Source organism: Salegentibacter sp. Hel_I_6, assembly GCF_000745315.1.
In the GTDB taxonomy this organism is placed as follows: Bacteria; Bacteroidota; Bacteroidia; order Flavobacteriales; family Flavobacteriaceae; genus Salegentibacter.
The window spans coordinates 3,229,058-3,286,728 of record NZ_JQNQ01000001.1; the positions used below are offsets into that span (position 1 = coordinate 3,229,058).

The following is a 57,671-nucleotide window of genomic DNA, read 5'->3' on the forward strand; positions in this document are numbered from 1 at the left end:
TCCAAAGCATCTTTAGGAACAGTTTGAAAATAATTGGTGCGATCGCGACTGGTAGAACCATTGGCCCCGGAGCCTCCTATTCTCGCACTCAACTTATCAAGCCCGCCTTTCCCAAGGTTTTCAGATTCCAAGAAAAGTAAATGCTCAAAAAGATGTGCGAAACCAGTTCGGCCTTCTTTCTCCCGGGCGGAACCCACGTGAGCAGTTAAAGCTACAGCGACTACGGGATCTGATTTATCGATATGAAAAATGACATTTAAGCCGTTTTCCAGAGTAAAAGTTTCAAAATCTACATTGAAATCGGTTGATTCCTGGGATTGAATAGTTGAAGAAAGTGCAAAGCTGCAAAGCAGTAAAAGTATAATTCTGAATTTCATTAAGATGAAGTTTTAGCTACCCAAAATTAGTGTTTATTTCGATTAATTCAGAATTAAATCATTGGAGTCCTAAATATAAGAAGCCACTAATACACGAATATTAGGTTTTGTCATTGCGAGATCTCTTTTGACGTGGCGCAGCAATCTTTTGTTGGAAATTACTACCTGTTTAGCGTTTGTGGTTCACGTTAAACTGTAAGAGTAAACTTCACAAATTAATGTAGAAAAAAAAATTTAAACTTTCCTTCTAAAATACCTACGAGCTTAAAAGAAACCTCGCAGTAAACATCCTGCAAGGTTTGAAAAGCCTTGTAGGTTTGATTCAGAGCAAATCCAAGCCGGAATTTAAAATCATGAAATTTTTACTTCTTCCTTCTTTGGTCCTATGAATTTGAGTAAATTGATACCTACGAGGTTAAAAGAAACCTCGCAGGATAATTCAATAAAATTATTCGTGAATTCGTGGCAATAAATTTATAGATTTCTATAATCTAAATTTGTTATTATTCACAAAGAAAACTGAATTTGCGAAAAACAATTTCCCGTTTTGCCAAAACGCCCGGAATAACGGATTATCTACCATATAAATAATACTTCCGTTTCCTATTCTTTCTTCTCCGAAAACCAGAGAATTTTCAAGATTTTTAATAGCTGAACTTCCTGCAAAACCTGCTACGATTTCCGGTTGCTGAATGTAAGAAACGTTGTAACCTTCATCTAGCAATTTATAGCTTTCACTGCTTAGTTTTAGGCTGAAATAAGTATCGTCATAACCAAAAGCCATTGGGTGGGTTTTGTCAATCTTGGTTTTTACAATGCTTCCCGTAATCATATCTTTAGCGCTTTCTCGCTCTCTTTGTGCATACGGAATTAAATTACCAACAGCGGTAGTATCTTTGGTTTCCGACTTATTTTCTTTAAGATTGAAACCATCTTTTCCTGCAAAAGTGCCTACAGAGCGACCAATGGCAATAAGTTTTCCGCCATTGCTAACCCAGTCTTTTACATTTTTAAAAGTATCTTCATCTAAAACACTGGAATAATAACCTTCCGGCATTATCAGTACATCAAATTGAGAAAGGTTTATATTTTTAAAATAATCGGTGTTTAAGGAAGTGACCGGATAATTAAGATCCTGCTCAAAAAAGTGCCATATTTCTCCGTAATTCAGGGAAGAAGTCCCTTCTCCTTTTAAAACAGCAACTTTCGGCGGGTTAATTAGTTTTACTTCCGGCGAACCAAAGTCGGGTCCGCTACCGGCAAAGCTGGTGTTTGCCGCTACCAGTTCTCGTTGATGTTTATTAGTAATTTCAACTACAATTTCATCAAAATCTTCGTTAGTTCTGTTGTCGCTTTTTGTGATAATCAAGCTACCACGATCAAAATCTTTTCCTTCACTTTTAAAGGGAATTTCACTAAAACGCACCTTAATATTTTCCTTTAGTAATTCGGCTAAAAATTGGGCATCTTGTAACGCATTCCATTTTGAAATGTAACCAGCTCCCGAAGGATTTGCGGTATTTGTAATTTCAGCATTTGTAGAATTTGTTTCTGAAGAAACTTCGCGTGTGCTCGCTATTGCTTCTAAACCGTATGCATAGGGCAAACTCCAGGCCGTAATATCATAAGTTAGTGAATCGGTTAGGGTAGTGGTTGGTTCAAAAAGGACATTTACCATTTTCCCTTTTGGCTGGTTCGTATTGATTACCAGGGTGTTTTCATCAGCATTGAATCTACCTTCTTTTCCTTCATTATAATTAAATCCGTTTATCCTTCCAGATGACGCATTTTGGTACTTAATCTCGTGTTTATCCAATAATTCTTTTAATGATTCAATTTTATCCGGATTTCCTTTTACTGCGAAAGATTTATATTCCAGATCTTCATTATCAAAATACTTTTTAAACTCATTATTTAAGGCATCAATATTTTTTGTAGCAACTTCAATGGTTGACAGCCCGGTAGTGTGGTGGTGCGCTACACGGTCTTTTAAGGTAAGTTCGTAACCTTCATCGGTATTAATTCCCAATCCGGCACGGCCGTGACCAGCCTGTTCGTAGGTCATTCCAATTGCGCCCATATAAGTAGGATAAGTGTCACCATAACTTGGGTACAGCAAATCAAAACGTTCTTTGGTAAAAAACAGCCAGCCTTCCTCATCAAAATATCTGGCGTGGTTTTTTCCTATTTCGGTTTGAAATTCTCTTTGGAAAGGGGTGATAATTTCGTGAAAAGGTTCGGCTGCGGGGGCAAAATAATAAGGCTCATTAATGCCCTGTTCGTGAAAATCTACGTGAATATGTGGCATCCACTGGTTGTAAATTTTAAGTCGTTGTTGGGTTTCCACCTGTGTGGCCCAGGCCCAGTCTCGGTTAAGATCGAATAAATAATGATTTGGTCTTCCACCCGGCCAGGGCTCGTGATGTTCGGCGGCTGCTTGCAATGGGCTGTAAGGTTCGGCTTTTACCTGATTATACCAGTTTGCATAGCGATCGCGACCGTCAGGATTTACACACGGATCTATAATTACCACGGTATTTTCCAGCCAATCCTGTTTTTCGGTGATCAGTGCATATAAAGTTTTCATCGCCGCTTCGGTACTGGAAGCTTCATTGCCATGTACATTGTAGCTTAACCAAACGATAGCTTTATCAGCATCGGCTCCAGTTTCTGTAATTCCGGTGTTTCCAAGATGCTTTTTTCTTATGTCATCCAGATTTCGCAAATTTTCTTCCGAAGAAATCACCGCATAGGTAAGCGGGCGACGTTCATTGGTTTTTCCGTAGGTATGGTATTTCACCAGCGGAGAATTTTGAGCAACCTTTTCAAAATAATTCACCACATCTGCGTGACGGGAGAATTGCTCCCCAATTTCATAACCCAGGAATTCTTCCGGACTTTGTAATTGTGCGTTGGTTTGTAAACCTAAAAAAAGAAAGACGACAGCGAGTAAAGTTGATTTCATTTATTGATTTTAAATGTTGAATTTGAGCTTAATAAGTTCCTTGTTATTCAAAAAGTCATTTTATCGTCACCCTGAATTTATTTCAGGGTCTAAGATCTTGGATTTAAAATAGAAGCTGAAACAAGTTCAGCTTGACGTTTGATTATAAACTACCAATAATCGAGTAAATATAGTATCTAGCGCCAAATTAACTAAAAATTAGCGAATAAAATTCTTAACTTCGGTATCTTTACCATCCAAAAAATTGCTAATGCCAACCGAGTGTATTCCGTACAAAGAAACCAACTATTTTACCGAGCTTATTTTAGATTATCTCGCTGAAAAAGAGGAATTAAAAACTTTCTATAATCGTTTCCCACACCTGGAGAATTTTAAAGCGCAAATAGAAGAAAAGTCTTCTTTTCCGATAAAAAATAGAGAAATCCTGGTAAAAGCTTTAAAGGAGCAATATTCCGGGTTGGAAATTTCTGAAGATACACAAAGAAATATTGACGCGCTGGCAGAGGAAAAAACCTTTACCGTGGTAACCGGGCATCAATTGAATTTATTTACAGGGCCGCTTTATTTTTTGTATAAAATTGTTTCTACAATTAATCTTACCCGAAAATTAAAAGAAAAATATCCTGAAAATAATTTCGTCCCGGTTTATTGGATGGCCACCGAAGATCACGATTTTGAAGAGATCAATTTCTTTAATTTAAACGGAAAGAAATTTCAATGGGCAAATGCGCCAAAAAATGCCGAAAATGATGCCGTAGGAAATTTATCTACCGATGGCCTGGAGGATGTTTTTAAGCTTTTTTCAGCTGAAATTGGTGGCGGGAAAGATGCCGATTATTTAAAGGAATTGTTTAAAAAAGCTTATCTGAAGCACGCTAATCTTTCCGAGGCTACATTATATCTTGCCAATGAACTTTTTAAGGAAGAAGGTTTGGTGATACTGGATGCGCAGCAAAAAGAATTGAAAAAGCTTTTTATCCCTTATGCTGAAAATGAACTTTTAGAACAAATTTCTCATAAAACTACCACGGAGACTGCCGAGAAGTTGAATGAACTTGGGTATAATGTACAGGTGAACCCTAGAGAAATCAATCTGTTTTATTTGAGTGATGGTTTGCGGGAAAGAATTATAGAGCGAGATGGTGAATACTTTGTGCACGAAACTGATATTAAATTCAGTAAAAATGAAATTTTAAAGGAATTAAAGGAATTTCCGGAAAGGTTTAGTCCAAATGTGATGCTTCGTCCTTTGTATCAGGAAGTGATTTTGCCTAACCTTTGTTATATAGGTGGCGGGGGGGAAATTGCATACTGGCTAGAATTGAAAGAATATTTTAAAGCTGAAAATGTTGTTTTTCCGGTTTTATTACTTCGGAATTCGGCTTTGATCCAATCAGCAAAACTGGATGAGAAGCGAAAGAAATTAAATATTTCAAACAAAGAATTATTTTTGAAACAACACGAGCTTATCAATAGAAAAGTGCGGCAAATTTCAAATATAGATATTGATTTTTCTAAACAGAAAGAACATTTGGTAAAGCAATTTCAGCAGATGTATGATCTGGCAGAGAAAACCGACAAATCTTTTCTTGGCGCGGTAAAAGCCCAGGAAGTAAAACAATTAAAAGGCCTTGATAATCTCGAAAAGCGTCTTTTAAAAGCACAGAAAAGAAAATTGGAAGATGAGGTAAGTAGAATTGCAGCGCTTCAAAATGAGCTTTTTCCGAATAAAGGTCTACAGGAACGCCAGACCAATTTTTCGGAAATTTATGCAGAATACGGCCCCGAATTAATTTCAGTATTATTAAAAGAATTAGACCCGCTGCAGGCGGAATTTAAAATTTTGACTTTTGGAAAAGAATAAAATGCACACCATAGATATGGATTTGGTAGAAATGACTCTAGACGTTATGAAATATACCATAGACCGTATCTCCAATATTACTCCCGAAATGGGAGCTCCCAAAAAAGAAGAAGAATTATTTAGAATTGTTGGAGAAACCGTAACTCCGGAAGGGATTGGTGGAGAAAATGCTTTTCAGCTTTTTCGTGATGTTTTGGTGAAAGCCACGGTGCCAATAGATCACCCAAGGCATTTGGCCTTTGTACCCGCGGCACCAACCCGGGCAGCCATTATGTTCGATTTAGTGACTTCGGCTTCCAGTATTCACGGGGCTTACTGGATGGAAGGTGCCGGTGGAATTTTTTGTGAAAACCAGGCGATGAAATGGCTGGTTTCGCTTACCGGTTTACCCGAAGGTGCTTTTGGCGTTTTTACCAGTGGCGGTACAGCTGCAAATCTTTCGGCTATGGTAGCGGCTCGTGAAGAATGGCGTGCTCGCGATAGTCAGAATGTGGGTAAAAAAGCTTTGTTGCTTACTTCCCACGGGGCGCATAGTTCTATTCAGGCAATGGCGAAAGTGATTGATGCCGATGTAGTTATGATAGATTGTGAAGAAGAAAATCTTACCGGCAGGGAATTACAAAATGGTATTAACGAACTGGAGGAAAAAGATAGAAACCGACTTTTTGCTGTAGTGGCTACCGGCGGAACCACGAATGCCGGTATAATAGATCAATTAGATACCATCGCCGATGTTTGCGAAAAGGAGCAGGTTTGGTTTCACGTAGATTGTGCTTATGGCGGTGGGGCTTTGGCTGCGCCTTCGGTGAGGCATTTATTTAACGGAATTGAACGCGCCGATAGTATTACCATAGATCCGCATAAATGGTTGTTTTCTCCTTACGATTGTGGTGCTGTAATATATAAGGATCTGGAGCTGGCCAAAAATGCTCACTCACAAAAGGGCGCTTATTTAGAAATTTTTAAAGATGAAGGTGCTGATGGTTTTAATCCCGCCGATTATCAAATTCAGTTAACAAGAAGAATTAGAGGGATGCCGCTTTGGTTTTCACTCGCGATGCATGGTACCAATATATACCGGCAGGCCATTGAAACCGGAATTGAACTTGCAAAAAAAGCCGCTAAAAAGATTGAACAGCGAGATAACCTGGAGTTAGTAAGGCCAGCGAGTTTATCGGTGGTTCTATTTCGAAGGAAAGGATGGAGTCCTGAAGAATATAAAGACTGGACGTATAAAAATCATCGTGATGGTTTAGCGCTGGTCACCCCAACCACCTGGAAGAAAGAAACCGTAATTCGTTTTTGTTTTATTAATCCAGATACTACTGAAGAGGATATTGATATGATTTTAGATACGTTGGATTAAAGTTATATAAGAGGGACCTGTCTAAAAAATATTTTTTAGTTGTCATCCTGAATTTATTTCAGGATCTAAGCTATGGGTAGCTAAAACATGTTATAAGCTGAAACAAGTTCAGCTTGACGTATAGAGATCTTTCTAAATAACCACTTTCGTTATTCAATCTCATAATCTAACCGCATTGTAATAGATGCGGTTTTCTTTTTATCGGCGGTGTTGTAGGTTCCACTCCAGCTGTAATCTTCGCCGCTGTTTTGTCCGGTGATCTGGAAAACGCCCATATTGGCATTTTTTAATTCGCCTAAGCTTCCCCCGCTATTTTCGGCAATTCGTTCTGCTCTTAACCGAGCATCCTCGGTAGCTTTGGAGATCATTTCAATTTTAAGATCGGCTATTTTAGTATAATAATATCTTGGTGGCGTAGAATTAAACTGCACGCCTTTATTGAGTAATTCAGTAATCTCGCGCGCAACTCCTTCCACCAATTCTACATCATTAGATTCAATTTTTACATTTTGGGTAAGTTGATAACCCTGAAAAATGCTACCTACATAATTTCCATTTTGGTATTGATTTTCACGCTGCTCTGAAGTTTGTACAGAATTAAACACGATATTTTCTTCGCTAATTCCTTTATCAATAAGGTAAGTTCTAACAGTTTCCTTATCCCGGTTTAATTCATTGTAGGCCTGTTCCAGATTTGCGCTCATTCGGCTAAAACTGCCTTCCCATACAATTAGATCTGAGGTGAAATTTTCACTTCCTGAGCCGGTTACCGAGATCACGCCGTCTGGATTTGCACGACTTACATAAGATTCTCCCAGGAACCACGCAGCAAGTACAATGGCGATGGCAAATATTATGGCACTTATATATTTCATTTTTGATAAAATTTTATTCAGAATAAAGATAGAAAATAAACCCGCTGGTTATTTTATTTTTGGCTCAAATTCTTACTTTTGCTTATGCAAAAAAACGTACTCATTTTAGACTTCGGCTCGCAGTACACGCAACTGATTGCAAGGCGTGTAAGAGAACTCAATATTTACTGCGAAATTGTTCCATTCAACAAAATTCCAGACGATATTTCAAGCTTTAAAGCGGTAATCCTTTCAGGGAGTCCGTTTTCTGTTCGGGGGGAAGATGCTCCGCATCCTGATCTCTCTAAGATTCGTGGAAAACTGCCAATTTTGGCCGTTTGTTATGGAGCGCAGTATTTTGCTCATTTTCATGGCGGAAAAGTTGAAGCTTCGGAAACCAGGGAATATGGAAGAGCAAATCTTTCGGTAATAAAAGATGGTGAAACCTTGTTTGATGGGATTATGGAAAACTCACAGGTTTGGATGAGCCATAGTGATACCATAAAAGAATTGCCGGCTAACAGCGTGAGAATTGCCAGTACTACAGATGTTTTGAATGCAGCTTACCGAATTGAGGGCGAACAAACTTTTGGAATACAATTTCATCCTGAAGTTTATCACTCTACCGACGGGAAGCAATTGCTGGAAAACTTTTTAGTGAAAATTGCCGATGTAGCCCAAACCTGGACTCCGGGTAAATTTGTTGATCTAACGGTTTCAGAATTAAAAGAAAAAATAGGAGACGATAAAGTAGTCTTAGGTTTAAGTGGTGGCGTAGATTCTAGTGTTGCTGCGGTTTTATTGCATAAAGCCATCGGGAAGAACCTGTATTGCATCTTTGTAAATAACGGTTTGCTTCGTAAAGGAGAATTTGAAAGTGTTTTAGACCAGTATAAAGATATGGGGCTAAACGTGAAGGGAGTTGATGCTTCGGCACGATTTCTGGATGCCCTTGCAGGAGTAAGCGATCCAGAAGAAAAACGAAAAGCTATTGGAAATGCGTTTATTGAAGTTTTTGATGACGAAGCGCACCAAATAAAAGACGTAACCTGGCTGGCACAGGGAACCATTTATCCCGATGTTATTGAATCGGTTTCGGTAAATGGCGGACCTTCAGCAACAATAAAGTCGCATCATAATGTTGGCGGATTACCAGATTTTATGAAGCTAAAGATCGTGGAGCCTCTTAAAATGATCTTTAAAGATGAAGTGCGAAGAGTAGGTGCCGAAATGGGAATTGATAAGGATTTATTAGGAAGGCATCCATTTCCAGGCCCGGGACTGGCCATTAGAATATTAGGAGATATTACGGCTGAAAAAGTGCGTATTTTGCAGGAAGTAGATCATATTTTTATCCAGGGTTTAAGAGACTGGATGTTGTATGATAAAGTTTGGCAGGCCGGCGCAATACTTTTACCGGTAAGCTCGGTAGGAGTAATGGGAGACGAGCGCACCTACGAAAAAGTAGTTGCTCTAAGAGCGGTAGAATCTACCGACGGAATGACTGCAGATTGGGTGAATTTACCTTACGAATTTTTGCAAAAAACCTCGAATACTATAATAAATCGGGTTAAGGGCGTTAATAGAGTAGTGTATGATATAAGCTCAAAGCCACCGGCTACTATTGAATGGGAATAAGATTTTCAGCTTAATTAAATTAATGAATATGAAATACCTTTTAATACTTTGCTTTTTATTTCAGCTGTCCACTCTTACGGCCTCAGCCCAGGAATTTAAATACCATACGGTAGAAGCCGGAGAGACTGTTTATAGCATCGCTAAATCTTATAATATTTCTGAAGATGCGATCTTTAAATATAATCCTGATGCTAAAGCCAATAGTTTAGAGGTATCATCAAAATTAGTAATCCCGCTAAGCCAAAAGGAAAAAGCTTCAGCTGAAGGCGATGATGTTCAGTTTATAACACATACCGTGAAGCGCAAAGAAACTCTTTACCGAATTTCTAAGGATTACAATGTTGAAATTGACGAAATTAAGCGGTTTAACAAACATCTTTATTCTGAAGAATTACAGCGAGGTGAGGAAATTTTAATTCCGCAGCGGAAAAAAGGTACTGCAAATACCGAAATATCCTCTTCAAAAGATTTGGATATGCCAGCCGCTAATAAATCACAAGCTTCTGAAACCCGTGAACACGTTGTTTTACCCAAGGAGACCAAATATGGAATTGCCCGTAAGTATGGGCTAACTGTAAAAGAACTTGAAGAATTAAATCCTAAAGTAGAAGTTTTACAGCCCGGTATCATGATAAAAGTTGGTACTGATGTCCTGGACGAACCCGTAATCTTAACCGATGAGGTATTTGAATTTTATGAAGTAAAACCAAAGGAAACCTTATTTGGCTTATCTCGTAAGTTTGATGTTCCGCAAGACTCACTTATATCTTTAAACCCTGCTTTAGAAGATGGATTGAAAACTGGAATGGTTTTAAAAGTTCCAAATACGGGCGAGGGAGAAGGTAATCTGGAAGCTGGAGAAACCGAAGAGCTTAAAAGTGATGTAGAAGAAGATGATGATATACGTTTAGATCTTACCGATAAACTAAATAATTTTGATACTAAGGAACTCGTAGTATTATTGCCTTATAGCTTAAATAATATAGATAGCGATTCTACTTCAAGCTATAAAGATGCAATTCTGGATGATCGCGTTCTGCGTATTTCTCTAGATTTTTATAGCGGTGTACTTATGGCGGTTGAAAAGGCAAAAGAACTTGGGATTTCTACTCGTCTAAGAACGTATGATACTCGCAGAAATGTTCAGGATGTGACCAATTTGATCAATTCTAATGATTTTACCAATGTAGATGCGGTAATTGGCCCGTTATTACAAAATACTATTGAAGCCACAGCTTCAAAATTAGCAACTTATAATGTTCCGGTAATTAGCCCTATTTCAAATCGTAAAATGCGTTCTTATCAAAATTTGTTTCAGTCGCGTCCTACTGATGAAATTTTGAAAGAAACAATGCTAAGTTATTTAGGGAGAAATGCGATAGGGAAAAATGTAATCATAATTGCAGATGGTGCGAAAAACGAGGTTAAAAATGAGCTTACCCAAATTTTACCAAATTCTAGAGTGATAATTCCTTCTGAAGGATATATAAGTGCCGATAAAATTAGAGGTACGCTTTCTGAAAATCAGGAAAATTGGGTGATTTTAGAATCTTCCAATATTGGATTGTTAAGCAGCGCTACTTCAGCCTTAAATAGGTTGGCAAGGGGTCACAATATAAAACTATTTACTACCGATAGAAATAGTGGTTTTGAAGATGATATTGTAGATAATCAACATTTGGGAAGACTTAATTTTCATTACCCTTCTGTAGATAAGGAATTTGATCATGCTTATTCTGGAGACTTACTGGAAAAATACAGGGAAGATTACGATATGGTTCCCAGTCAATATGTAATTAGAGGTTATGATCTTACTTTAGATATTTTACTTAGGCTGGCTTCTGCAAAAGATCTTTATGAATCTTTTGAAAAGCATACTGGTTTTACCGAGTATCATGAGAATAAATTCCATTATACCTCAAAGCGGGATGGCGGTTTTTATAACGATGCCGTTTATATTATGAATATGGATGAAGAACTTAATTTAAACGTTGCTAATGACCAGTAAAGTAGTTTACCGCGGAGACTTGAGAACCGAAGCTGTGCATTTACAAAGCGGTTCAGAAATCATAACCGATGCGCCTGTAGATAATCACGGAAAGGGTGAAGCTTTTTCACCAACAGATACCGTAGCCACTGCTTTAGCCAGTTGTATGCTTACAGTTATGGGTATTAAAGCCGAAGACCTTAAACTAAGTTTGAATGGAACCAGTGCTGAGGTAACTAAAACCATGGCGACTAATCCCAGGCGAATTTCTAAAGTAGAGATTAAAATTACTTTCCCAGAAACCTATTCTGAAAAATCCAGGAAGGTCTTGGAAAATACGGCAAAAACCTGTCCCGTTTTGGAAAGCTTGCATCCCGATATGGAAAAGATAATTAGCTTTAATTATTTATGAGAATTTCGTTTTTTCTGCTAATCTTCATTCTTGTTATTCCATTAATGGCGCAGGAAAATGAAAAATTAAGCTGGGCAGAAAATAGAGTTTTAAGCTGGGATGATTTTAAAGCAAGTCCTAAAAAGCACCTTCCTTATAAAGCAAATACCAATTCCGGACTATCCTTTTCCTGGAATGCTACGCAAAGCAATCAAGGAATAGAACTTAATTACGAAGTAGGAAGTAATTTTTATCCAAACCGTTCCTGGGTTAAGGAAATTGAGGAAGTAGATTACTTACTTGCCCACGAACAATTGCATTTTGATATTACCGAACTGCACGCCCGGAAACTTAGAAAAGCCTTAAGCAATTATGAGCCTGCAGCCAGTAAGATTAAAAAAGAACTAAATGCTTTGTATGCTGAAATTGAAAAGCAGCACCGGAAAATGCAAACTGAATTTGATAAAGAAAGCAACCACAGTTTAAACAAAGAAGCCGAATTGAAGTGGCGTATCTTTGTTCAAGAAGAATTGGAACAACTAAGCGCCTACTCAAGCTAAAAATTAGAAACTTCCTGTTTGGCAGTTTCAAATTCCTCCAGCATTTCTTTTACAATTTCTGCGGCAGGTTTAATTTCATGAATTAATCCTGAAATCTGGCCTATTTCGAGTTCCCCTTCTTCCAAATCACCTTCAAACATTCCTTTTTTAGCCCTGGCACGTCCTAGAAGTTCTATAAGTTCTTGTTTTGAAGGATTAGTTGTATATAATTTTTGAATATCATCAAAGAACTTATTCTTCAGCAGTCTTACAGGTGCCAACTCTTTTAGGGTAAGTTTGGTGTCACCTTCCTGCGCTTTCACCACCATTTCTTTAAAATTCTTATGAGAAGAAGCTTCGGGGCTGGCAACAAATCGGCTACCTACCTGTACGGCATCGGCGCCTAAAACCATCGCTGCCAACATTCCTCGCCCTGTGGCAATTCCGCCTGCGGCAATCAATGGGATATTGATTTTTTCTTTCACCATAGGGATTAAGGTGAAGGTAGTAGTTTCGTCCCTACCATTATGCCCGCCGGCTTCAAAACCTTCAGCAACAATAGCATCAACACCAGCTTCTTCAGATTTAATGGCAAATTTCACCCCGCTTACCACGTGTACCACTTTAATGCCGTGATCCTGTAAATGCTTTGTCCAGGTTTTAGGGTTTCCAGCAGAAGTAAAAACAATTTCCACTTTCTCCTGGATAATGATTTCCATGATCTTATCAACATCAGGGTAGAGGAGCGGCACATTAACCGCAAAAGGTTTATCGGTTGCTTTTTTGCACTTTTCAATGTGTTCTTTAAGAATTTCAGGATACATAGAGCCTGCACCAATAATCCCTAATCCACCAGCATTACTCACGGCGCTGGCGAGTTTCCAGCCACTGGCCCAAACCATTCCGGCCTGGATAATTGGATATTGAATATTAAAAAGTTGTGTGATCTTATTGTTGGGCATTTGCTTTAATTTTCTCCGAATTTAAGAAATAACACCCGAACCTAATAATTCTTCGCCATTATACCAGGCCACAAATTGGCCTTCGGTTATTGAGGCCTGTGCGTCTTCAAAAACCACATACATTCCATTTTCGGTTTGATGTAAAATGGCATTTTGAAGCGGTTGGCGATAACGAATCCTGGCTTTCACTTTTAAACTTTCATCGGCATTAATTGCAAGATCTTTTCTTACCCAATGCACTTCATCTTTATTTATAAATAGCGCTTTTCTATATATTCCCGGATGGTTTTTTCCCTGTCCTGTATAGATTACATTTTCTTCCACATCGGTATCTATTACAAATAGTGGTTCTGGAGTTCCACCCACGGCAAGACCTTTTCGTTGACCTTTGGTAAAGTAATGTGCACCCTGATGTTTTCCTACAACTTTTCCGTCTTTAGCAGCATATTCATATTTCCTGGAAAGAAATTCCAGTTCTTCTTTTTTGTTGCTGAAATCAGGAGTTTCGGTAGCGTAAATATCCTTTTCGGCTTCAATTTCTACAATTTCGCCCTCTTTAGGTTGCAATTTCTGCTGAAGGAAATCAGGCAAACGTACTTTTCCTATAAAGCATAATCCCTGGGAATCTTTTTTATTTGCAGTTACCAGGTTTTGCTCCGAAGCAATTTTTCTTACTTCAGATTTTTGCAATTCCCCAATAGGAAATAAGGTTTTAGAAAGCTGTTCTTGCGTTAGCTGGCATAAAAAGTAAGACTGATCTTTATTATTATCTTTTCCGGAAAGTAATTGATAAACGGTTTCCCCGTTTTCCTTAATTTCTCCTTTTCGGCAATAATGACCTGTGGCTACATAATCGGCACCTAAAGAAAGCGCGATTTTCATAAAAACGTCGAATTTGATCTCGCGATTACATAAAACATCGGGGTTTGGCGTGCGGCCGCGCTCATATTCGTTGAACATATAATCTACAATACGTTCTTTATATTGTTCGCTAAGGTCTACGGTTTGAAAAGGAATCCCCAGTTTATCGGCTACCATCATTGCATCATTGCTATCGTCCAGCCAGGGGCATTCATCAGAAATAGTTACCGAATCGTCGTGCCAGTTCTTCATAAAGAGACCAATTACCTCATAACCCTGCTCTTGCAAAAGATATGCTGAAACACTGGAATCTACACCGCCCGATAAACCAACTACTACTTTCTTTTTCATAAATACTGAATTGAGATCTTTCCCGCATAAAGTCGGAAAAGAAGCTGCAAAATTACGAAAATTTAATAGAAAGGTTTAGGAGATGCAAAATGCTGGCAATAAAAAAAGCGGTTTAAAATGTAGATTTTCAAACCGCTTTATTAAAATTATAGTGAACTTATCTTTTTTCAAAAATTACTGAAGCCGCTGGAAATATTAATGGTGTAAAAGTAAATTCTGAGTTATCAGAGTTGAAGCTTACGTTACCATTAATGTTATCTAAATCAAAATTTTCTAAACCCTCAATAGGTAATGAAAATGTATAAATTTCACCGTCCCTTTCCCATACACTATTGGTTTCATCGGCAAGAGTACAAGGGTTACTAGAACCCACATAATATTCAGAGTTAGTCGTTTTATCACTATTAAACGTAATAGATGATTCTCGGTTGCAGGTGCTTAATTCAAAATTAGGAATTCCGTTTGCTTCAGCGATATACCAAGTTCCTAAAATATTTTCTTCTCCGTTGGCATCATCATCATTGCTACAAGATATAAATAGCGCAAAACTAAAAAGCAATAGAAAAAGTTTCTTCATAATATAGATTTTGTTTTTTGTAAATATATTCAAATTTAAATACGTCTTAAAATAAAGCGTTGAGAAGTGTTTTTTATTGTTTAAGAATTTTAAATACAATTATTTTGCTGTTTAGGACAAAACCAATAAGTTTAAACATTTAACTATTGTTTGTTAATTATTAACAAACAATAAACAAAATATAACATACATCTCCGTTACTTTTACAGCATAACTAAAACTTAGAATTATGAAAAATTTTAAATTTACAAAACTTGCACTACTTGCATTTTTGGCTTTTGGCCTTTTTTCCTGTAGCAACGACGATGATGCTGGAGATGTCATCACCCCAACAAATACAATTGCTGATTTTGTAGCAGGCAATGACGATTATTCTTCTTTAGCCGCCGCACTAGAGGTAACGGGATTAGATGCTACCCTTGATGGATCTGCAAACTATACCGTATTTGCACCTAATAATGCCGCGTTTAACTCTTTTTTATCAGCTAATGGATTTAGTAGTCTGGATGAAGTTCCTGTAGGTGTTTTAACGGAAATTTTATTAAACCACGTTCAGGAAGGTGAAATCACATCTGGCTCTCTTTCTACCGGATATATTGAAAGTATGGCTACTGGGATGGCTTCAGATTCTCCTTTAAGTCTTTACATCAATACCGATGATGGCGTAACTATTAACGGGGTATCTTCAGTAACATCTGCTGATGTGGCTGTAGATAACGGTGTTATACACGCTGTAGATGCTGTAATTGGATTGCCAGATGTAACCACTTTTGCTACTGCCGATCCTAATTTCGATATTTTAGTACAGGCGCTTACTGCAGATGAATCATTCTCTTTTGTAGAAACTTTAATGATGACAGGTGATCCTGCACCATTTACTGTTTTCGCACCAACAAACGCCGCTTTTGCCAGTGTTCTTGAAGAATTGGAATTAGCCGGATTAGGTGACATTCCTGCCGATCTTTTATCCAGTATTTTAAGTTACCACGTTGTAGCTGGAGCTAATGTACGTGCTGAAGACTTATCTGATGAAATGATGGTTGAAACGCTTGAGGGTGGTAGTTTTACTATCAATCTTGGAGATAACGTAACTATTACTGATGAGAACGGAAGAACTGCAACAATTGTTGCCACTAACGTTCAGGCAAATAATGGTGTTATTCACGCTTTAGATACTGTTATTCTTCCTGAGAATGATGCTATCGAAATTGAAACAAATACCATTGCTGATTTTGTTGCCGGAAATGAAGATTACTCTTCTTTATTGGCCGCTTTAGAAGTTACCGGATTAACTTCTACTTTTACCGGAACAGATAATTATACTGTTTTTGCCCCTAATAATGCTGCTTTCGCTGCATTTTTAAACGATAACGGGTTTGGTGGTCTTGACGAAGTACCTGAAGATTTATTAACCCAGGTTCTTTTAAACCACGTTCAAATGGGAGCAATTATGTCTGGAGATCTTAGTACTGGATATATCCCAAGTATGGCAGTTTGGGGAGTTTCTGAAGAGCCATTAAGTATGTATATCAATACTGATGATGGGGTGATGATTAACGGTGTTGCTACTGTTACTGCTCCAGATATTGAAGTTGATAACGGTGTTATACACGCTGTAGATGCGGTAATTGGTTTGCCCGATGTGACTACATTTGCTACTGCCGATCCTACTTTTGATATTCTTGTACAGGCTCTTACCAGGGAGGAATCATTTACATTTGTTGAAACTTTGATGATGACAGATGATCCTGCACCATTTACCGTTTTTGCACCTACAAATGATGCGTTCGTGGCATTGCTTGAGGAACTTGAGCTAGGAGCTCTTGGAGATATCCCAACTGAAACCTTAGAAGCTACTTTAAATTATCACGTACTTGCTGGAGCTAATGTTAGATCTGGAGACTTAACCGATAATATGCCGGTTGAAACCTTAGGAGGTGAGTTTACAATAAACCTTGGAGATAACGTTGTTATTACTGATGCTAACGAAAGAACTTCAACAGTTATCGCTGCTGATGTACAGGCAACAAATGGAGTAATTCACGCCATAGACACTGTATTGTTACCAGCGATGGAAGAATAATTAGAAATAAACTAAATAATGAAAAAGCCCCGGAAACTATTTTCCGGGGCTTTTTTAATGTTGAAAGATTTCAGCTTTTATTCTTCAGCTTTATCTACTACCAATCTTTCATCGCGGTTAGCGATTTCCCAGGCAGTTAAGAAAACTAATTGAGCTCTTTTCTTTAGCGCTTCATATTCAATTTTCTCTGCAGTATCAGTTGGCTTGTGATAATCTGGGTGAACTCCGTTAAAATAGAAAATCACCGGAATATTGTTTTTTGCAAAGTTGTAATGGTCACTTCGGTAATAAAAACGGTTAGGATCATTCTCATCGTTATATGTATAATCCAGATCCATATTCATAAATTCTGAATTTACATTTTCGCTTAGTTCATGAAGATCGGTACTTAATTTATCACTTCCAATTAAGTAAATATAATTGTCATTTCCTTCATGATCTTTATCAATACGCCCAATCATATCCATATTTAGGTTAGCAACGGTATTTGCTAATGGAAATATAGGGTTCTCAACATAATACTTAGAGCCCAATAAACCTTTTTCTTCGCCGGTTAAATGAATAAAAAGAATAGATCTTTTAGGAGTATATCCATCTTTCTTAGCTTCCATAAAAGCTTCGGCTAATTCTAAAATAGCCATTGGTCCAGATCCGCCATCATCGGCACCGTTATAAATATTGCCTTCATCATCAACACCTACGTGATCATAATGAGAAGTGATTACCAAAACTTCATCAGGCTTTTCGCTTCCTTTTATATAACCCAATACATTTTCTGAGGCCTTAAGTTTTCCGTCAAAAAATTCAGTAGGGATTTCCTGGTAGTAATTTGAAAATCCTTCCGGGGCTTCTATTCCCATTTGCTGATATTTTTCAACAATAAATTCAGCTGCTTTTTTCTGTCCTGGTTCACCGGTATTTCGGCCTTCGTATTCATCGCTGGCAAAAGTGGTAAGATTATCCTTTAATTCAGATGCTGTTATGGTTTCAGCATACTCCATCGGATTTGCATTTTCAACATTTTTTTGAGTGCCACAACTTACAATTCCTGCAGTGATGGCTACTAAAAGCATTTTTTTCATAGTTTATCTAATTTTTATAAAATTGATACTTCGCAAAATATCTTCGAAGCTTTTATTAAAGTCGCAGCAAGATAGCAGTTTCGGTTTAAATTTCAGAGGAGTCTGTAAAACTTTCTTTATTAAATGCTAATTGAGATTTAAATTTTTACAGGTAGTTTACTGTTTTAGAATACTTTCTATAGTTTTTTTGGTAAGCGGCGCCATCACCTTATAACCTGCGAGGTTTGGATGCACACCATCTTCAGAATATTGCTTTGGCAATCCTTCTTTTTCATCTTTTAAAGGGTTGAAAAGATCGAGATAGGTATGGGAGTTTTCTTGTGCATAATTTTCTATCCAGGAATTTATTCTGGCTATTTTTTCAACCGGTTTTAAACCGGGGCGCCAGGGATAGTCGTAAACAGGTAGGATGGAGGCGAGGATTACCTTTATATTGTTTGCTTTAGCAAGTTGCGTCATAGCCTGAATGTTATCGGTAATCATTTTTACGTCAGAAAACCCAGTGTTTCCAGCAATATCATTGGTGCCTGCAAGAATTACTACTGCTTTTGGTTTTAAGGCTATAACATCTGGCATAAACCTAACGAGCATTTGCGGAGTGGTTTGTCCGCCAATTCCGCGCCCTATATAGTTATTGTTATCGAAGAATTCCGGTTGTGCATTCACCCAGCCTTCGGTAATTGAATTCCCCATAAAAACCAAATCAGGATAATTTTGGGATTCAAGTATTTTTTCGTTTTCTGCTTTGTATTTTTTGAGATTGGCCCAATCCTGTTCCATAAGTTCACTAGTTTCTGTTTTTTGCGCAATCAGAAAGTTGCTAAAAAGCGTTAATAAAGAAATTAAAACTACTTTTTTCATAATTTTAGAAGATAAAATTGAATTAATGCTTCCCTGGTATTCAAAATTTTAATCATACTAGAAACCAACAGATATTTTAGTTCGTAATAAAGTATTTGGTCGGGGTTGATTACCAAAAATAGTACTTGCACCAACATCAATATTAACATTATTAAAATTTCCCCTTAGCCCAGCTCCAACTTCGCTTTGAGGAAAAATATACTCCATATGAGGGTTATTGAGTCGTTCTTCATTATTAAAAGAGGGAGTTAAATATCGGCCAAAAAAATAAAAGCTAAACCTGTCATTTAAATAGTACTCAAAATTTGCGCTAAAGCTACCGTGAAAGCCAGGAGCCACATCGTTAAAAATGGTATTTTGTTCTAAGAGACCCGCAGCTAGAGCTATGTTAAATTTATCGGTTTCATAATTGAAGGTTTGATTTGAAAGTTTGTAATAACCCAAGCCATCAAATGCATTTTGAGTTTTATACCTGGAAGTGTAAAAGTTGGTTGTATTTTGTTCTGTCGTGCTTAATGATTCGGGTTTTTCCTGGGCGTCTAATGTAGAAAATGAAAAAAATAAAATAAGATAATAAAGAAGGTAAAGAGAGGAGAACGGCTTTTTCATAGAGGTATTTAATTTTAAAATAGAAGCAAAGGCTTTGTAGAATTTAGGTCTATTTATTCGGTAATGTTTTTAATTGCTTAAAGAGAGGAAGATAAAGATTAATTAAGGAAATCAAAACTAAGGAAATATTAAATACGTTAAATACTGAGAATTAGCAGATTCAGTAAAAGCCTAAAAAAAGTTCTTGAAAGCTTGTGTGTATTTGTAAAAGCTTGTTATATTTGCATCCGCTAAGCAGAAATGTATAGCAGTTTATTGGAGGAATGGCAGAGTGGTCGATTGCGGCAGTCTTGAAAACTGTTGACTGTAACAGGTCCGGGGGTTCGAATCCCTCTTCCTCCGCAACTTATCTCACAAAATATCACAAAAAGCCTCAAACCCTATGGTTTTGGGGCTTTTTTATTTTACAATATTTCAAAATATCCCAAAGAATATCAAGCTAGGAGGTGTCAAATTCGGTGTCACTTGAATAACTGAAATTAGTGACACCTTTATGATGAATATTCCTACAAAAATATTTTAACAATTTGATATTTAGTGTTTTATGATTGATATAATTTCGTACTTTAGAAATGTATTAATCTAAAAAATCTAAAGTCATGGATACAAATTTCTTCCATATTTTTTATCTAAGAGGTGGCGCAAAAAATTCTTTATCACCAATCTACCTTCGAGTCACACTAAGAGGTAAGCGAGCAGCCACTAGTCTTCGTAGAAGAATTTCCAAAGAAGATTGGAATTCTTCAGCAGGAAGGGCCAAGGGGAATACTGAGAAAGCGAAAATTCTTAATAGATATTTATCCAAAGTTGAAAACGACCTCTATATATCTCATCAAAAACTTTTAGAAAAGGGAACGAAGTTTACTGCTCAGGACTTGGTGGACACATTTTTAGGAAAAGACAAGAAAAAAGAAGACCAGGAAAGGATGCTTCTGGATATTTTCCAGGAACACAATGATCGGGTTAATAGACTTGTAGGTAAAGATTTTGCCGCCGGTACAGCTGAAAGATATAGAACGGCTAAAAATCACGTAGGGGAATATATAGAAAAGGAGTACAAAGTTTCGGATATTCCAGTAAAAGAGGTAAACCTCAAATTTATTACCGGCTTTGAATATTATTTAAAGACAGAAAGGAACTGTGCGCATAATTCCGCCATTAAATATGTAACAAACTTTAAAAAAATCATTCGCATAGCATTATCAAACGAATGGATAGCAAAAGACCCTTTTCAGAACTGGAAAGGTAAATTAAAAGTGGTAGATCGGGAGTTTCTAACTGAAGTTGAACTTCAGGCGCTGATCTCCAAAGAAATTAAAAATGAGCGACTGGATTTAATTAAAGATATTTTTACGTTTAGTTGCTTTACTGGGCTTAGTTATGCTGAGGTAAAAAAACTCTCAGAAAAGGAAGTGGTAATTGGTATTGATGGTAATAAATGGATTAAAACTAAGAGAACAAAAACTAAGACCAGATGCAGCGTTCCAATTCTTCCTGTGGCAGAGGCTATATTGGAAAAATATTCTTCGCATCCCGATGTGAGCGAGAAGCGGTTACTTCCAATTCTAAGTAATCAAAAAACGAATGCTTATATTAAGGAAATAGCAGATCTTTGCGGCATCAACAAAAATCTTACATTCCATTTGGCCAGGCACACGTTTGCAACTACTGTTACGCTTGCAAATGGAGTTCCTATAGAGAGTGTGAGTAAAATGCTAGGACACAAAAATCTTCGTACAACTCAGCACTATGCAAAAATTCTAGATCGAAAAGTGGGTGACGATATGGCTGTATTGAAAGAACGATTAGAATCCAAAAATTTTTGGAGAAAGGCTTAATTGCTATTCTATACCGGCTTTAGCTTGAATGGCTATCAATGTATAAGCTATTCGCTTTAACTAGTCCAAAAAATGGACAAGTAAGAAACAAGTAGTGCAGAAGCTATAGCCTAGCTTTAAACCGGCTTTGCTCCGGTTCTGTTCCAAAGAGAAACAAACGCGCTATCGCGCCTAACTTGATCAAACTTTGGCCAAAAAGTTTTTTATTTTTTTCATACTATAAACCTTTCCTTTATGTTTTCAGTTTTTTCCGCTTTTTAAAAAGAAAAAGAGGTAAAATAGTATCAATTAACTGGAATCGGTAATTTCCCTGGTAAATGACAATATTGTTCCGCTTATCATTGTAGTCTAAACACAGCTCCATAGCTTTTTTACTGGGTACTGAAGCCCCGTAATTCTTTTTGACCTGCAGCAATTTTTGCTTTTCAGCAGCTTCTTTAAGTCTGGAAGCAGTTGACGGTGAAATTTGAAATATCCTACAGATTCCAAGTACAGATAATGGAGCAGGTGCTTCTATATAATTAAAGTTAGGGGATAGAAAATGATAGGTACTGCCTTTTATCTGTACGCTTTTCTTTCTCCTTACTTTTCTCCAGAAGTCTTTATGTAGATATCCATAAATAATTGCCCCTGTAATTGCTTTAATGTTTCGGTAAGAATAAAAATCTACCGGATAGGAAAGCCTGAGCTTCCAGTTATTCTCGCTTCGTATCCTTTCAAAAGATTTTATGATGTAATAACCCGTCCTGTTATTGTATTGCAACCAACCTTACTCTACCAGAAAGTCAATATACTTTAATGTAGTTTTTCGAGAGCTGATCTCTTCGGTTAATTCTAAAAATAACAGTTCCCCATCATCCAGTTTTGCCTTTCCGCACTTGTAGATTAGCTTCAAGGATAGAAAGAATTGCAGCTTTTTAGCATAGCCTTTTTGCTGTGCATCAATAAATAGCTGAATGGGAACTGAAATCTCCGGAGTCATCTTACTTAAGAGTTAGCATCCTTCCTATTTTTTCGGTGACGATTTATAAATGCCTGGATATCCTTGAGACTGTAGTAGATCTTTCCTTTCACCTGTGCGTATTCAATCAGCCCTTCTTCCCGCCAGGTTTGAGCTGTTTTCGCACTTATTTTAAATAGCTGGATAAAATCAGCATTATCCAGAAGGATGAGACAGGGATCTTTAATCTGCCTGATCCTGAATTCCCTGGTGAGCTGTTCTATTTTAGCTTCCAGGGAATGCATACTGACCATAAATGGATGGATGCTTTCTTTCATAATTTCATTAGTTTATGATCTGTTATTATTTTAAAAATTACCATTACTTAATTTTTTTACCTTCTGGCAGCTTTCTTTTTTCAGAAAATTGTTCTAGGAAGCAAAAATTTTATACAAGCTTAGCTTAACCAACAAGTGGTTAACCCAGTAAAAAAACCAAAAACGTTTTTAATATTTATATGCTTATGTCTTCGAAGTCAAACAAAAAATGGACAACTAAGCACTTTAAAAAACTACTGTAATTCATCTCTTTAAAAATATGCAATAAATTGATTATAAAACACTTAAGAGTAGTTTTTTTGGTAACATTAAATTTGTTACCGTTTGGGATATTTTGAAAATCTAAAACTTAGAAAGCTGCCTTCAAGATCACAAAATCAACCAAATGACACTAAATAAAATGATAGCTTTTTTAACAATTACTATTTTCATCTGGAGCATTTTCCTTTTTGACGTCGGAAAGGAGCAAAAAGTAGATTGAAATGACAGTTTTTGAGTCCGTCTTTTCATTACTTCTTTCAGCGCTTTCGGATTATCTTTTGATGCTCTTTCATTTTCAAGCTTTGAAATTATAGAGGAGCTATAAATAGCCTGCCGGTTTATGCGGTCCGGTTAATTTCAAAGCTTGGTGCTTTCGTAGCAAAAGGTAAGGTGTTGGAAAAGAAATAACCGAAATAAAACCTGCAATTTTAACCAGGGGTTTTATTTATAAAAATCAGGATGAATATCGTCTTCCTCATAGTCCCTTATCCGATTTTCGTAGTTATTTTTGGGATCTGCAGCTTCCATTAAAGATTCCAAAATGCCTAAAGTGGGGTTTACTTTATTCTTCTCTATATCTTTCAAAATTGCGATTACTGCATTTATTCTTTTTTTGACAAGGTTTTCCAGAGTCTCCATTTTTGGACCCATCATTTCATTGGGAGAAATACTATTCATTTCAAAAAATTCGACCCTCGATAATAATGTCATTGATTGAGATTTAGATAAAGCCCGGCTGAACCTTCTAAATTTTTTGGCTACGGAAGTCTTGATCTTAAGAGTCTCGAACTTCTCTTTTTTATATTCTTCATCCATTTTTTAGTAAAATTTCTACCATTTTTCAATGGGTTTCAAGGGTTTTTAGTAATAAAACAGCTTCTTTTTAATTTTGCGCCTTGAATAAAATTATTTAAACAACTGTAAAACAGATTGTTGTGTTTTAAAAGGTAATTCTTAACGTGGCTCTGCCCGTTACCCTCTTGCTCTACCTTTTCGTCCCGCAGGGACAAAAATTTCAACTTTTAAATTGAATTTAATAGCGCTTTAATTAGTGAGAAACTGAATCCCATTTTTTATGATTGGAAAAGAAAAATCTTTAAAATTAACTGTAGAGAATTGGAAGAATAATTGAGAATTCTGTAAAATGAAAAACGGGATTATGAAAATCATATCCCGTTTTAGAAACTAATTATTTCCTGTTATAAAATGCCTTCATCGGCAAAGCTGAAGTAATCCCCATCGGGAGTTAGTATTAAATGATCCAATACCTTAATATCAAAAAGTTCCCCTGCTTTTTTGATCTTTTCCGTTAAGAGTTTATCGGGTTGGCTGGGTTGCAGCGTTCCCGAGGGATGGTTATGTGCTAAAATTATAGAAGTAGTTACAGACTTTAGAACTACTGCGAATACGATTCTTATATCTACTAAAGTTCCGGTGATGCCTCCTGTAGAGAGGGTGTAAATACCTTTTACCTTATTGGAATTATTAAGAAGCAGCATTTTAAAACTTTCAAAAAGTTCAATGTTTTGTTTATCCCAATGCTCAAAAAGAAGGTTGGCGGCATCACGGGAAGAAGATATTTTGGGAAGCAATTTTGTTTTAATACTTCCGCTGTAACTTATTGCAATTTCATTAACTTTGGTTTCCATTATTGATTTGTTTAAAGTTAGATAATGAAAGAGGGCGCACTTTTCGACGATGACGCCCTCTTTGTTTTTTGATTTAACTATCCTTTGCGGAGTTACCCAATAAAAGGATCTCATTTACCAGAATTTCGGTGATGTACTGTTTTTCTCCAGCTTCATTGTTATACGAGCGATAGGTTAATTTGCCATTAATAGCAATTTCCTTTCCCTTAGCGATATACTTACTGGCAAGTTCTGCCTGCTTACTCCAGGCTACAAGCTGGTGCCATTGTGTTTCCTGAATTTTCTCTCCGTCTTTAAAAAATTGTTCATTGGTGGCCAAAGAGAATCGGCAAACCAACATACCATTTTCAAACCTGTGGGATTTAGGATCTTCCCCAACGTTTCCAATTAACTGTACTGTGTTTCTAAGCGTTTTCATAACTAAAAGATTTAAAGGTTTATAATTGATTTTTAACTGATTTACTTATTGTATCCTGAGCGTTTTCCTTTTTTGATTTTTTTAATTCCGTTTCCTTTTTGTGGATTTTATATGATTTCATTTTTCCGTTATTCGATTTACTTCCCGTAGCGCCTTCACTGTTACCTTTTTCTGATGCTGATACATTTTCAAGATTTAGAATTAGGGAGGACTTATAAAAAGGGAGCGCAGGGACTGGCTTTATGCAGTGCGGACTAACTTCTAAATCTTGGTATTTTGCATTACAGAAAAAGGTAGTGGCAGTGAAGGCCGAGAATACTTCAAATAGGTAAATGGAAGAGTAGGGAAGGAGCAGGAAGCGGAATTAAATTAATAATGGAATCCAATTTGAGGACTTAAGTGGAAAACCAGAACCGAGAATGAAGCATTCCGCCGTTTTTGCGGAATAAGCGAAATGGAAGGTGAAGATTTTTCGCTTGTGTCCGGTGCCAGTGAATGAGGCTCTTTAGCCTGGAGGTACGTAAGACTAAAGTGCTGAATGGAATGAAAACCCCTCATTTAACTCCAAAAATTATTCAATTCTCTATTTTATTCTTAATATCTTGTTAATAACTATAGATAGTAATATAAACCTAGAATTAGATATTTTTTAAATTTGGAATCCCTACTCATTTAATTAACCACCAATTTTACTTTATACATTGATTATTTTTAAAGCTATCTCGAATTAAATTTAAGGCAATTTGAGGTTGATAGCTGTAAGTAATTCGTAATTGCTTAAAAGAAAGACCAAGGGAGTGACGGTGGCGAAGCCATGTAATTTTTTGATTAAGATTTATGCTTTAAGAAAGAGAATAACCAGGATGAATTTTGATATATAGGCATAAAGGTTAAGTAGTTTTCTCCATATAGTTTTGCCAGGTTACAAGAACATATTTCTTTTTTCCGTTTTCATACCGGGTTAGAAAACCAAATTCATATACAAAGAGATAAACTTCCTTCTTGCTGTTTTTCCAATAGTGCGTAAAGTAATTAGGATCGAAGCCGTGTTGTTTTAAAATGTCAGCTCTAACCGTGGCTTTCCCTGCTTTGTTGAAGCTTTTTAAAATCCTTCGATTGGTTTTTAATTGACGGTCTACTTTTGCATAGAATCCGGCAGCTCCTTCTTTGGTTTTTTGATAATGCCAGGCACTTTTACAATAGGGATCGCAAAACTTTTTATCTGGACGGCCTTCCAGTTTTTTATTACAGGCCAGACAATGTTTTTCAGTTTCCATAATTATAAAGCCGTTTTAGTCGTATAATATACGGATAATAAACGTTTTAGGGTTTAAGTCTGTTTACATTTATATACCAATAAATGCGCAGGCCATATGGATAGGAAGTATATTACTCTAAAGAATTTAATCATTGATAAAGAAAAATGTATAGGGTTAAAATTCTTTACCGATAAAGTAGTGCAGGTTATGGTGGACAACTTACCCGATGTACAGTGGAGTGAGAAGTTTCGCATGAATTATATCTTAAACACACCGGCTAACCTGGAGCTTGTTTTTAAGACCTTTCGTGGTGTTGCCTGGATCAATTGCAATCATTTTTATTCCAAGGCAAGTTTTGGACGCGAGGAAGAACCTGTGAACGTTCAACAACTGCAAAATAGGGAAGAGGTAAGTGGAAAGCGATATTGCCCTGGAAGTTACCTTAGAAAGTTAGAATTAAAGAGGTATGCCAATAGCACGATCAAAACCTATGTTTCTTGTTTCGAAACATTCATAAATCATTACAGTGACAGGGAGATAAAGGATTTGAACGAAGAAGATATAAGATTGTATCTTCAGAAATTGATACGAGAGGACTTTTCACATTCCTATATTAACCAGGCCATTAATGCTATTAAATTCTATTATGAAGTGGTACTGGAAATGCCCAATAGGTTTTATGCCATAGAACGTCCCAGACCTATAGAACAACTGCCGAAGGTCCTGGCAAAAGAGGAAATAATGGCTATTATTGAGCATACTAATAACATTAAACACCGATGTATAGTAAGTTTGCTTTATTCGGCCGGTTTAAGAAGAATTGAGCTCTTAAATTTAAAACTGGAAGATATAGATAGTAAGAGAATGGTGATTAAGGTAAGATCGGGCAAAGGAAATAAAGATAGGTTTACAATCTTAAGCGAAAAACTACTTGGTGATTTACGAAAATACTATAAAGAATGGCGACCGACTAATTTTTTGTTTGAAGGCCCTGGCAGGAAAGCCTATAGTCCCGAAAGTGTTTCGAGTATAGTAAAGAATGCTGCGAAAAAAGCGAAGATCAAGAAGCGGGTGACACCCCATATGTTACGACATTCCTTTGCAACCCATCTTTTAGAGAGTGGAACCGATTTACGATATATCCAGGTACTCCTTGGGCATAGAAGCACCAAAACAACAGAAATTTACACGCACGTGGCTACAAATATTTTTTTTAAGATTAAAAATCCATTAGATTAGTCATGTAAAGACATAATAGATATAAATGTAATACTGCATTTATACGTACGTTGTATACTATTGCTGGCAGCGAATGGTCTTCTTTTGAGGATCCTGGGCTGATTTTAGGAGGTATAGCTAAAGGAAAGAGAAGGACATACTTTTTGGTAGTGTCCCCAAGTATTTAGCGATGAGATCGTGGAGAGTTTTTTAACTATCCAAACGTTATCACGTTACTAATACTTGAGGTTAAGGTAGTTGAAGTTTTGGAAATAGTCTATGGGGCAACTCCCTTAATTTTTTACTTTAGCTATACGGACAATTTGAAAAGCCCTCCCCTTATTTCACGGATGTTTAGATCTACTTCTAAACACAATGTAAACGGGGCACGGACCTTAAAAGAAGTATTTTTATTTTTGCGCTTCAATCAACAGTCTCTGTTAACCTGATCCTGGCAGATAAGATAAACAGCATACAACACCATCTAACTGCAATAGCCGCAAAAATGCGACTACGGCAGTTAGATCAACGTTGTATACTATTGCTGGCAGCGAATGGTCTTCTTTTGAGGATCCTGGGCTGATTTTAGGAGGTATAGCTAAAGGAAAGAGAAGGACATACTTTTTGGTAGTGTCCCCAAGTATTTAGCGATGAGATCGTGGAGAGTTTTTTAACTATCCAAACGTTATCACGTTACTAATACTTGAGGTTAAGGTAGTTGAAGTTTTGGAAATAGTCTATGGGGCAACTCCCTTAATTTTTTACTTTAGCTATACGGACAATTTGAAAAGCCCTCCCCTTATTTCACGGATGTTTAGATCTACTTCTAAACACAATGTAAACGGGGCACGGACCTTAAAAGAAGTATTTTTATTTTTGCGCTTCAATCAACAGTCTCTGTTAACCTGATCCTGGCAGATAAGATAAACAGCATACAACACCATCTAACTGCAATAGCCGCAAAAATGCGACTACGGCAGTTAGATCAACGTTGTATACTATTGCTGGCAGCGAATGGTCTTCTTTTGAGGATCCTGGGCTGATTTTAGGAGGTATAGCTAAAGGAAAGAGAAGGACATACTTTTTGGTAGTGTCCCCAAGTATTTAGCGATGAGATCGTGGAGAGTTTTTTAACTATCCAAACGTTATCACGTTACTAATACTTGAGGTTAAGGTAGTTGAAGTTTTGGAAATAGTCTATGGGGCAACTCCCTTAATTTTTTACTTTAGCTATACGGACAATTTGAAAAGCCCTCCCCTTATTTCACGGATGTTTAGATCTACTTCTAAACACAATGTAAACGGGGCACGGACCTTAAAAGAAGTATTTTTATTTTTGCGCTTCAATCAACAGTCTCTGTTAACCTGATCCTGGCAGATAAGATAAACAGCATACAACACCATCTAACTGCAATAGCCGCAAAAATGCGACTACGGCAGTTAGATCAACGTTGTATACTATTGCTGGCAGCGAATGGTCTTCTTTTGAGGATCCTGGGCTGATTTTAGGAGGTATAGCTAAAGGAAAGAGAAGGACATACTTTTTGGTAGTGTCCCCAAGTATTTAGCGATGAGATCGTGGAGAGTTTTTTAACTATCCAAACGTTATCACGTTACTAATACTTGAGGTTAAGGTAGTTGAAGTTTTGGAAATAGTCTATGGGGCAACTCCCTTAATTTTTTACTTTAGCTATACGGACAATTTGAAAAGCCCTCCCCTTATTTCACGGATGTTTAGATCTACTTCTAAACACAATGTAAACGGGGCACGGACCTTAAAAGAAGTATTTTTATTTTTGCGCTTCAATCAACAGTCTCTGTTAACCTGATCCTGGCAGATAAGATAAACAGCATACAACACCATCTAACTGCAATAGCCGCAAAAATGCGACTACGGCAGTTAGATCAACGTTGTATACTATTGCTGGCAGCGAATGGTCTTCTTTTGAGGATCCTGGGCTGATTTTAGGAGGTATAGCTAAAGGAAAGAGAAGGACATACTTTTTGGTAGTGTCCCCAAGTATTTAGCGATGAGATCGTGGAGAGTTTTTTAACTATCCAAACGTTATCACGTTACTAATACTTGAGGTTAAGGTAGTTGAAGTTTTGGAAATAGTCTATGGGGCAACTCCCTTAATTTTTTACTTTAGCTATACGGACAATTTGAAAAGCCCTCCCCTTATTTCACGGATGTTTAGATCTACTTCTAAACACAATGTAACCGGGGCACGGACCTTAAAAGAAGTCTTTTTATTTTTGCGCTTCAATCAACAGTCCCTGTTAACCTGATCCTAGCAGATAAGATAAACAGCATACAACACCATCTAACTGCAATAGCCGCAAAAATGCGACTACGGCAGTTAGATCAACGTTGTATACTATTGCTGGCAGCGAATGGTCTTCTTTTGAGGATCCTGGGCTGATTTTAGGAGGTATAGCTAAAGGAAAGAGAAGGACATACTTTTTGGTAGTGTCCCCAAGTATTTAGCGATGAGATCGTGGAGAGTTTTTTAACTATCCAAACGTTATCACGTTACTAATACTTGAGGTTAAGGTAGTTGAAGTTTTGGAAATAGTCTATGGGGCAACTCCCTTAATTTTTTACTTTAGCTATACGGACAATTTGAAAAGCCCTCCCCTTATTTCACGGATGTTTAGATCTACTTCTAAACACAATGTAAACGGGGCACGGACCTTAAAAGAAGTATTTTTATTTTTGCGCTTCAATCAACAGTCTCTGTTAACCTGATCCTGGCAGATAAGATAAACAGCATACAACACCATCTAACTGCAATAGCCGCAAAAATGCGACTACGGCAGTTAGATCAACGTTGTGAGTCATCGAGAGGATTTTTAGGGAAAAGATTGAAAATAGAGAAAGCCGGTGATTTTTGTTTTTCAATCTTTGGTCGTTTAATTAGCAAATGACGGGTAAATCGGCAATAGCTATTTATTTTAAAATCTATTTGAAGCCATTTCTGCATTGGCTCGTAAGAACTTTAAAAAAAGGCGTTTTATCGGTAATTGTAGTTTCTCTCGGGAAGAAAAAAAGCTACGTGTTATAAAATCACTCAGCCGCAAGTGGCGCTTTTTTTAGCAAATTTGGAAGTTTCGGCTTGCGGATTTGAAGACGTCTCACAATCGAGTAGACGGCTCCGCCGTTAATTGACGGAGTGCGCCTCTCACACCACCATACGTACGGGTCTCGTATACGGCGGTTCGATAATGAAACTTATCGATTATAGTATTCGATTAAACCAACATAACCTTTCATTTTTAAGCGTTTTATGGTAATAGTGGTACGCAAGATAGGACTCTGGGCTACAGCCCAGCCGCCCATTCGGGTGCGACTCCAGGCATAGGCTTGATCTGGATTAATACCCAATCGAATAAGGTTTTTCCGTTTTCGTTCGGGCTTTTTCCAGTGATGCCAGATGCAATACCGTAAACGATTCCTTAGCCATTCTTCCAGCTTCTTAAGCTTTCCCTGAATGGATGCCGGTTTAAAGTAATTGATCCAGCCCCTTAACAATAAGTTGATGCTGTGGATACGTTCTTCAAAGCTTGCAGGAATTGTCTTTTTGGTAATATATTTAAGTTTTGACTTAAATATTTCCCATTTTGACGCTTCTGCCACAAGCTGGTATTTGGCCTTTTCTCCTTTCTTGTAGGTTGGTACAAAACCAAATCCCAATACCTTAAAGGTTAAAGGTTTACGTATGCCACTTTTCTCCCTATTGATTGGAAGCCGGAGTTTGTCCCGGAGAAATTTGTAGATACTATTACCTACGCGTTTCGCAGCGGGTTTACTTCGAACGTAAATACTAAAATCATCGGCATATCTTACATAGCGGTGTCCTCGCTTTTCCAGTTCTTTATCCAGCTCATTGAGCAGAATATTGGAGAGCAAAGGACTTAAGGGAGAACCTTGCGGGACTCCTTTCCTGCGTTTATGCAACTTGTCGTTAATTTGTATCGGAGCTCTTAAAAATGACCGCAATAACTTTAAAGTAGCCCGGCATTTTACCTTTTTGAATATCAAGTCTAACAGTACATCGTGGGCCACTTCATCAAAGAAGCTCTTTAAATCAATATCGACGATGTTTTGGTAGCCAGAATTGATATTTTCAAGGCTCTGTGCAACGGCTTGATGGGCATTGCGGTTTGGTCTGAATCCATAACTATAATTTTGAAAGGCTGGCTCAAATACTGGTTGCAAAACCTGATGTAATGCTTGCTGAAATACCCTGTCGACAACCGTGGGAATACCGAGTAAACGTTTCTTCCCGTTGCTTTTTGGTATTTCAACTCCCAGTATTGGAGCCACCTGATATTCCCCTCGTTCTATCTGCCGGGCGTATTGTTTACCGTGAGCTTTTAGAATAGATTGGAGTCCTGTTATTTGGACGTTATCTATACCTGCTGCTCCTTTGTTGCGATACACCTGACGGAAGGCTTGGTTTAGGTTCTTTTTACTTGTTAATTCTTTAATCATTAATACTAAAACAAATTTGTTGTCTCGCTTGATCGAAGGCTATTATTCTACCGGAAGGCTATCCGTAACATAAAATAACTCCAAGGTTCATTAAAGACCATTATCGTTCAGTCCTTCACCGGCTTATCAGGTGACCGGCTACTATGACTTCGGCTGACTTCTCCATCAAGCCATCCCGTGGCTATGGAGATCTCCCCAGGTAAGAACATCTTCTTTCCCCTGATTCCTGCCGGATCTACTACTTCGGTATTCATTTCGAAAGAAATGTTTAGGACATCACAATGATGTGCTTGCTCATCCAACCTTGTAGCCTCATATCCGGTTCCTGTTCGTCAGCACCAGGGTTTGTAGTCCCGCTTCCTTCAGTCCCAACTTCGCAGTTGGCAACCTTGCGGCTTACTAATGGTTCAAGGCGTCACCCCTGCCCATAAGGGACTTGCACCCTTTAGATTAATCTTTTACCTTTCGGTAAAAGAAAAGATGCCCATGCTGGGCACACACAAAATATAAAAACAATGCTTTAATTTAGTCTCAAACCGAAACTATGTGCGTTTTTGCTACGCCTGGTTTTTCCTAAGGTAAAATCATTGCTTATATGCAGCACAGTTTTTATACGAGACGTTGTGAGTCATCGAGAGGATTTTTAGGGAAAAGATTGAAAATAGAGAAAGCCGGTGATTTTTGTTTTTCAATCTTTGGTCGTTTAATTAGCAAATGACGGGTAAATCGGCAATAGCTATTTATTTTAAAATCTATTTGAAGCCATTTCTGCATTGGCTCGTAAGAACTTTAAAAAAAGGCGTTTTATCGGTAATTGTAGTTTCTCTCGGGAAGAAAAAAAGCTACGTGTTATAAAATCACTCAGCCGCAAGTGGCGCTTTTTTTAGCAAATTTGGAAGTTTCGGCTTGCGGATTTGAAGACGTCTCACAACAAAATATAAAAACAATGCTTTAATTTAGTCTCAAACCGAAACTATGTGCGTTTTTGCTACGCCTGGTTTTTCCTAAGGTAAAATCATTGCTTATATGCAGCACAGTTTTTATACGAGACGTTAGCTACAATTTGTTGATAAATCCTTAGAGTTTTATATCTATTTGTCAAAATAAAAAATATTACTACATTTGTATTATTCAAGTTGTATAATACAAACAGAAAACAATGAAAAGTGAGGACAATTTAAATGAACTATTGTTTTCTTGGGAAAACACATATAAGAAAGGTCAATTGACACTTTGGATTTTTATGGCACTTCAAGAAAGCCGAAAATACGTCGATGAAATTAAAAGTTTCATTGAAAAGAAATCGAACGGAACAATAAGTTGCGAAGAACAAAGCTTATATAGAGCATTAAGAAAATATGAACATATTAATGTTTTAACTTTTGAGTTAAAAGAAGGAAATAAAGGTCCTGAAAGAAAATATTATTCTTTGACAAATTTAGGACACGAACTTTTCGTTCAGTTTGTGAATAGAAACATTAAACTTTTTTATTCAGAAGAAATTAAAAACATTTTAAAATTAAATGAGCAATGAAAACCATCACACTTGATTTAATGAAATTTGCACTAACTGTAACAATACTAACTATATTATTTAGATATTCTTTGAGTTACGGAATAGAAAACCTATTAGGGATTGTAATTACTCTATCCGCAGTAATTTACGGGATTTCAATGTTTATATCTGGTTGGTATTTTGGAAGAAAGGATGGAGAATACTTACCAATATTTGATGTCGGATTCAGATTTCATCTTACAACATATTTAATTCATAATGGGATATCATTATTGTGGATTGGACTTGGATTTGGCTCAAAATATGAAAACTTAAATGTTCCTATTATGGTTGTTATTATTTGGGGTGTTTTTCTATTAATACATTTCATCTTTTATCTTTGGGCAAGAAGAAATTCAATTCATAATTTGAATAAAGAAGACATATTTGAATAATGAAAACAGTAGCTAACAGCATATAAAAACAATGCTTAAGTTAGTCTCAAATCGAAGTTTCGTACTCATTTGCTACGTTGGTTTTCATGCGGACAATCAAGCTTGCCAGGTGCACTGTTTTTATACGAGACGTTGTAACGCATTTACAAAAACACAAAAGCTGATTATTATCTGACAGAAAAATATGATAAAAACAAAACTCCTAATCTCTTTAGCCATATTATTCATTGCCTCCTGCTCTGCTCAAGAAAAGGAAATAGAAAAAGACCTGCAAAGTTGTATAAAACAAGAACTTAAAGATTTAAGACCAGAGAGCACTGATTTTTATAAAATTATGGTTGAGATGGAAGAGAGGATGTTGGAAAAGGGAGTTTTAAAAGATAACAAAAGGAAAGATTATCAGAATTTGTTTGGTAACATTTCTCCAGAATCTGAAAAGATAGAAGAATTTTACAAGGAAAATATAGAATACTTAGACAACAACTTTCCATTTCATCTTTTTCTTGCCAATGATATAATATTCAACCAATGCCCATATAAAGTTTCCTCCTCAAATAAAGAGCAACAGATCTATAAACAAGGGGAACTACAAAACAAAATAATGGAAAGCGGTTTTGAGAATTTAAAATTGAACAAAAAACTGATCACGAATGTTAGGGAATCCGATTTTCAAAAAATTGTTTATAGGGCGCCAGTCATTCTTCTAACATTGATCAATATTGATCGGAAATTTAATCCCGACCGTGAAAAAATTGAAGAGTATAAAAAAGATAGACACTTTCTCAATAAAAATTAAAACGCGTTACAACAATATATAAAAACAATGCTCAAATATTGTCTTGAATCGAAACTCTGCGCTCGCTTGCAACGCCTGATCGTCCTGCGGACAATCACGCTCGCCGGCTCGCACAGTTTTTATACGAGACGTTGTATACTATTGCTGGCAGCGAATGGTCTTCTTTTGAGGATCCTGGGCTGATTTTAGGAGGTATAGCTAAAGGAAAGAGAAGGACATACTTTTTGGTAGTGTCCCCAAGTATTTAGCGATGAGATCGTGGAGAGTTTTTTAACTATCCAAACGTTATCACGTTACTAATACTTGAGGTTAAGGTAGTTGAAGTTTTGGAAATAGTCTATGGGGCAACTCCCTTAATTTTTTACTTTAGCTATACGGACAATTTGAAAAGCCCTCCCCTTATTTCACGGATGTTTAGATCTACTTCTAAACACAATGTAAACGGGGCACGGACCTTAAAAGAAGTATTTTTATTTTTGCGCTTCAATCAACAGTCTCTGTTAACCTGATCCTGGCAGATAAGATAAACAGCATACAACACCATCTAACTGCAATAGCCGCAAAAATGCGACTACGGCAGTTAGATCAACGTTGGCAACAAGCTCCGAAAAATGAAAAGACAACATTTCATATTCGCTTTATTTCTTCTGACCATTATTGGCTGTGGAAGCATAAATAACGGATTAGAAAAAGAAAAAATAGTTTTTAAACCAGAAGATACTGGAATTAGAAAAACCTACACGATTCGAGTACCCGATCTTGAGGAAAACGAAAAGACAATACTCCAAGAATTCGGAGGGCACGGACACGGATTTAGAGTTGTTTATGCGGACTCTTCAATAATTTATTATACCAATGATGACGCTATCGCAACTCCAAATTTCAAGAACTATGAAACTATAGGTTGGCTGGGATTTGATCTTTTGAATAAGAAAAAAGATACAATTGTTCACGGACAACAGGACAATGGACTTTTTTGGAAAGAAATAAAAGTAGGTGAAGAGTTTATTGGCTATCTAAATGTTTCACCAGCTGATAAAGAACTTTTTGATGAATCGATAAAAACACTGAAATAAAGCCAGTTGCCAACAATATATCCTATGAAAAGCAATAACCTGCTCTCTCAAATTTAATATTTTAATTTTTCTTATTTCATTCCTATATATATTTTAACGCGTTTAATTCTGATTGAAGCTTTGCTTCAGTTAGAATTCAATGCAAAATAACCTGCTCCGCATCCTATATGTGGTCACTTCTAATGAGTGCCACCAGCATCATTATGATTGGTTAATTAAGTCTATCCACTAGCTAAAAAATGTGATCCTGAAATGGCCACCTATATTGTTTTGTGGTATAGACTTTTAATATTTTGAGCTTGGTCATGAGTTATAGATTATGATATCACTCCAATTTCATAAGGAGTTTTAGTTTTAATCACTGCTAAAGTTCGGCTCAGTAATTTGTGAGCCACTTTTACTATTATTTTTTTGACGTCTTTGCCCAGGTGCTGGCGATAATAAGCCTGCATTACAGGATCTGTTCTAATTGCCTGCCATGCAGCTTCCACAAAATATGATCGGATTAGTCTGTGACACCTGGGGTTCATCCCCATTGATTTTGAATTAACTCCACTTTGATATATGCTGGGAGCCAAACCAACATAACCTGCCAAATGTTTTAAGCTGCTAAATCGCCTTAGATCACCCAGTTCAGCGATGATTCCAACTGCTACAATTCCTCCAATACCAGGAATGCTCCTTAGTAGATAGAAATCCTGCTTAAAATGTTTACGGCAATAAGCTCTTAACTGGCTCGATACATCTCGAAGTTCCTTATCAATAAAACGAAAATTACGCATCTTACTGGCCATACATTCCCTTGCAGTACCAAAAACAAACTTTTGGCTATCTACCCAATGACGAAAATCGTGGCTCCAGTGATCATTATCAAACTCAGGAGGAACTTTGACTCCATAATAGAGCAACTGCATTTTAATTACAGATTTGACACGTCTGAAGTCTTTAACCAGTTCATTACGGCGTCGGAAAAGGCTACGGAGTTCTTCCCGTTCTATATCGGGAACTATGATACTCTCAAGACGACCGTCTTTGAGTTCTCTGCTAATGAGCTGGGCATCGATTCTATCGGTTTTGGTGTATCGTTCTTTTCCCTTTCGTTGAATATCGGCCGGATTTACCACCAGGGATCTCCAGCCAAAATTTACAAAACTACGATGAGCAGCATAACCACAACAACCCGCTTCATAGGCAGTGGAGACTTCGTGGTCCGGAAAATGTTTTTGAACATATTCCCGTAACTTCTCAGGCTCCGGTGGCATAGTAAAAGATTTACCGGCAAAAAGATCGGTGCTGCAGTGTATTTTCCAGCTCCTCTTGTGGATGTCAATTCCTATGAATAACTTTGGTAAGGCAGTAACTCGGGATTCCATATCTTTAGTTTTTATGGTGAATATTAAAGATACTCGATTACTGCTTTTTCATTGATGCTAAAAACAATGCTCAATTTGTTCTTGAATCGAAACCCCGTGTTCGCTTGCATAGCGGATTGTCCTGCGGACAATCACGCTCGCCCGCTCGCACAGTTTTTATACGGGACGTTAGTGGCAATTTAATAACCAAATTTACCTATGAAGATAAAACTTTTTATCAACTACATTTTTCTTGTTTTACTATTTGCAACAAATACGCTTTTTTCACAAACTAATTATCAAAAAGACTTTATTGAAATTTGGACAGACATCGATAATCATTACGCATATTTAGATCAGCAAGACATTGATTGGGAGAAGGTCAGGGAAATTTACGAACCGAAAGCTGCAAAAGTATCAAATGACTATGAATTTATTCAGTTTTTAGAAAGCGTTTTAAATGAACTTCATAACGGTCATTCCTCACTAAATACAAACTTAAAATCATCCAATAGGTTAATCCCTTCGGGTTCGGATATCTATGTTGAAAAATCAGGTAATAAATATTACATAAAGGATTTGCGAAAAGGCTTTGGTGCAGACTTATCGGGTCTAAAAATCGGAATGGAAGTCAAACTTTTCAACGGTAAACCCATTCAAGGTCAATTGACAAAATTCCTTCCAATATTTACGGACGAACCCACTCAAGAAATGTATCAGTATGCTCTTGATATGCTCTTTGCGGGCACACACGATACGGAGAGGGAAGTTACAGTATTTGAAAAAGGGATGGAAAAAACATATTGTCCGATTTCATACAGAAATAGGGATGAATTGTTATATAGCAAAATTTTTAATAACAGCACTGCGTATATCAAAATCAACAATTCCTTAGGGAACAATAATCTGATTGCAGCGTTTGACCAAACACTTGATAGTTTACTTCATTATCAAAATCTAATCATTGATTTGACCGAAACGCCGGGAGGAGGAAATACAACCGTTGCACGAGCTGTAATGGGAAGATTTACTAACAAACTTCTTCCTTATCAAATTCACGAGTTTGATGAAAAAGAATACCAAACTAAGAGACATTGGATGGAATATGTGACACCAAGAAAAGATGTCTACAAAGGTAAGGTTTATATACTTGTAGGACATTGGACCGGAAGTATGGGAGAAGGTATGGCAATTGGTTTTGATGGAATGAAACGAGCGAAAATTATTGGAACTCAAATGGCAGGACTCCTCGGTGCTATTTCAAATTTTCAACTGAGTGAAACTAAGATAGGTTTTCAGTTTCCTACCGAAAGACTATATCATATAAACGGGACGCCCAGAGAAAAATTTGTTCCCGGAATTTTGACTGAGCACACTGAAGAGACAATGCAAAAAGCCAGAGAAATCAGATAAAGAAACTGCCACTAACATTATATAAAAACAATGCTTTAATTTAGTCTCAAATCGGAACTATGTGCGTTTTTTGCTACGCCTGATTTTTCCTACGGAAAATCAACGCTGGCAATCGCCGCACAGTTTTTATACGAGACGTTAGCAAACATTAATAAAAATGAACGATACAATATCAAAATGGAAACCCGAACTGTATAATGATAAACATTCATTCGTTTATCATTACGGAGAAAATCTGATAAAATTGCTCGATCCAAAAAATAATGAACGGATTTTGGATTTAGGGTGTGGATCTGGACAATTGACTTTTAAAATAAACGAACTAGCAAAAGAAGCAGTGGGCATTGATAAATCTGATGAGATGATTGCAGATGCCAAATTAAAATTCCCTGATGTTAAATTTCAGGTTGCAGATGCCGGAAATTTTAGTTTCGATAAAAAATTTGACTCGATTTTTTCAAACGCAGCACTTCATTGGGTAAAAGACTATAAGAGTGCAGTAAAATGTATGTATGAAAATCTGAAGCCGACTGGAAAAGTTGTGGTTGAATTTGGAGGAAAAGGAAATGTGCAAACTATAGTGCAGCAATTGAGAGATTCTTTGCGAAACAGAGGTTATATAAAACAATCTAATTTGGATTTATGGTATTTCCCATCAATAGGTGAATATTCAACTGAACTTGAATCGGCTGGTTTCAGGGTGCTTTTCGCAGAGCATTATGATCGACCGACAGAACTTGCAGACGAGAATTCTGGAATAAAGGATTGGATTTCAATGTTTGCAGGGAGTTTTTTCTTCGGAGTCACCAATAATCATATTGAGGAAATTAAAAATGAAGTACAAGAAAATATAAAAGAAAAATGTTTAATTGACGGGAAATGGTTTGCAGACTATAAAAGGATTAGAATAATCGCAATAAAACAAGAAACGTTTGCTAACAACATATAAAAACAATGCTTAATTTGTTTGGAATCGAAACTCCGTGCTCGCTTGCAACGCCTGATTGTCCTGCGGACAATCAAGCTCGCCCGCTCGCAAAGTTTTTATACGAGACGTTACCAACAATAGCTCCTGAAAAAAAATAAAACCAAATTGGAATGAAAATTAATAAAATAGGATTCTATATTTTAAACGTGATTTTATTCTCTGCAATAATAATCGGACAGTATGAATGGATAGAGCCACAGACTGTAATTTCAATATTTATAATACCAGCGTTTATATTATCTGCATCCTTGACCTATGGAGTAACAAATAAAAAAACTAATAGAAATGAATAAAGTTCGAATAACAGGGTTAGTTATCCTTCTTTTTGGCTTGGCAGCACATTTTTTAATGGATTTGAACGGATTTTGGATTGGAGCAAGTATAGGAATTGGAATTGGACTTCTGGTGATAGGGAAAATTAAAAAAGTTTGGTGACCGACTTGAAAAATGACACAAAAAATTACTGTTCGTTTTGCCCTTACTCGGTCGCGTCGCTAAAGTTGGTAACAACATATAAAAACAATGCTTAATTTATTCTCGAATCGAAGTTTCGTGCTCGCTTGCAACGCCTGATTGTCCTGCGGACAATCAAGCTCGCCAGCTCGCACTGTTTTTATACGAGACGTTGGCAGCAATGCGGCAAAAAAAATTTAGATTGAAAATAAATATATGATTAAAATTTATCGAGCACACTTACTTATCGGAATCCTCTATTTTTTCCTTTATAATTCGGCTTATGCTCAAGATTTAGATGATCCTAAAGAAAATGAATCTACCGACAACATTGAAATTGGAATTAAACCACAATTTACGGCAATTATGGTTCCATTTGAAAATTATCCATCTGATAGAAACCCTGATTATGAAATTGGAAATAACTCTAGAATTTATGGTCTTGAAATTTCAGCGTCATTAAATTATAAATCTATCATTGGATTTGGAGCAGGAATTGGTTCAGAAAAGATTTTATTAGAAAATGAAACTATCGAATATTTTCCCGTATTTATTGAATTAACCCCATTTCCAGTGAAAAATCCGAAAAAAGGTTTTGCATCATTTTCTGGAAGAATTGGAACTCATCTAGGAAATTTAGATAAAAAAGGATTTTATTTAAGAGCGGATTTAGGTTATTACATTCCTTTGGTTGAACATATCACTCTATATTTTAAAGGCTTATATACACATCAAACTTTATTTAAAACATTTTCTAATTCAAGAAGACCTACAAATAGGTATACCTTCGATGGAGTTGGTTTCGGTTTTGGTTTAGAATTTTATCTTTAAACGCACAGCTGCCAATCGAGTAGACGGCTCCGCCGTTAATTGACGGAGTGCGCCTCTCACACCACCATACGTACGGGTCTCGTATACGGCGGTTCGATAATGAAACTTATCGATTATAGTATTCGATTAAACCAACATAACCTTTCATTTTTAAGCGTTTTATGGTAATAGTGGTACGCAAGATAGGACTCTGGGCTACAGCCCAGCCGCCCATTCGGGTGCGACTCCAGGCATAGGCTTGATCTGGATTAATACCCAATCGAATAAGGTTTTTCCGTTTTCGTTCGGGCTTTTTCCAGTGATGCCAGATGCAATACCGTAAACGATTCCTTAGCCATTCTTCCAGCTTCTTAAGCTTTCCCTGAATGGATGCCGGTTTAAAGTAATTGATCCAGCCCCTTAACAATAAGTTGATGCTGTGGATACGTTCTTCAAAGCTTGCAGGAATTGTCTTTTTGGTAATATATTTAAGTTTTGACTTAAATATTTCCCATTTTGACGCTTCTGCCACAAGCTGGTATTTGGCCTTTTCTCCTTTCTTGTAGGTTGGTACAAAACCAAATCCCAATACCTTAAAGGTTAAAGGTTTACGTATGCCACTTTTCTCCCTATTGATTGGAAGCCGGAGTTTGTCCCGGAGAAATTTGTAGATACTATTACCTACGCGTTTCGCAGCGGGTTTACTTCGAACGTAAATACTAAAATCATCGGCATATCTTACATAGCGGTGTCCTCGCTTTTCCAGTTCTTTATCCAGCTCATTGAGCAGAATATTGGAGAGCAAAGGACTTAAGGGAGAACCTTGCGGGACTCCTTTCCTGCGTTTATGCAACTTGTCGTTAATTTGTATCGGAGCTCTTAAAAATGACCGCAATAACTTTAAAGTAGCCCGGCATTTTACCTTTTTGAATATCAAGTCTAACAGTACATCGTGGGCCACTTCATCAAAGAAGCTCTTTAAATCAATATCGACGATGTTTTGGTAGCCAGAATTGATATTTTCAAGGCTCTGTGCAACGGCTTGATGGGCATTGCGGTTTGGTCTGAATCCATAACTATAATTTTGAAAGGCTGGCTCAAATACTGGTTGCAAAACCTGATGTAATGCTTGCTGAAATACCCTGTCGACAACCGTGGGAATACCGAGTAAACGTTTCTTCCCGTTGCTTTTTGGTATTTCAACTCCCAGTATTGGAGCCACCTGATATTCCCCTCGTTCTATCTGCCGGGCGTATTGTTTACCGTGAGCTTTTAGAATAGATTGGAGTCCTGTTATTTGGACGTTATCTATACCTGCTGCTCCTTTGTTGCGATACACCTGACGGAAGGCTTGGTTTAGGTTCTTTTTACTTGTTAATTCTTTAATCATTAATACTAAAACAAATTTGTTGTCTCGCTTGATCGAAGGCTATTATTCTACCGGAAGGCTATCCGTAACATAAAATAACTCCAAGGTTCATTAAAGACCATTATCGTTCAGTCCTTCACCGGCTTATCAGGTGACCGGCTACTATGACTTCGGCTGACTTCTCCATCAAGCCATCCCGTGGCTATGGAGATCTCCCCAGGTAAGAACATCTTCTTTCCCCTGATTCCTGCCGGATCTACTACTTCGGTATTCATTTCGAAAGAAATGTTTAGGACATCACAATGATGTGCTTGCTCATCCAACCTTGTAGCCTCATATCCGGTTCCTGTTCGTCAGCACCAGGGTTTGTAGTCCCGCTTCCTTCAGTCCCAACTTCGCAGTTGGCAACCTTGCGGCTTACTAATGGTTCAAGGCGTCACCCCTGCCCATAAGGGACTTGCACCCTTTAGATTAATCTTTTACCTTTCGGTAAAAGAAAAGATGCCCATGCTGGGCACACACAAAATATAAAAACAATGCTATAACCTGTCTCAAATCGAAACTTCGTGCTTGCTAGCTTTGCGGATTGTCCACAGGACAATCCCGCTCGCCAGCTCGCACAGTTTTTATACGAGACGTTGCCAGCAATATAACCAAACAGGTAAAGGAAAAAATAAATGGATAAAATTCTAAGACTTTTTATTGGTGTTATTCAAATCGTAGGCGGATTGATATTAGTTTACGCCTTTTTTAATAGATTAGCAGAAGTTGGAATGGTTAGTTTTCTCACAGTTACCTTGCCTTTATTAATTCTAATTGGTATATGTATATATGCAGGAACGCATTTGATTCTTAATAGACCAATAGGCATCGCTCTTTCTATTTTTAATTTTGCATTACAATTATTTCAGTTTAGTTTCTTTGGAATTTATTGGTATTATTTTATCGGACCTTATGTTAGTTTTGGATACCAAAAACCTGCCACTTCGGATTATAACTTTTGGATAGACTACGAATATTTTACGGGGACATCTATAATCTACCTTCGGGATGACTCTGAGTCTCACTTTCTTCTAATAAACCTTGTGGCTTTAATAATGATCCTGGCTTTAATCTACTTGAGAGTTAATTTTAAAGATTCAATAGTGCCTCTCGAAAAAAATACTGCTGGCAACAATATATAAAAACAATGCTAAATCTTGTCTTGAATCGAAAATCATTGCTCGCTAGCTCAGCGGATTGTCCTGCGGACAATCACGCTCGCCCGCTCGCACAGTTTTTATACGGGACGTTGGCAACAAACCAAATATAATTTGTAGATAAAATAAAAAACAGTAAATGGAGAAAAAAATACAATTAATTGAAAATCTTAATAAATACGATGAAGTTTTTACTGAGAAGGAAAACATCGTTACAATAAAAACTCCTGAACCTCTTATTTTTCACGTTGATTTTTCTAAAAGTAAAATTCAAATTTATTCAGAACTTAAAGGTTTTAATTTATTGACAGGTATAATTGGAATGAAATTCGAAAAAGTTTTAGGCTATATTTCAATCATGCTCATTTTATTTATGATAATTTTTCTTTTCCCATTACTAAAACAGGATGGAGATGTAGGTAATACTCAAGTCATCATTTCCATAATTCCAATAATAACAGTTATTTGTTGGACATGCCTGTATTATTTAAACTATAGATTTAAGTATGAAAATTATAAAAACCGGATTATAGAATGGACGAAATAGGGTCAGTTGCCAATCGAGTAGACGGCTCCGCCGTTAATTGACGGAGTGCGCCTCTCACACCACCATACGTACGGGTCTCGTATACGGCGGTTCGATAATGAAACTTATCGATTATAGTATTCGATTAAACCAACATAACCTTTCATTTTTAAGCGTTTTATGGTAATAGTGGTACGCAAGATAGGACTCTGGGCTACAGCCCAGCCGCCCATTCGGGTGCGACTCCAGGCATAGGCTTGATCTGGATTAATACCCAATCGAATAAGGTTTTTCCGTTTTCGTTCGGGCTTTTTCCAGTGATGCCAGATGCAATACCGTAAACGATTCCTTAGCCATTCTTCCAGCTTCTTAAGCTTTCCCTGAATGGATGCCGGTTTAAAGTAATTGATCCAGCCCCTTAACAATAAGTTGATGCTGTGGATACGTTCTTCAAAGCTTGCAGGAATTGTCTTTTTGGTAATATATTTAAGTTTTGACTTAAATATTTCCCATTTTGACGCTTCTGCCACAAGCTGGTATTTGGCCTTTTCTCCTTTCTTGTAGGTTGGTACAAAACCAAATCCCAATACCTTAAAGGTTAAAGGTTTACGTATGCCACTTTTCTCCCTATTGATTGGAAGCCGGAGTTTGTCCCGGAGAAATTTGTAGATACTATTACCTACGCGTTTCGCAGCGGGTTTACTTCGAACGTAAATACTAAAATCATCGGCATATCTTACATAGCGGTGTCCTCGCTTTTCCAGTTCTTTATCCAGCTCATTGAGCAGAATATTGGAGAGCAAAGGACTTAAGGGAGAACCTTGCGGGACTCCTTTCCTGCGTTTATGCAACTTGCCGTTAATTTGTATCGGAGCTCTTAAAAATGACCGCAATAACTTTAAAGTAGCCCGGCATTTTACCTTTTTGAATATCAAGTCTAACAGTACATCGTGGGCCACTTCATCAAAGAAGCTCTTTAAATCAATATCGACGATGTTTTGGTAGCCAGAATTGATATTTTCAAGGCTCTGTGCAACGGCTTGATGGGCATTGCGGTTTGGTCTGAATCCATAACTATAATTTTGAAAGGCTGGCTCAAATACTGGTTGCAAAACCTGATGTAATGCTTGCTGAAATACCCTGTCGACAACCGTGGGAATACCGAGTAAACGTTTCTTCCCGTTGCTTTTTGGTATTTCAACTCCCAGTATTGGAGCCACCTGATATTCCCCTCGTTCTATCTGCCGGGCGTATTGTTTACCGTGAGCTTTTAGAATAGATTGGAGTCCTGTTATTTGGACGTTATCTATACCTGCTGCTCCTTTGTTGCGATACACCTGACGGAAGGCTTGGTTTAGGTTCTTTTTACTTGTTAATTCTTTAATCATTAATACTAAAACAAATTTGTTGTCTCGCTTGATCGAAGGCTATTATTCTACCGGAAGGCTATCCGTAACATAAAATAACTCCAAGGTTCATTAAAGACCATTATCGTTCAGTCCTTCACCGGCTTATCAGGTGACCGGCTACTATGACTTCGGCTGACTTCTCCATCAAGCCATCCCGTGGCTATGGAGATCTCCCCAGGTAAGAACATCTTCTTTCCCCTGATTCCTGCCGGATCTACTACTTCGGTATTCATTTCGAAAGAAATGTTTAGGACATCACAATGATGTGCTTGCTCATCCAACCTTGTAGCCTCATATCCGGTTCCTGTTCGTCAGCACCAGGGTTTGTAGTCCCGCTTCCTTCAGTCCCAACTTCGCAGTTGGCAACCTTGCGGCTTACTAATGGTTCAAGGCGTCACCCCTGCCCATAAGGGACTTGCACCCTTTAGATTAATCTTTTACCTTTCGGTAAAAGAAAAGATGCCCATGCTGGGCACACACAATGTATATACAAAATAGGCGAAATAGCAGTAAATTCAACGGTTGTAGCTCGCTTCAACTTCATCTCGGTTTGATAAGTTTGAAGCCCGCAATCGCCTACTTTGCATATACTAAACGTTGTATACTATTGCTGGCAGCGAATGGTCTTCTTTTGAGGATCCTGGGCTGATTTTAGGAGGTATAGCTAAAGGAAAGAGAAGGACATACTTTTTGGTAGTGTCCCCAAGTATTTAGCGATGAGATCGTGGAGAGTTTTTTAACTATCCAAACGTTATCACGTTACTAATACTTGAGGTTAAGGTAGTTGAAGTTTTGGAAATAGTCTATGGGGCAACTCCCTTAATTTTTTACTTTAGCTATACGGACAATTTGAAAAGCCCTCCCCTTATTTCACGGATGTTTAGATCTACTTCTAAACACAATGTAAACGGGGCACGGACCTTAAAAGAAGTATTTTTATTTTTGCGCTTCAATCAACAGTCTCTGTTAACCTGATCCTGGCAGATAAGATAAACAGCATACAACACCATCTAACTGCAATAGCCGCAAAAATGCGACTACGGCAGTTAGATCAACGTTGGGCACTATTTGAAAAAAACAAGAATGATTGAGCTTCAAACACCGACAAACGACCTAGTTGACAAGTACATTGACCAATTCAACAATGACGAGAGATACTATCCTGCTGACCAAGCCATAATCAATCTCTTTGACGCATTTCCCGACAACAAAAAATTAGAGGACATCCTCCTGAAATTGAGCGTTATCAATGACCTGTACAGTACGAACATTCTTGGGACTTTCAAAATGGCAAAGCACATTCAACAATGCGACATTGACAAAGGACTAAAAACGGGCGACCCTGACATTGTTCATCAAATTGCCACAGGACACGACATCAGGACAAAAAAGAACAATAAGGAAATTAACTTCTATTCCTTTGCAACAAAATATTGCAATTGGCACAACAGAGACAATTACGCCATTTATGACAGTTTCGTTGACAAGGTTTTAATGGCTTACAAACGGAAAGACAAGTTTTCAACCTTTAGACAATCTGACCTAAAGGACTTTAGTAAATTCAAGAAAATCATTGAGGACTTTGCCGACCATTACAACCTGACAAGGCATAATTTAAAAGAGATTGACAAGTTTTTATGGATTTACGGCAAGGAGAAGTTTCCTGCAAGCTATGACAAAAAAGAATAAAAAACAGTGCCCAACAAAGGCTAAGAAAACATGCGGGCTGACAGGGGAAAATGAAGTTTAGTACATTAAATAAAAATTGGTTTTCAGTTGACAGATACGTGTTCCAAAACCCGCACGTTTCTTAGCCACGGCCGTTACCCACAATTGCTCCGAAATAGAATTAAAAATTTAAATTGAAAAATATGTCTACAAAAGTGAAAATTATTGGATTGGTCTCATTCTGTTTATGGGTAATTGGTAGTTATTTAATTTATAATGAAACTAATGGTAAAGCTGTAAGTATAGCGGTTGCTGTAATAATAATTGCTGGATTATATTCTCAAATAAAAAGAGATCAAAAAGAAAGCTCAAAATTTTAAAAATCGCTTTTGTTTTATTAGAACAAATTGAAATGTGGCTGATCGGACTGATAAGCAGCACTAATTTATTGGACTTGATTATTCAATCCGCCAAGAAGGCTTAAATCAGCGGACTTTTACTCTCCCGCTAATGAAATGCGGCTTTAGTGAACGTGCTTACTCTAATGTGTCGCAAAAGTGGGTAACAACGTATAAAAACAATGCTTAAATTAGTCTCGAATCGAAAGTCCGTGCTCGCTTGCAACGCCTGATTGTCCTGCGGACAATCAAGCTCGCCAGCTCACACTGTTTTTATACGGGACGTTGCCTACAATTGCAGAAAAACAAAACGGATGAAAAAAGAAAATTTACCATTAATAATTATAATCGTTAGTATTATCTTGATAGGTCTAAATTTTATTTTCACATCTGATGAAATGGATGTAGGATTTTGGTTGCGAGTTACATCAAGTATATTTTTAATTGTAGCAATGGTTATAACAATTCGTGAAAGGAAAAAAAATAAAAATAAATCTGATTGAAAAAGGCAGATTTGAATAGCAGTACGGTTCTAAACCTTATAAAGGATTTTGGGAAAAAACAAATCGGACTAAAAAGCAGAACGGATAAAAAAGCGGATTTTCTCACTCATATTTAATAAAATATAGAAAATATCCAGCGGACTTTTTTCTGAGCCGATATTGTAAAAAATAATTAAAAACCTGCTTACTCAAACGTGCTGCAAAAGTAGGCAACAATGTATAAAAACAATGCTTATTTTGGTCTTGAATCGAAACTTTGTGCTCGCTTGCTCAGCGGATTGTCCTGCGGACAATCAAGCTCGCCAGCTCGCACAGTTTTTATACGGGACGTTGTAGGGCATTTAAAACGACACGAAACTAAATGGCAAAAATCGACAGAAACAATATCGAAGACGCAAGAATGGTTTTTGAAAAACTACTTCCTGACGAATCGACAAGAATGAAACTGATTGAGTTTTTAAGTGATGCCATTAGCTATGCCGACATACTTAACAGCCAGAAATGGAATTTAAACCTTGACAAAAACGGTAATTTTATTAGGTTTAACACAGGACACGAGTATTGCATACAGATTTATAAGAATGAACTTTTAATACTCTGCGACAGAACAACACTCAAACCGATAATTGCCAATTACGAAATCCCAGTTAAGTATCGTGGACACATTGGACGAGAAAGAGTCCATTCAGATGATATTGACAAAGTTCCAGACTGCCTTGCTAAAACTAAAAATAGTATTGGTTGTCTTTTACCTCTCGACCAAGCAGAAAAATATTTGGACTTTTTTAAATCAAGTAATAAGGACTTTATTAGAGAAGCTATCAAAACTTACCAAATGCCCCAAATGAGAGCCGCTCATTCAAGGGGAGCGGTTGAATATTTAGCCGAAATCTATTCAGACAATGTAAGTCAACCAATTTATGAACTTACAGACTTGCCAACTTTGAATGAGTTTATCGAAGACGAAAAATCTGAAATAGAAAAGGCAAGGAAACTCAATCATAAACAGAGACAAACACGACTTAAAAAATCAGACCCAAAACCAAAGAAAACGATTGTTAGTCAGACAGTTTTTATTAGAAATCCATATGTTGTTGCGGAAGTATTGGAACGAGCGAATGGAAATTGTGAACGTTGTAATGAGAAAGCACCTTTTTTAAAGGACACAGACGAAAGTCCATATTTAGAAGTACACCATAAAATACCATTAGCTGAAGGTGGAGACGACACCGTTGAGAATGCGATTGGACTTTGCCCGAATTGCCACAGACACGCACATTATGGAACTAAAACGTATTGAATGAAAGAAGAAAAACGCCCTACAACATTGTATAAGCGTAATGCGGGTGAAAGTGCTAAATTAAACAAAATGAATATTAAACAACATATGGTTAAACCGAAAGTGAAGTGCTTCTAATCCCGCACTACGCTTATACTTTACCGTTACCTGTAATCTACAATCCTAGAAGAGTAAAATGCGAACAGAAGCTAATACATTATTTTTTAAAAACTTAAATAACGTTAATCAAAATGAATAGAATTATAATTTTATTTGCAATCATAATGAATTTTCAAAATGTTCATTCTCAAAATAATGAGCTTTCAAAAGATGATAAGAAATCTATCAAAAAAATGATAAGGGAATTTGAGAAAAAGTCTATCTACAAAGATTCAATAGACTGGGAATCATTTGAAAAACAGGTTTGGAAAAGTGCTGAATTTTCAAAGGATTCTGCAGTCATCACGGCATTAACTTTAAATGGTGAAAAACATTCAATGTATTATGATCAATCCTTAAAAAAATACTTATCCCCAGTTGGAAAGGATACTTATAACTATGAAGAAGTCCAGCCATTCGAAGCTGATGAAAATTTAGGGTATATAAATCTTGAATCTTTTATAAATTCCAGAACTAGTCTGGATGAAACTTTAAAAAAAGGCGCAGAATATATTAATGAGAATCTCCAAAATATAAAAAAAGAGGATTCTAAAAATTTAAAAGGTTGGGTAATTGATTTACGAAAAAATAATGGGGGAAATATGTGGCCAATGCTTATTTCACTTACACCTTTTTTGGAAAATAAAATTCTTGGACATTTCTTAATTGAGAATAAATGGCAGGTATGGAAGAAAGAAGAAAATCAAATATTTGACGGCTCCTCGAATAAAACAAAAAAGTTTATTGAGGAACCAATTGAGTATAAACTTAAGAATAAAAATTTAAAGGTTGCTGTTTTAATAAATAACAATACCGCTAGTTCAGGAGAAGCAACAGCTATTGCATTAATGAGCAATCCAAACATTAAATTTTTTGGTGACGAAACCGCAGGTTATACAACGTCCAATAATACTATTCATCTTAAAAACAACGACATATTAATAATGACTTCGGGAGTAATGGCAGATCATACAAAGAAAGAATACTGGAATGGTATTACTCCTGAGTTTGAAATTTCGCCTAAAGGTGATTTAAAAGGGAGAATTTTAGAATGGTTCAACTAGAAAAGACTACAGGTAACATTATATAAAAACAATGCTCTAATTCATTCCCATTTCAAAACTCCCTGTACGCTTGCTAGTGGAATTTCCTGTGGACAATCACGCTCTCCAGCTCGCACAGTTTTTATACGGGACGTTGTGCAAAATTTAAATTAATAAGAACTATGAATAAAATCTTACTGATTACAGTATTTACGTTAACAAGCCTTAATTTCTATAGCCAGTCTAATAAAGACGAATTACTGGAAAAGGATATAGCAGGTATAGTTGAAGAAATAAAATTTATGTATCACTATGATCAAGCAACTCGGGAATACTTACATTTTCAGACTTTTGATAAAAATATAACTGACAGCATCGAAAGTTTAAGTAAAGAAATGAGGGACAATCGAAGTAATTTCACTCCTGTAAATTCTGATTCTTTAAAAAACAAAATTTGGAACACCTATATTAATCCTATGGACCAAATCCATACAGAACGTATGATTGAAATAACGCAAAAGTACGGTTTTCCTTCCGCTCAAAGGTTAAAGAAATTTTCAAAAGATTCAATTGATTTCAATCCACTTATCTTACTAATTCACTCGCCATCTAGATTTTCTAAAGAACTGATTGAAATTGCAAAATACGAAAAAAGCAAAGACAGAATTAAAAAATGTGATTTCGGATACTTACTTTGGCATTTAAAGGGGCGGTCTGATTTCCAACCAATGTTGGATAATGGGTACGAAATGGCAAAAAATGAAGATGGAACCTTTAGCTTAAAAGCAGTAGACTGTGAATAAAAACTTTGCACAACAATATATAAAAGCAATGCTTAATCCTGTCTCAAATCGAGATTCCGTACTCGCTTGCTCAGCGGATTGTCCTACGGACAATGACGCTCGCCCGCTCGCACAGTTTTTATACGAGACGTTGGCAACAAGCTCCGAAAAATGAAAAGACAACATTTCATATTCGCTTTATTTCTTCTGACCATTATTGGCTGTGGAAGCATAAATAACGGATTAGAAAAAGAAAAAATAGTTTTTAAACCAGAAGATACTGGAATTAGAAAAACCTACACGATTCGAGTACCCGATCTTGAGGAAAACGAAAAGACAATACTCCAAGAATTCGGAGGGCACGGACACGGATTTAGAGTTGTTTATGCGGACTCTTCAATAATTTATTATACCAATGATGACGCTATCGCAACTCCAAATTTCAAGAACTATGAAACTATAGGTTGGCTGGGATTTGATCTTTTGAATAAGAAAAAAGATACAATTGTTCACGGACAACAGGACAATGGACTTTTTTGGAAAGAAATAAAAGTAGGTGAAGAGTTTATTGGCTATCTAAATGTTTCACCAGCTGATAAAGAACTTTTTGATGAATCGATAAAAACACTGAAATAAAGCCAGTTGCCAACAATATATAAAAACAATGCTCAATTTGTTCTTGAATCGAAACCCCGTGTTCGCTTGCATAGCGGATTGTCCTGCGGACAATCAAGCTTGCCCGCTCGCACAGTTTTTATACGGGACGTTGTGGTGCATTAAAATAAAACACATATGAAAACAAAGGAAGTCAAAGAATTTTTACCATTCGCAATCTTATCTATTATCGGACTTGTTTCAGTTCTTCAAGTTCTGTTGACCGATTACACTTTTAATTACCGACAATATATTGGATTATCATTATTAATGGTTTGTGGCATATTCTTTTTCACTGACAGAAGGTTATATAGATACTTTTTCGGTATTACATTGATTTTAGGAACTTTAAATTTAATTGCTTTTTCTACTTACATTTTCGCCTTCTATTTTATTTTCTTTCCAATACAGATATTACCATTTATTTTTTTAGTGGTTTATTTAATTAAATATAGAGAACGCATTAGTGATTTATATTTCCGATCCATTCAAAAAAGTGAGGAAGAAGAACAGGAGTATTACGATAGAAAAATAAAACGGTTCAAAGAAAAATTTTCTGAATTGAGCGACCCAGAAATTGAAGACAAGTTAAATCAAGAACTAGTTCCAGAAGCAAAACAGGCTCTGATAGAATTAATAGAAAATAGAAACCAGAAAACGCACCACAACAGTATATAAAAACAATGCTAAAACCTATCTCGAATCGGATGTCCGTGCTCGCTTGAAACGCCTGATTGTCCTACGGACAATCAAGCTCGCCAGCTCGCACTATTTTTTATACGGGACGTTGTACACCATTTAAAAAAACATTGAGAACAGAAATAAAATACATAGAATTAAAGAGTGGATTTTCGGATAACGGAACCGCTTGGATTGGACTCGTTTCATTCTCTAAAAGCGGAAAAACAGTTTATTTTGATGGTAAAGGATTTCAAAGTTTAAATGGAACTGGAATTTCAGGCGGAAACTATTATGAAGTTGAATCTGGAAATGAATACTGGATTTCTGGAGTTAAAAAAAATATGTCTGACCGACACAAATTTGGCGGAGGAAGAATCTTTGTAGAAAAACGGATTTTAAATGATTATCTGCAAACTATCGGAAAAACAGAATTGCCAAAATCTGGCTATGAATTAATCGAAGTAGAAACTGAAAAACCGACTGAAAGAATTAATGAATTAGAAAATTCTCAACTGGAAGCATCAGAAATTGACGAAAGTATTTATACTAAAACGCCAAAGGAATTGACAAATTCCGAACTTCAATTTCTTATCGAAGAACTAATCGAAGGCGAAAAGAATGCCAAGTATAATAAAGGTAGGCGAATGATTAAAAAAGACAGAATTGAATTAGAAACGGAACTTGAGAAACGTGAATAAAAACGGTGTACAACAATGTATAACCGCAATTACGGCGGATTCGACTACGTCCGAATCCACTCGGAATTGCTAACTCCTGTGCTAATCCTAAAAATTAAGTAACTTTAACTCCATAACTGCGGTTATACGAGACCGTTGCAAAAAATGCCGCTGACAAACAAAACGCAGAGAAAATAAAAACTGACTCAAGTATAATGAATCTCTAAAACATCATTTTTGGAAGGAAAGAAAAAGTGAGGTTTTCAAGAAAAATTACGACGGATTACTTACTCGGGCGGAGAAAAAAAAGCGCAAAAAGTATCATTTTAGAGAAGTAAGATAAATTGGGTTTCAAAGAATAATTTTCAACGGATTTTCTCACTCAGATGGAGAAAAAAACGGACGAAAATTTGGCTTTTTTAAGAGGTAAGGAAATTTGTAATTTTAAATAAATCACAGCGGACTCGATTAATATCAGGAATAAAACCATTACATATTAGTATGAAAAAAAAGAAAGTCAAGCTTTTCAATATAGTTGCAATTATTGCGCTAATTATTTTATTAATAATATTCTTGGACTGGACACTTGAACACGCAATACACGGATGGAAGAATCCAATGTAGCTTTTTTATAAAATACTGGTAACTGGACCAAAAACAAGTAAAAAAGAAAACGGAGAGCAACAGGGGGGCTCACTCAGGCGGGCGGCACTATTTTGCAACACTGTATAAAAACAATGCTATCTTAATCTCGAATCGAAAGTCTGTGTGTACTTGCTGCATCTGATTTTCCTACGGAAAATCATCGCTGGCAATCGCCGCACTGTTTTTATACGGGACGTTGGCAACAAGCTGAAAATTAAAATAACTGACCATTGAAAATCAAAAAATTTTTAGAAAAATACTCGGAAAAGCCGCCTTCAACCTTTAGCCGACTTTTTATTACCTTTCTTTTCGGAATTTTACCATTCACGATCATTTTTGGATTACTGACCATTGCAGGAATTGAACCTGTTACCTTAAATGGTAAAGATTATTACGGATTTGCCGGACTATTAGTTTTACTGATCGCTACTCCAATTACTGCATCGGTTTTTGCGATTTTTATTTATCTATACTTACTGATCGGATTTTTAATGTTGAATGGACTTAAAAAACTTTTGGTACGGTAAAAAGCCAGTTGCCAACAATATATAAAAACAATGCTAAAACCTGTCTCAAATCCAAATTTCGTGCTTGCTTGCTTCGCTGATTGTCCTTCGGACAATAACGCTCGCCAGCTCGCACTGTTTTTATACGAGACGTTGTGTGCCATTGAAAGATGGTAGAAAGGCAAAATATGACCTCATAAATCAAATATAGATGTAGTTTTACATTGCAATTTTATAGTAATAATTCACAAATAAATAAGATGAAAGATTTAAGAATAGGAAAATTACTTTTTAAAATAAAAGCAGTCCATACAATTGCATTTGCATTTTTTATTAATGGAATTATATTAGGCGGATTCATAGCATCTTCAATTTTAGCGGATAGAGGTATCAATGTTCTCTTTCTAATAATTCTGCTACTTATCACTTGGATTCCTTTTTACCCAACAATATCGAAGAACGTTGAGGAGTTACCTTAAAATTTGAGTATTGGAAGAATGACTTGACAAATCCTCGATTATTTCGTTGCTGATTGCGAAAATTGATAAGCTAATGAGATGTTTATTTTAAGAAGAACCACGTCACACAATCGAGTGGATGGCTCCGTCATCAAATGACGGAGTGCACCCCTCACACCACCGTACGTGCGGGTCTCGCATACGGCGGTTCAACAATGAAACTCATCTATTGTAGTATTCGATTAGACTAACATAACCTTTCATTTTTAAGCGTTTTACGGTGATGGTGGTACGCAGAATGGGACTTTGAGCCACTGCCCAGCCGCCCATTCGGGTACGACTCCAGGCATAAGCCTGGTCTGGATTAATTCCCAACCGAATAAGGTTTTTCCGTTTTCGTTCGGGCTTTTTCCAGTGATGCCAAATGCAATATCGTAAACGATTCCTTAACCATTCTTCCAGCTTTTTAAGCTTTCCTAGAATGGATGCCGGTTTGAAGTAGTTTATCCAGCCCCTTAGCAATAAATTGATTCTGTGGATACGTTCTTCAAAGCTTGCAGGAGTGGTCTTTTTGGTAATATATTTAAGTTTAGCCTTAAATGTATCCCATTTTGACGCTTCTGCCACAAGTTGATACTTTGCCTTTTCTCCTTTCTTGTAGGTTGGCACAAAACCAAATCCCAGTACCTGAAAGGTTAAAGGCTTACGTATTCCGCTTTTCTTCCTATTGATTGGAAGCTGGAGTTTATCCCGCAGAAATTTGTAGATACTATTACCTACGCGTTTCGCAGCGGGTTTACTTCGAACGTAAATACTAAAATCATCGGCATATCTCACGTAGCGATGTCCACGCCTTTCCAGTTCTTTATCCAGCTCATTGAGCAGAATATTGGAGAGCAAAGGACTTAAGGGAGAACCTTGTGGGACTCCTTTCCTGCGTTTATGCAACTTGCCGTTAATTTGTATCGGAGCTCTCAAAAATGACCGCAATAACTTTAAAGTAGCCCGGCATTTTACCTTTTTGAATATCAAGTCTAACAGGACATCGTGGGCCACTTCATCAAAGAAGCTCTTTAAATCAATATCGACGATGTTTTGGTAGCCAGAATTGATATTTTCAAGGCTCTGTGCAACGGCCTGATGGGCATTGCGGTTTGGTCTGAACCCATAACTGTACTTTTGGAAGTCTGGCTCAAATACTGGTTGCAAAACCTGATGTAATGCTTGCTGAAATACCCTGTCGACAACCGTGGGAATACCGAGTAAACGTTTCTTCCCGTTGCTTTTTGGTATTTCAACCCCCAGTACTGAAGACACCTGATATTCCCCTCGTTCTATCTGCCGGGCGTATTGTTTACCGTGAGCTTTTAGAATAGATTGGAGTCCTGTTATTTGAACGTTATCTATACCTGCTGCCCCTTTGTTTCGGTACACCTGACGGAAGGCTTGGTTTAGGTTCTTTTTACTTGTTAATTCTTTAATCATTAATACTAAAACAAATTTGTTGTCTCGCTTGATCGAAGGCTATTATTTTACCGGAAGGCTATCCCGTAACATAAAATAACTCCAAGGTTCATTAAAGACCATTATCGTTCAGTCCTTCACCGGCTTATCAGGTGGCCGGCTACTATGACTTCGGCTGACTTCTCCATCAAGCCATTCCGTGGCTATGGAGATCTCCCCAGGTAAGAACATCTTCTTTCCCCTGATTCCTGCCGGATCTACTATTTCGGTATTCATTTCGAAAGAAATGTTTAGGACATCACAATGATGTGCTTGCTCATCCAACCTTGTAGCCTCATATCCGGTTCCTGTTCGTCAGTACCAGGGTTTGTAGTCCCGCTTCCTTCAGTCCCAACTTCGCAGTTGGCAACCTTGCGGCTTACTAATGGTTCAAGGCGTCACCCCCGCCCATAAGGGACTTGCACCCTTTAGATTAATCTTTTACCTTTCGGTGAAAGAAAAGATGCCCATGCTGGGCACACACATTATATAAAAACAATGCTTAATTTATTCTTGAATCCAAGATTAGTGCTCGCTTGCTTAGAGGATTGTCCTGCGGACAATCACGCTCGCCAACTCGCACAGTTTTTATACGGGACGTTGTGTGCAAGCAAAACGAATCATAATGAAAGTAAAACTGACAATATTAATTTTCCTAATTGGAAGTGTAACATCGATTTGCGGACAGACAGTATCGAAAAATGAACTAAGAGAAATTCTGCAGGAAACATTGACTAAATCTCGAGAATTTGTGCCAAATGCAACTAACTCTTGGTTTTACGACAATAGTGAGAATGATTATGGGACGAGGGATACTTTGATTTTAAATACTGCTCGAAGTTATAAAAGAGATTATTGCCAAACAATAGACTGGACTTTCTATGAATGGAATAAATTCAGACTTGAAGTTGCGGACTATTGTAATGAACCACCGACAAAATTGGCCTCCAAAGATGAAGATTATTTTCAACTTCTGATAAAAGAGATTGATGGTGAGATTAATTTATTAGTTCAAAATCAAAATGGCATTCAAGACAAATTCGAAATAATAGAATTCAAAGAAAACCTAGCAGCTGAGAGTGGTAGCAGCCAATTCGACTATACATTAAAACTAAAACGGATTAAATAAAGCCAGCACACAACACTGTATAAAAAAAATGCTCAAACCTGTCTCAATTCGAAAATCCCTGCTTGTTTGCAACGCCTGATTGTCCTGCGGACAATCAAGCTCGCCAGCTCGCACTATTTTTTATACGGGACGTTAGCAAACAGTAAAAAAATGAAAATAAAATACAAGAAAAAGCGGTTCAATCGATACCTTATTTTTGGAATTCTATGGACAATTTTAGGTTTTCTTAATTTGAACTATTCCGTTGAAAATAACTGGATGGATTACGGATTTTTAGTAATAGCAATACTCTACTGGAGTAGTTTTTTTTACGAAAAAAGCAATCAATACCTGACCATCGATGATAAATCGATCAAGAAAAATTCTCTTTCTGGAAAAAAACTCTACCTATCCGATATAAACTGGATTAAAAAATTCGCTGGTGATTATATCTTAAAAACTGACACGGAGGAATTAACTATT

Annotated in this window: 54 protein-coding genes and 1 tRNA gene (2 of these 55 running past the window's edge); 34 read left to right on the forward strand and 21 right to left on the reverse strand. The window is 36.9% G+C overall.

Going from position 1 to position 57,671, the window contains the following annotated elements; genetic code table 11:
• Positions 1 to 377 carry the start of a pitrilysin family protein gene (locus FG27_RS14290; RefSeq protein WP_037320295.1) on the reverse strand. It extends 2,443 nt beyond the left edge of the window, so only the first 377 of its 2,820 coding nucleotides appear in the window; it begins with the start codon at positions 375 to 377; its stop codon lies beyond the left edge, outside the window.
• 484 nt (positions 378 to 861) lie between these two features.
• Positions 862 to 3,342 carry a M14 family metallopeptidase gene (locus FG27_RS14295; protein ID WP_037320297.1) on the reverse strand — a complete coding sequence of 827 codons (2,481 nt, stop codon included), beginning with the start codon at positions 3,340 to 3,342 and terminating at the stop codon, positions 862 to 864.
• 250 nt (positions 3,343 to 3,592) lie between these two features.
• Here FG27_RS14295 and bshC point away from each other — a divergent pair, with 250 nt between their 5' ends.
• Together bshC and FG27_RS14305 are read left to right on the forward strand one after the other, a co-directional pair.
• The gene (gene bshC, locus FG27_RS14300) at positions 3,593 to 5,206 is read left to right on the forward strand and encodes a bacillithiol biosynthesis cysteine-adding enzyme BshC (RefSeq protein ID WP_037320299.1); all 1,614 of its coding nucleotides are present in this window, start codon (positions 3,593 to 3,595) and stop codon (positions 5,204 to 5,206) included.
• Position 5,207: 1 nt separating this feature from the next.
• Positions 5,208 to 6,572, forward strand: a complete 1,365-nt coding sequence (locus tag FG27_RS14305; protein ID WP_037322316.1) for an aminotransferase class V-fold PLP-dependent enzyme — start codon at positions 5,208 to 5,210, stop codon at positions 6,570 to 6,572.
• 149 nt (positions 6,573 to 6,721) lie between these two features.
• Here the strand turns inward: FG27_RS14305 and FG27_RS14310 are convergent, their stop codons facing one another.
• Positions 6,722 to 7,447, reverse strand: coding sequence for an SIMPL domain-containing protein (locus FG27_RS14310; protein ID WP_037320300.1), 726 nt, complete (start codon positions 7,445 to 7,447; stop codon positions 6,722 to 6,724).
• An 84-nt stretch (positions 7,448 to 7,531) separates the two neighbouring features.
• On the opposite strand from FG27_RS14310, the gene guaA reads away from it, so the two are divergent.
• From guaA to FG27_RS14330, 4 genes are read left to right on the forward strand one after another with little or no spacing between them, the layout of a single operon-like run.
• A complete protein-coding gene (gene guaA / locus FG27_RS14315) occupies positions 7,532 to 9,064 on the forward strand; it encodes a glutamine-hydrolyzing GMP synthase (RefSeq protein WP_037320302.1) in 1,533 nt (510 codons plus the stop codon).
• Between the two features lie 28 nt (positions 9,065 to 9,092).
• Positions 9,093 to 11,072 (forward strand): LysM peptidoglycan-binding domain-containing protein, encoded by a 1,980-nt coding sequence (locus FG27_RS14320; protein ID WP_037322318.1) that lies wholly within the window; start codon positions 9,093 to 9,095, stop codon positions 11,070 to 11,072.
• A complete protein-coding gene (locus tag FG27_RS14325) occupies positions 11,062 to 11,463 on the forward strand; it encodes an OsmC family protein (RefSeq protein ID WP_037320304.1) in 402 nt (133 codons plus the stop codon). The genes FG27_RS14320 and FG27_RS14325 overlap by 11 nt, the downstream gene beginning before the upstream one ends.
• Positions 11,460 to 12,002, forward strand: a complete 543-nt coding sequence (locus FG27_RS14330; protein ID WP_037320306.1) for a DUF922 domain-containing protein — start codon at positions 11,460 to 11,462, stop codon at positions 12,000 to 12,002. Before FG27_RS14325 ends, FG27_RS14330 begins: the two co-directional genes overlap by 4 nt.
• Here the strand turns inward: FG27_RS14330 and FG27_RS14335 are convergent.
• The 3 genes from FG27_RS14335 to FG27_RS14345 form a co-directional block, all read right to left on the reverse strand.
• On the reverse strand, positions 11,999 to 12,943 hold the full coding sequence (locus FG27_RS14335; RefSeq protein WP_037320308.1) for a nitronate monooxygenase family protein: 945 nt from the start codon (positions 12,941 to 12,943) through the stop codon (positions 11,999 to 12,001). The two genes, FG27_RS14330 and FG27_RS14335, sit on opposite strands and share 4 nt — an antisense overlap.
• A 21-nt stretch (positions 12,944 to 12,964) precedes the next feature.
• A complete protein-coding gene (gene mnmA / locus FG27_RS14340) occupies positions 12,965 to 14,155 on the reverse strand; it encodes a tRNA 2-thiouridine(34) synthase MnmA (protein WP_037320310.1) in 1,191 nt (396 codons plus the stop codon).
• 157 nt (positions 14,156 to 14,312) lie between these two features.
• Positions 14,313 to 14,732 (reverse strand): lipocalin family protein, encoded by a 420-nt coding sequence (locus tag FG27_RS14345; protein ID WP_037320312.1) that lies wholly within the window; start codon positions 14,730 to 14,732, stop codon positions 14,313 to 14,315.
• Positions 14,733 to 14,961: 229 nt separating this feature from the next.
• On the opposite strand from FG27_RS14345, the gene FG27_RS19555 reads away from it, so the two are divergent.
• Positions 14,962 to 16,815, forward strand: a complete 1,854-nt coding sequence (locus tag FG27_RS19555; RefSeq protein WP_037320314.1) for a fasciclin domain-containing protein — start codon at positions 14,962 to 14,964, stop codon at positions 16,813 to 16,815.
• Positions 16,816 to 16,892: 77 nt separating this feature from the next.
• Here FG27_RS19555 and FG27_RS14355 read toward each other — a convergent pair whose 3' ends face one another.
• From FG27_RS14355 to FG27_RS14365, 3 genes are all read right to left on the reverse strand, one after another.
• Positions 16,893 to 17,897: a M28 family metallopeptidase gene (locus tag FG27_RS14355; RefSeq protein WP_037320316.1), complete on the reverse strand. Its 1,005-nt coding sequence runs from the start codon at positions 17,895 to 17,897 to the stop codon at positions 16,893 to 16,895.
• 156 nt (positions 17,898 to 18,053) lie between these two features.
• Positions 18,054 to 18,758: an SGNH/GDSL hydrolase family protein gene (locus FG27_RS14360; RefSeq protein ID WP_081912626.1), complete on the reverse strand. Its 705-nt coding sequence runs from the start codon at positions 18,756 to 18,758 to the stop codon at positions 18,054 to 18,056.
• Positions 18,759 to 18,815: 57 nt separating this feature from the next.
• Positions 18,816 to 19,367 (reverse strand): hypothetical protein, encoded by a 552-nt coding sequence (locus FG27_RS14365; protein ID WP_037320319.1) that lies wholly within the window; start codon positions 19,365 to 19,367, stop codon positions 18,816 to 18,818.
• 257 nt (positions 19,368 to 19,624) lie between these two features.
• Here FG27_RS14365 and FG27_RS14370 point away from each other — a divergent pair.
• Positions 19,625 to 19,709, forward strand: a tRNA-Ser gene (locus FG27_RS14370).
• A 257-nt stretch (positions 19,710 to 19,966) separates the two neighbouring features.
• Positions 19,967 to 21,205, forward strand: a complete 1,239-nt coding sequence (locus FG27_RS14375; RefSeq protein WP_037320321.1) for a site-specific integrase — start codon at positions 19,967 to 19,969, stop codon at positions 21,203 to 21,205.
• 232 nt (positions 21,206 to 21,437) lie between these two features.
• Here FG27_RS14375 and FG27_RS14380 read toward each other — a convergent pair whose 3' ends face one another.
• The 7 genes from FG27_RS14380 to FG27_RS14410 all read right to left on the reverse strand — a co-directional run bounded on the left by FG27_RS14380 (position 21,438) and on the right by FG27_RS14410 (position 26,088).
• Positions 21,438 to 21,968 (reverse strand): hypothetical protein, encoded by a 531-nt coding sequence (locus FG27_RS14380; protein ID WP_037320323.1) that lies wholly within the window; start codon positions 21,966 to 21,968, stop codon positions 21,438 to 21,440.
• A gap of 6 nt (positions 21,969 to 21,974) precedes the next feature.
• Positions 21,975 to 22,187 carry a hypothetical protein gene (locus FG27_RS14385; RefSeq protein WP_037320325.1) on the reverse strand — a complete coding sequence of 71 codons (213 nt, stop codon included), beginning with the start codon at positions 22,185 to 22,187 and terminating at the stop codon, positions 21,975 to 21,977.
• A gap of 5 nt (positions 22,188 to 22,192) precedes the next feature.
• Positions 22,193 to 22,483: a helix-turn-helix domain-containing protein gene (locus FG27_RS14390; RefSeq protein WP_051935865.1), complete on the reverse strand. Its 291-nt coding sequence runs from the start codon at positions 22,481 to 22,483 to the stop codon at positions 22,193 to 22,195.
• A gap of 702 nt (positions 22,484 to 23,185) precedes the next feature.
• Positions 23,186 to 23,560 carry a BfmA/BtgA family mobilization protein gene (locus FG27_RS14395; RefSeq protein ID WP_051935866.1) on the reverse strand — a complete coding sequence of 125 codons (375 nt, stop codon included), beginning with the start codon at positions 23,558 to 23,560 and terminating at the stop codon, positions 23,186 to 23,188.
• Between the two features lie 383 nt (positions 23,561 to 23,943).
• Positions 23,944 to 24,393, reverse strand: a complete 450-nt coding sequence (locus FG27_RS14400; protein WP_037320327.1) for a RadC family protein — start codon at positions 24,391 to 24,393, stop codon at positions 23,944 to 23,946.
• A 73-nt stretch (positions 24,394 to 24,466) separates the two neighbouring features.
• Positions 24,467 to 24,811: a single-stranded DNA-binding protein gene (locus tag FG27_RS14405; protein WP_037320329.1), complete on the reverse strand. Its 345-nt coding sequence runs from the start codon at positions 24,809 to 24,811 to the stop codon at positions 24,467 to 24,469.
• An 890-nt stretch (positions 24,812 to 25,701) separates the two neighbouring features.
• Positions 25,702 to 26,088, reverse strand: coding sequence for a hypothetical protein (locus tag FG27_RS14410; protein WP_037320331.1), 387 nt, complete (start codon positions 26,086 to 26,088; stop codon positions 25,702 to 25,704).
• 96 nt (positions 26,089 to 26,184) lie between these two features.
• On the opposite strand from FG27_RS14410, the gene xerA reads away from it, so the two are divergent.
• Positions 26,185 to 27,309 carry a site-specific tyrosine recombinase/integron integrase gene (gene xerA, locus FG27_RS14415; RefSeq protein ID WP_051935867.1) on the forward strand — a complete coding sequence of 375 codons (1,125 nt, stop codon included), beginning with the start codon at positions 26,185 to 26,187 and terminating at the stop codon, positions 27,307 to 27,309.
• Between the two features lie 3,211 nt (positions 27,310 to 30,520).
• Here the strand turns inward: xerA and ltrA (FG27_RS14420) are convergent.
• Positions 30,521 to 31,783: a group II intron reverse transcriptase/maturase gene (ltrA, locus tag FG27_RS14420; protein ID WP_037314197.1), complete on the reverse strand. Its 1,263-nt coding sequence runs from the start codon at positions 31,781 to 31,783 to the stop codon at positions 30,521 to 30,523.
• Between the two features lie 1,159 nt (positions 31,784 to 32,942).
• On the opposite strand from ltrA (FG27_RS14420), the gene FG27_RS14425 reads away from it, so the two are divergent.
• The 4 genes from FG27_RS14425 to FG27_RS14440 all read left to right on the forward strand — a co-directional run bounded on the left by FG27_RS14425 (position 32,943) and on the right by FG27_RS14440 (position 35,605).
• Positions 32,943 to 33,317, forward strand: a complete 375-nt coding sequence (locus tag FG27_RS14425) for a PadR family transcriptional regulator (RefSeq protein WP_037320333.1) — start codon at positions 32,943 to 32,945, stop codon at positions 33,315 to 33,317.
• Positions 33,314 to 33,733: a hypothetical protein gene (locus FG27_RS14430; protein ID WP_037320335.1), complete on the forward strand. Its 420-nt coding sequence runs from the start codon at positions 33,314 to 33,316 to the stop codon at positions 33,731 to 33,733. Before FG27_RS14425 ends, FG27_RS14430 begins: the two co-directional genes overlap by 4 nt.
• 184 nt (positions 33,734 to 33,917) lie before the next feature.
• Positions 33,918 to 34,529 carry a hypothetical protein gene (locus tag FG27_RS14435; RefSeq protein ID WP_037320337.1) on the forward strand — a complete coding sequence of 204 codons (612 nt, stop codon included), beginning with the start codon at positions 33,918 to 33,920 and terminating at the stop codon, positions 34,527 to 34,529.
• Positions 34,530 to 35,140: 611 nt separating this feature from the next.
• On the forward strand, positions 35,141 to 35,605 hold the full coding sequence (locus FG27_RS14440; RefSeq protein WP_037320339.1) for a hypothetical protein: 465 nt from the start codon (positions 35,141 to 35,143) through the stop codon (positions 35,603 to 35,605).
• 317 nt (positions 35,606 to 35,922) lie between these two features.
• Here FG27_RS14440 and FG27_RS14445 read toward each other — a convergent pair whose 3' ends face one another.
• Positions 35,923 to 36,978, reverse strand: coding sequence for an IS110 family transposase (locus FG27_RS14445; RefSeq protein ID WP_037320342.1), 1,056 nt, complete (start codon positions 36,976 to 36,978; stop codon positions 35,923 to 35,925).
• 198 nt (positions 36,979 to 37,176) lie between these two features.
• Here FG27_RS14445 and FG27_RS14450 point away from each other — a divergent pair, with 198 nt between their 5' ends.
• The 5 genes from FG27_RS14450 (at position 37,177) to FG27_RS14460 (ending at position 40,642) form a co-directional block, all read left to right on the forward strand.
• A complete protein-coding gene (locus FG27_RS14450; RefSeq protein ID WP_037320344.1) occupies positions 37,177 to 38,370 on the forward strand; it encodes a S41 family peptidase in 1,194 nt (397 codons plus the stop codon).
• Positions 38,371 to 38,527: 157 nt separating this feature from the next.
• A complete protein-coding gene (locus FG27_RS14455; RefSeq protein WP_037320346.1) occupies positions 38,528 to 39,319 on the forward strand; it encodes a trans-aconitate 2-methyltransferase in 792 nt (263 codons plus the stop codon).
• A 149-nt stretch (positions 39,320 to 39,468) separates the two neighbouring features.
• Positions 39,469 to 39,651 (forward strand): hypothetical protein, encoded by a 183-nt coding sequence (locus FG27_RS19145; protein WP_156101237.1) that lies wholly within the window; start codon positions 39,469 to 39,471, stop codon positions 39,649 to 39,651.
• Positions 39,644 to 39,793 carry a hypothetical protein gene (locus FG27_RS19150; protein ID WP_156101238.1) on the forward strand — a complete coding sequence of 50 codons (150 nt, stop codon included), beginning with the start codon at positions 39,644 to 39,646 and terminating at the stop codon, positions 39,791 to 39,793. The genes FG27_RS19145 and FG27_RS19150 overlap by 8 nt, the downstream gene beginning before the upstream one ends.
• A 234-nt stretch (positions 39,794 to 40,027) precedes the next feature.
• Entirely contained in the window at positions 40,028 to 40,642 is a 615-nt protein-coding gene (locus FG27_RS14460) for a hypothetical protein (RefSeq protein WP_037320348.1), read from the forward strand.
• Positions 40,643 to 40,748: 106 nt separating this feature from the next.
• On the opposite strand, the gene ltrA (FG27_RS14465) is transcribed toward FG27_RS14460, so the two are convergent.
• Entirely contained in the window at positions 40,749 to 42,011 is a 1,263-nt protein-coding gene (ltrA, locus tag FG27_RS14465; RefSeq protein ID WP_037314197.1) for a group II intron reverse transcriptase/maturase, read from the reverse strand.
• A 656-nt stretch (positions 42,012 to 42,667) separates the two neighbouring features.
• Here ltrA (FG27_RS14465) and FG27_RS14470 point away from each other — a divergent pair.
• Positions 42,668 to 43,174 carry a hypothetical protein gene (locus FG27_RS14470; RefSeq protein ID WP_037320350.1) on the forward strand — a complete coding sequence of 169 codons (507 nt, stop codon included), beginning with the start codon at positions 42,668 to 42,670 and terminating at the stop codon, positions 43,172 to 43,174.
• Positions 43,175 to 43,328: 154 nt separating this feature from the next.
• Positions 43,329 to 43,736 carry a hypothetical protein gene (locus FG27_RS14475; RefSeq protein ID WP_037320352.1) on the forward strand — a complete coding sequence of 136 codons (408 nt, stop codon included), beginning with the start codon at positions 43,329 to 43,331 and terminating at the stop codon, positions 43,734 to 43,736.
• A gap of 104 nt (positions 43,737 to 43,840) precedes the next feature.
• Here the strand turns inward: FG27_RS14475 and ltrA (FG27_RS14480) are convergent, their stop codons facing one another.
• The gene (ltrA, locus tag FG27_RS14480) at positions 43,841 to 45,103 is read right to left on the reverse strand and encodes a group II intron reverse transcriptase/maturase (RefSeq protein WP_037315631.1); all 1,263 of its coding nucleotides are present in this window, start codon (positions 45,101 to 45,103) and stop codon (positions 43,841 to 43,843) included.
• Between the two features lie 1,104 nt (positions 45,104 to 46,207).
• Between ltrA (FG27_RS14480) and FG27_RS14485 the strand changes: the two genes are divergently transcribed.
• The 11 genes from FG27_RS14485 to FG27_RS14530 all read left to right on the forward strand — a co-directional run bounded on the left by FG27_RS14485 (position 46,208) and on the right by FG27_RS14530 (position 54,598).
• Positions 46,208 to 46,813, forward strand: coding sequence for a hypothetical protein (locus FG27_RS14485; protein ID WP_051935868.1), 606 nt, complete (start codon positions 46,208 to 46,210; stop codon positions 46,811 to 46,813).
• A 182-nt stretch (positions 46,814 to 46,995) separates the two neighbouring features.
• Entirely contained in the window at positions 46,996 to 47,172 is a 177-nt protein-coding gene (locus FG27_RS19155; protein ID WP_156101239.1) for a hypothetical protein, read from the forward strand.
• Positions 47,173 to 47,504: 332 nt separating this feature from the next.
• The gene (locus tag FG27_RS14490; RefSeq protein ID WP_037320356.1) at positions 47,505 to 47,693 is read left to right on the forward strand and encodes a hypothetical protein; all 189 of its coding nucleotides are present in this window, start codon (positions 47,505 to 47,507) and stop codon (positions 47,691 to 47,693) included.
• A gap of 361 nt (positions 47,694 to 48,054) precedes the next feature.
• Positions 48,055 to 48,993 (forward strand): HNH endonuclease signature motif containing protein, encoded by a 939-nt coding sequence (locus FG27_RS19285; protein WP_051935869.1) that lies wholly within the window; start codon positions 48,055 to 48,057, stop codon positions 48,991 to 48,993.
• A gap of 230 nt (positions 48,994 to 49,223) precedes the next feature.
• Positions 49,224 to 50,195, forward strand: coding sequence for a S41 family peptidase (locus FG27_RS14500; RefSeq protein ID WP_037320358.1), 972 nt, complete (start codon positions 49,224 to 49,226; stop codon positions 50,193 to 50,195).
• A gap of 161 nt (positions 50,196 to 50,356) precedes the next feature.
• Positions 50,357 to 50,977, forward strand: coding sequence for a hypothetical protein (locus FG27_RS14505; protein WP_037320361.1), 621 nt, complete (start codon positions 50,357 to 50,359; stop codon positions 50,975 to 50,977).
• 150 nt (positions 50,978 to 51,127) lie between these two features.
• The gene (locus FG27_RS14510) at positions 51,128 to 51,592 is read left to right on the forward strand and encodes a hypothetical protein (RefSeq protein ID WP_037320339.1); all 465 of its coding nucleotides are present in this window, start codon (positions 51,128 to 51,130) and stop codon (positions 51,590 to 51,592) included.
• Positions 51,593 to 51,748: 156 nt separating this feature from the next.
• Positions 51,749 to 52,288 (forward strand): hypothetical protein, encoded by a 540-nt coding sequence (locus tag FG27_RS19160; RefSeq protein WP_156101240.1) that lies wholly within the window; start codon positions 51,749 to 51,751, stop codon positions 52,286 to 52,288.
• Between the two features lie 131 nt (positions 52,289 to 52,419).
• On the forward strand, positions 52,420 to 52,989 hold the full coding sequence (locus FG27_RS14520; RefSeq protein ID WP_197051691.1) for a hypothetical protein: 570 nt from the start codon (positions 52,420 to 52,422) through the stop codon (positions 52,987 to 52,989).
• A gap of 854 nt (positions 52,990 to 53,843) precedes the next feature.
• Positions 53,844 to 54,140, forward strand: a complete 297-nt coding sequence (locus FG27_RS14525) for a hypothetical protein (protein WP_037320365.1) — start codon at positions 53,844 to 53,846, stop codon at positions 54,138 to 54,140.
• A 239-nt stretch (positions 54,141 to 54,379) separates the two neighbouring features.
• Positions 54,380 to 54,598, forward strand: coding sequence for a hypothetical protein (locus FG27_RS14530; protein ID WP_037320367.1), 219 nt, complete (start codon positions 54,380 to 54,382; stop codon positions 54,596 to 54,598).
• A 201-nt stretch (positions 54,599 to 54,799) separates the two neighbouring features.
• Here the strand turns inward: FG27_RS14530 and ltrA (FG27_RS14535) are convergent, their stop codons facing one another.
• Positions 54,800 to 56,062, reverse strand: coding sequence for a group II intron reverse transcriptase/maturase (ltrA, locus tag FG27_RS14535; RefSeq protein ID WP_037320263.1), 1,263 nt, complete (start codon positions 56,060 to 56,062; stop codon positions 54,800 to 54,802).
• 643 nt (positions 56,063 to 56,705) lie between these two features.
• Here ltrA (FG27_RS14535) and FG27_RS14540 point away from each other — a divergent pair.
• Both FG27_RS14540 and FG27_RS14545 read left to right on the forward strand, forming a co-directional pair.
• The gene (locus FG27_RS14540) at positions 56,706 to 57,209 is read left to right on the forward strand and encodes a hypothetical protein (protein ID WP_037320369.1); all 504 of its coding nucleotides are present in this window, start codon (positions 56,706 to 56,708) and stop codon (positions 57,207 to 57,209) included.
• Positions 57,210 to 57,359: 150 nt separating this feature from the next.
• Positions 57,360 to 57,671 carry the 5' portion of a hypothetical protein gene (locus FG27_RS14545; protein WP_037320371.1) on the forward strand. The gene runs 102 nt beyond the window's last position, so only the first 312 of its 414 coding nucleotides appear in the window; the start codon lies at positions 57,360 to 57,362; the stop codon falls past the right edge of the window.

What these genes read in the sequence shown, in the direction of transcription:
- FG27_RS14295 (WP_037320297.1), bottom strand. Translation starts at nt 3,342, where the DNA reads ATGAAATCAACTTTACTCGCTGTCGTCTTTCTTTTTTTAGGTTTACAA.
- bshC (WP_037320299.1), top strand. Translation starts at nt 3,593, where the DNA reads ATGCCAACCGAGTGTATTCCGTACAAAGAAACCAACTATTTTACCGAG.
- FG27_RS14305 (WP_037322316.1), top strand. Translation starts at nt 5,208, where the DNA reads ATGCACACCATAGATATGGATTTGGTAGAAATGACTCTAGACGTTATG.
- FG27_RS14310 (WP_037320300.1), bottom strand. Translation starts at nt 7,447, where the DNA reads ATGAAATATATAAGTGCCATAATATTTGCCATCGCCATTGTACTTGCT.
- guaA (WP_037320302.1), top strand. Translation starts at nt 7,532, where the DNA reads ATGCAAAAAAACGTACTCATTTTAGACTTCGGCTCGCAGTACACGCAA.
- FG27_RS14320 (WP_037322318.1), top strand. Translation starts at nt 9,093, where the DNA reads ATGAAATACCTTTTAATACTTTGCTTTTTATTTCAGCTGTCCACTCTT.
- FG27_RS14325 (WP_037320304.1), top strand. Translation starts at nt 11,062, where the DNA reads ATGACCAGTAAAGTAGTTTACCGCGGAGACTTGAGAACCGAAGCTGTG.
- FG27_RS14330 (WP_037320306.1), top strand. Translation starts at nt 11,460, where the DNA reads ATGAGAATTTCGTTTTTTCTGCTAATCTTCATTCTTGTTATTCCATTA.
- FG27_RS14335 (WP_037320308.1), bottom strand. Translation starts at nt 12,943, where the DNA reads ATGCCCAACAATAAGATCACACAACTTTTTAATATTCAATATCCAATT.
- mnmA (WP_037320310.1), bottom strand. Translation starts at nt 14,155, where the DNA reads ATGAAAAAGAAAGTAGTAGTTGGTTTATCGGGCGGTGTAGATTCCAGT.
- FG27_RS14345 (WP_037320312.1), bottom strand. Translation starts at nt 14,732, where the DNA reads ATGAAGAAACTTTTTCTATTGCTTTTTAGTTTTGCGCTATTTATATCT.
- FG27_RS19555 (WP_037320314.1), top strand. Translation starts at nt 14,962, where the DNA reads ATGAAAAATTTTAAATTTACAAAACTTGCACTACTTGCATTTTTGGCT.
- FG27_RS14355 (WP_037320316.1), bottom strand. Translation starts at nt 17,897, where the DNA reads ATGAAAAAAATGCTTTTAGTAGCCATCACTGCAGGAATTGTAAGTTGT.
- FG27_RS14360 (WP_081912626.1), bottom strand. Translation starts at nt 18,758, where the DNA reads ATGAAAAAAGTAGTTTTAATTTCTTTATTAACGCTTTTTAGCAACTTT.
- FG27_RS14365 (WP_037320319.1), bottom strand. Translation starts at nt 19,367, where the DNA reads ATGAAAAAGCCGTTCTCCTCTCTTTACCTTCTTTATTATCTTATTTTA.
- FG27_RS14375 (WP_037320321.1), top strand. Translation starts at nt 19,967, where the DNA reads ATGGATACAAATTTCTTCCATATTTTTTATCTAAGAGGTGGCGCAAAA.
- FG27_RS14385 (WP_037320325.1), bottom strand. Translation starts at nt 22,187, where the DNA reads ATGACTCCGGAGATTTCAGTTCCCATTCAGCTATTTATTGATGCACAG.
- FG27_RS14390 (WP_051935865.1), bottom strand. Translation starts at nt 22,483, where the DNA reads ATGAAAGAAAGCATCCATCCATTTATGGTCAGTATGCATTCCCTGGAA.
- FG27_RS14395 (WP_051935866.1), bottom strand. Translation starts at nt 23,560, where the DNA reads ATGGATGAAGAATATAAAAAAGAGAAGTTCGAGACTCTTAAGATCAAG.
- FG27_RS14400 (WP_037320327.1), bottom strand. Translation starts at nt 24,393, where the DNA reads ATGGAAACCAAAGTTAATGAAATTGCAATAAGTTACAGCGGAAGTATT.
- FG27_RS14405 (WP_037320329.1), bottom strand. Translation starts at nt 24,811, where the DNA reads ATGAAAACGCTTAGAAACACAGTACAGTTAATTGGAAACGTTGGGGAA.
- FG27_RS14410 (WP_037320331.1), bottom strand. Translation starts at nt 26,088, where the DNA reads ATGGAAACTGAAAAACATTGTCTGGCCTGTAATAAAAAACTGGAAGGC.
- xerA (WP_051935867.1), top strand. Translation starts at nt 26,185, where the DNA reads ATGGATAGGAAGTATATTACTCTAAAGAATTTAATCATTGATAAAGAA.
- ltrA (WP_037314197.1), bottom strand. Translation starts at nt 31,783, where the DNA reads ATGATTAAAGAATTAACAAGTAAAAAGAACCTAAACCAAGCCTTCCGT.
- FG27_RS14425 (WP_037320333.1), top strand. Translation starts at nt 32,943, where the DNA reads ATGAAAAGTGAGGACAATTTAAATGAACTATTGTTTTCTTGGGAAAAC.
- FG27_RS14430 (WP_037320335.1), top strand. Translation starts at nt 33,314, where the DNA reads ATGAAAACCATCACACTTGATTTAATGAAATTTGCACTAACTGTAACA.
- FG27_RS14435 (WP_037320337.1), top strand. Translation starts at nt 33,918, where the DNA reads ATGATAAAAACAAAACTCCTAATCTCTTTAGCCATATTATTCATTGCC.
- FG27_RS14440 (WP_037320339.1), top strand. Translation starts at nt 35,141, where the DNA reads ATGAAAAGACAACATTTCATATTCGCTTTATTTCTTCTGACCATTATT.
- FG27_RS14445 (WP_037320342.1), bottom strand. Translation starts at nt 36,978, where the DNA reads ATGGAATCCCGAGTTACTGCCTTACCAAAGTTATTCATAGGAATTGAC.
- FG27_RS14450 (WP_037320344.1), top strand. Translation starts at nt 37,177, where the DNA reads ATGAAGATAAAACTTTTTATCAACTACATTTTTCTTGTTTTACTATTT.
- FG27_RS14455 (WP_037320346.1), top strand. Translation starts at nt 38,528, where the DNA reads ATGAACGATACAATATCAAAATGGAAACCCGAACTGTATAATGATAAA.
- FG27_RS19145 (WP_156101237.1), top strand. Translation starts at nt 39,469, where the DNA reads ATGAAAATTAATAAAATAGGATTCTATATTTTAAACGTGATTTTATTC.
- FG27_RS19150 (WP_156101238.1), top strand. Translation starts at nt 39,644, where the DNA reads ATGAATAAAGTTCGAATAACAGGGTTAGTTATCCTTCTTTTTGGCTTG.
- FG27_RS14460 (WP_037320348.1), top strand. Translation starts at nt 40,028, where the DNA reads ATGATTAAAATTTATCGAGCACACTTACTTATCGGAATCCTCTATTTT.
- ltrA (WP_037314197.1), bottom strand. Translation starts at nt 42,011, where the DNA reads ATGATTAAAGAATTAACAAGTAAAAAGAACCTAAACCAAGCCTTCCGT.
- FG27_RS14470 (WP_037320350.1), top strand. Translation starts at nt 42,668, where the DNA reads ATGGATAAAATTCTAAGACTTTTTATTGGTGTTATTCAAATCGTAGGC.
- FG27_RS14475 (WP_037320352.1), top strand. Translation starts at nt 43,329, where the DNA reads ATGGAGAAAAAAATACAATTAATTGAAAATCTTAATAAATACGATGAA.
- ltrA (WP_037315631.1), bottom strand. Translation starts at nt 45,103, where the DNA reads ATGATTAAAGAATTAACAAGTAAAAAGAACCTAAACCAAGCCTTCCGT.
- FG27_RS14485 (WP_051935868.1), top strand. Translation starts at nt 46,208, where the DNA reads ATGATTGAGCTTCAAACACCGACAAACGACCTAGTTGACAAGTACATT.
- FG27_RS19155 (WP_156101239.1), top strand. Translation starts at nt 46,996, where the DNA reads ATGTCTACAAAAGTGAAAATTATTGGATTGGTCTCATTCTGTTTATGG.
- FG27_RS14490 (WP_037320356.1), top strand. Translation starts at nt 47,505, where the DNA reads ATGAAAAAAGAAAATTTACCATTAATAATTATAATCGTTAGTATTATC.
- FG27_RS19285 (WP_051935869.1), top strand. Translation starts at nt 48,055, where the DNA reads ATGGCAAAAATCGACAGAAACAATATCGAAGACGCAAGAATGGTTTTT.
- FG27_RS14500 (WP_037320358.1), top strand. Translation starts at nt 49,224, where the DNA reads ATGAATAGAATTATAATTTTATTTGCAATCATAATGAATTTTCAAAAT.
- FG27_RS14505 (WP_037320361.1), top strand. Translation starts at nt 50,357, where the DNA reads ATGAATAAAATCTTACTGATTACAGTATTTACGTTAACAAGCCTTAAT.
- FG27_RS14510 (WP_037320339.1), top strand. Translation starts at nt 51,128, where the DNA reads ATGAAAAGACAACATTTCATATTCGCTTTATTTCTTCTGACCATTATT.
- FG27_RS19160 (WP_156101240.1), top strand. Translation starts at nt 51,749, where the DNA reads ATGAAAACAAAGGAAGTCAAAGAATTTTTACCATTCGCAATCTTATCT.
- FG27_RS14530 (WP_037320367.1), top strand. Translation starts at nt 54,380, where the DNA reads ATGAAAGATTTAAGAATAGGAAAATTACTTTTTAAAATAAAAGCAGTC.
- ltrA (WP_037320263.1), bottom strand. Translation starts at nt 56,062, where the DNA reads ATGATTAAAGAATTAACAAGTAAAAAGAACCTAAACCAAGCCTTCCGT.
- FG27_RS14540 (WP_037320369.1), top strand. Translation starts at nt 56,706, where the DNA reads ATGAAAGTAAAACTGACAATATTAATTTTCCTAATTGGAAGTGTAACA.